General features: G+C 70.8%; 53 protein-coding genes and 1 riboswitch (2 of these 54 running past the window's edge). Of the genes, 27 read left to right on the top strand and 26 right to left on the bottom strand.

Going from position 1 to position 54,600, the window contains the following annotated elements; all coding sequences use genetic code 11:
- On the top strand, positions 1-587 hold the 3' portion of the coding sequence (locus MCHT01_RS10700) for an AraC family transcriptional regulator (protein WP_084452380.1). It extends 355 nt beyond the left edge of the window; the window shows 587 of its 942 coding nt (coding positions 356-942); its start codon lies off the left edge, out of view; it ends in the stop codon at positions 585-587.
- A 2-nt stretch (positions 588-589) separates the two neighbouring features.
- Positions 590-1,597, top strand: coding sequence for an AraC family transcriptional regulator (locus MCHT01_RS10695; protein WP_067065326.1), 1,008 nt, complete (start codon positions 590-592; stop codon positions 1,595-1,597).
- Here the strand turns inward: MCHT01_RS10695 and MCHT01_RS10690 are convergent.
- Entirely contained in the window at positions 1,590-2,267 is a 678-nt protein-coding gene (locus tag MCHT01_RS10690; protein WP_067065325.1) for a hypothetical protein, read from the bottom strand. The genes MCHT01_RS10695 and MCHT01_RS10690 overlap by 8 nt on opposite strands.
- 189 nt (positions 2,268-2,456) lie before the next feature.
- Positions 2,457-2,696, bottom strand: a complete 240-nt coding sequence (locus MCHT01_RS10685) for a hypothetical protein (protein WP_067065324.1) — start codon at positions 2,694-2,696, stop codon at positions 2,457-2,459.
- Between the two features lie 459 nt (positions 2,697-3,155).
- Between MCHT01_RS10685 and MCHT01_RS25595 the strand changes: the two genes are divergently transcribed.
- The 4 genes from MCHT01_RS25595 (at position 3,156) to MCHT01_RS10670 (ending at position 4,763) form a co-directional block, all read left to right on the top strand.
- Positions 3,156-3,380, top strand: a complete 225-nt coding sequence (locus MCHT01_RS25595) for a hypothetical protein (protein ID WP_148661483.1) — start codon at positions 3,156-3,158, stop codon at positions 3,378-3,380.
- A gap of 45 nt (positions 3,381-3,425) precedes the next feature.
- Positions 3,426-3,692, top strand: a complete 267-nt coding sequence (infA, locus tag MCHT01_RS10680; RefSeq protein ID WP_067065323.1) for a translation initiation factor IF-1 — start codon at positions 3,426-3,428, stop codon at positions 3,690-3,692.
- Between the two features lie 62 nt (positions 3,693-3,754).
- Positions 3,755-4,003: an oxidoreductase-like domain-containing protein gene (locus tag MCHT01_RS27975; RefSeq protein WP_067065322.1), complete on the top strand. Its 249-nt coding sequence runs from the start codon at positions 3,755-3,757 to the stop codon at positions 4,001-4,003.
- A gap of 238 nt (positions 4,004-4,241) precedes the next feature.
- On the top strand, positions 4,242-4,763 hold the full coding sequence (locus tag MCHT01_RS10670; protein ID WP_148661482.1) for a hypothetical protein: 522 nt from the start codon (positions 4,242-4,244) through the stop codon (positions 4,761-4,763).
- Here MCHT01_RS10670 and MCHT01_RS10665 read toward each other — a convergent pair whose 3' ends face one another.
- Entirely contained in the window at positions 4,764-5,570 is an 807-nt protein-coding gene (locus MCHT01_RS10665; RefSeq protein WP_369688618.1) for an HAD family hydrolase, read from the bottom strand.
- A 31-nt stretch (positions 5,571-5,601) separates the two neighbouring features.
- Positions 5,602-5,700: riboswitch (S-adenosyl-L-homocysteine riboswitch) on the top strand.
- 101 nt (positions 5,701-5,801) lie between these two features.
- Between MCHT01_RS10665 and ahcY the strand changes: the two genes are divergently transcribed.
- The 4 genes from ahcY to MCHT01_RS10645 all read left to right on the top strand — a co-directional run bounded on the left by ahcY (position 5,802) and on the right by MCHT01_RS10645 (position 9,708).
- Positions 5,802-7,235, top strand: a complete 1,434-nt coding sequence (gene ahcY, locus MCHT01_RS10660) for an adenosylhomocysteinase (protein ID WP_067065320.1) — start codon at positions 5,802-5,804, stop codon at positions 7,233-7,235.
- A 137-nt stretch (positions 7,236-7,372) separates the two neighbouring features.
- Complete coding sequence (locus tag MCHT01_RS10655; RefSeq protein WP_067065319.1) at positions 7,373-8,104, top strand: TlyA family RNA methyltransferase; 732 nt, start codon at positions 7,373-7,375, stop codon at positions 8,102-8,104.
- Positions 8,101-8,940: a methylenetetrahydrofolate reductase [NAD(P)H] gene (metF, locus tag MCHT01_RS10650; RefSeq protein WP_067065318.1), complete on the top strand. Its 840-nt coding sequence runs from the start codon at positions 8,101-8,103 to the stop codon at positions 8,938-8,940. The genes MCHT01_RS10655 and metF overlap by 4 nt, the downstream gene beginning before the upstream one ends.
- A 129-nt stretch (positions 8,941-9,069) precedes the next feature.
- A complete protein-coding gene (locus MCHT01_RS10645) occupies positions 9,070-9,708 on the top strand; it encodes an OmpW/AlkL family protein (RefSeq protein WP_067065317.1) in 639 nt (212 codons plus the stop codon).
- Between the two features lie 102 nt (positions 9,709-9,810).
- On the opposite strand, the gene pepQ is transcribed toward MCHT01_RS10645, so the two are convergent.
- Both pepQ and MCHT01_RS10635 read right to left on the bottom strand, forming a co-directional pair.
- The gene (gene pepQ / locus MCHT01_RS10640) at positions 9,811-11,145 is read right to left on the bottom strand and encodes a Xaa-Pro dipeptidase (RefSeq protein WP_067065316.1); all 1,335 of its coding nucleotides are present in this window, start codon (positions 11,143-11,145) and stop codon (positions 9,811-9,813) included.
- Positions 11,142-11,750, bottom strand: coding sequence for a 5-formyltetrahydrofolate cyclo-ligase (locus MCHT01_RS10635; RefSeq protein WP_067065315.1), 609 nt, complete (start codon positions 11,748-11,750; stop codon positions 11,142-11,144). Before MCHT01_RS10635 ends, pepQ begins: the two co-directional genes overlap by 4 nt.
- 93 nt (positions 11,751-11,843) lie before the next feature.
- Between MCHT01_RS10635 and MCHT01_RS25590 the strand changes: the two genes are divergently transcribed.
- Positions 11,844-12,371 carry a TfoX/Sxy family protein gene (locus MCHT01_RS25590; protein ID WP_084452376.1) on the top strand — a complete coding sequence of 176 codons (528 nt, stop codon included), beginning with the start codon at positions 11,844-11,846 and terminating at the stop codon, positions 12,369-12,371.
- Here MCHT01_RS25590 and MCHT01_RS10625 read toward each other — a convergent pair.
- On the bottom strand, positions 12,328-12,675 hold the full coding sequence (locus tag MCHT01_RS10625; RefSeq protein WP_084452374.1) for a DUF2917 domain-containing protein: 348 nt from the start codon (positions 12,673-12,675) through the stop codon (positions 12,328-12,330). The two genes, MCHT01_RS25590 and MCHT01_RS10625, sit on opposite strands and share 44 nt — an antisense overlap.
- 126 nt (positions 12,676-12,801) lie before the next feature.
- Here MCHT01_RS10625 and MCHT01_RS10620 point away from each other — a divergent pair, with 126 nt between their 5' ends.
- Positions 12,802-13,788 (top strand): LysR family transcriptional regulator, encoded by a 987-nt coding sequence (locus MCHT01_RS10620; RefSeq protein ID WP_067065313.1) that lies wholly within the window; start codon positions 12,802-12,804, stop codon positions 13,786-13,788.
- Between the two features lie 15 nt (positions 13,789-13,803).
- On the opposite strand, the gene MCHT01_RS10615 is transcribed toward MCHT01_RS10620, so the two are convergent.
- On the bottom strand, positions 13,804-14,430 hold the full coding sequence (locus tag MCHT01_RS10615) for a 5-formyltetrahydrofolate cyclo-ligase (RefSeq protein WP_067065312.1): 627 nt from the start codon (positions 14,428-14,430) through the stop codon (positions 13,804-13,806).
- An 11-nt stretch (positions 14,431-14,441) separates the two neighbouring features.
- On the opposite strand from MCHT01_RS10615, the gene MCHT01_RS10610 reads away from it, so the two are divergent.
- Positions 14,442-16,505: a lytic transglycosylase domain-containing protein gene (locus tag MCHT01_RS10610; protein WP_067065311.1), complete on the top strand. Its 2,064-nt coding sequence runs from the start codon at positions 14,442-14,444 to the stop codon at positions 16,503-16,505.
- A 113-nt stretch (positions 16,506-16,618) separates the two neighbouring features.
- Positions 16,619-17,320, top strand: coding sequence for a glutathione S-transferase family protein (locus MCHT01_RS10605; RefSeq protein WP_067065310.1), 702 nt, complete (start codon positions 16,619-16,621; stop codon positions 17,318-17,320).
- A gap of 53 nt (positions 17,321-17,373) precedes the next feature.
- On the opposite strand, the gene MCHT01_RS10600 is transcribed toward MCHT01_RS10605, so the two are convergent.
- Entirely contained in the window at positions 17,374-17,649 is a 276-nt protein-coding gene (locus MCHT01_RS10600; protein ID WP_148661481.1) for a hypothetical protein, read from the bottom strand.
- Positions 17,650-17,814: 165 nt separating this feature from the next.
- Here MCHT01_RS10600 and MCHT01_RS10595 point away from each other — a divergent pair, with 165 nt between their 5' ends.
- Positions 17,815-19,056, top strand: coding sequence for a multifunctional CCA addition/repair protein (locus MCHT01_RS10595; protein WP_067065369.1), 1,242 nt, complete (start codon positions 17,815-17,817; stop codon positions 19,054-19,056).
- A 153-nt stretch (positions 19,057-19,209) separates the two neighbouring features.
- Complete coding sequence (locus MCHT01_RS10585; protein ID WP_169806118.1) at positions 19,210-21,207, top strand: alpha/beta hydrolase family protein; 1,998 nt, start codon at positions 19,210-19,212, stop codon at positions 21,205-21,207.
- Positions 21,208-21,237: 30 nt separating this feature from the next.
- Here MCHT01_RS10585 and MCHT01_RS10580 read toward each other — a convergent pair whose 3' ends face one another.
- From MCHT01_RS10580 to purE, 11 genes are all read right to left on the bottom strand, one after another.
- Positions 21,238-22,326, bottom strand: coding sequence for a class I SAM-dependent methyltransferase (locus MCHT01_RS10580; protein ID WP_067065368.1), 1,089 nt, complete (start codon positions 22,324-22,326; stop codon positions 21,238-21,240).
- 104 nt (positions 22,327-22,430) lie between these two features.
- Entirely contained in the window at positions 22,431-24,533 is a 2,103-nt protein-coding gene (locus MCHT01_RS10575) for a putative bifunctional diguanylate cyclase/phosphodiesterase (protein WP_067065303.1), read from the bottom strand.
- Between the two features lies 1 nt (position 24,534).
- Positions 24,535-25,473: a uracil-DNA glycosylase gene (locus MCHT01_RS10570; RefSeq protein WP_067065302.1), complete on the bottom strand. Its 939-nt coding sequence runs from the start codon at positions 25,471-25,473 to the stop codon at positions 24,535-24,537.
- Positions 25,470-25,967, bottom strand: coding sequence for a ribosomal protein S18-alanine N-acetyltransferase (rimI, locus tag MCHT01_RS10565; RefSeq protein WP_067065300.1), 498 nt, complete (start codon positions 25,965-25,967; stop codon positions 25,470-25,472). The genes MCHT01_RS10570 and rimI overlap by 4 nt, the downstream gene beginning before the upstream one ends.
- Positions 25,964-26,719 (bottom strand): tRNA (adenosine(37)-N6)-threonylcarbamoyltransferase complex dimerization subunit type 1 TsaB, encoded by a 756-nt coding sequence (tsaB, locus tag MCHT01_RS10560; protein WP_067065299.1) that lies wholly within the window; start codon positions 26,717-26,719, stop codon positions 25,964-25,966. The genes rimI and tsaB overlap by 4 nt, the downstream gene beginning before the upstream one ends.
- Positions 26,720-26,777: 58 nt before the next feature.
- Positions 26,778-27,473, bottom strand: a complete 696-nt coding sequence (locus MCHT01_RS10555; RefSeq protein ID WP_067065297.1) for an OmpW/AlkL family protein — start codon at positions 27,471-27,473, stop codon at positions 26,778-26,780.
- A gap of 27 nt (positions 27,474-27,500) precedes the next feature.
- Positions 27,501-28,895, bottom strand: a complete 1,395-nt coding sequence (locus tag MCHT01_RS10550) for an alpha/beta hydrolase family protein (RefSeq protein WP_067065295.1) — start codon at positions 28,893-28,895, stop codon at positions 27,501-27,503.
- Between the two features lie 367 nt (positions 28,896-29,262).
- Positions 29,263-30,201 (bottom strand): SGNH/GDSL hydrolase family protein, encoded by a 939-nt coding sequence (locus MCHT01_RS10545; RefSeq protein WP_148661480.1) that lies wholly within the window; start codon positions 30,199-30,201, stop codon positions 29,263-29,265.
- 22 nt (positions 30,202-30,223) lie between these two features.
- Complete coding sequence (locus tag MCHT01_RS10540) at positions 30,224-31,216, bottom strand: L-threonylcarbamoyladenylate synthase (RefSeq protein WP_067065292.1); 993 nt, start codon at positions 31,214-31,216, stop codon at positions 30,224-30,226.
- A 17-nt stretch (positions 31,217-31,233) separates the two neighbouring features.
- Positions 31,234-32,394, bottom strand: a complete 1,161-nt coding sequence (locus MCHT01_RS10535) for a 5-(carboxyamino)imidazole ribonucleotide synthase (protein WP_067065291.1) — start codon at positions 32,392-32,394, stop codon at positions 31,234-31,236.
- On the bottom strand, positions 32,394-32,882 hold the full coding sequence (gene purE / locus MCHT01_RS10530) for a 5-(carboxyamino)imidazole ribonucleotide mutase (RefSeq protein WP_067065367.1): 489 nt from the start codon (positions 32,880-32,882) through the stop codon (positions 32,394-32,396). The genes MCHT01_RS10535 and purE overlap by 1 nt, the downstream gene beginning before the upstream one ends.
- A 163-nt stretch (positions 32,883-33,045) precedes the next feature.
- Between purE and MCHT01_RS10525 the strand changes: the two genes are divergently transcribed.
- Entirely contained in the window at positions 33,046-34,005 is a 960-nt protein-coding gene (locus MCHT01_RS10525; RefSeq protein ID WP_067065289.1) for a tetratricopeptide repeat protein, read from the top strand.
- Between the two features lie 14 nt (positions 34,006-34,019).
- Here MCHT01_RS10525 and MCHT01_RS10520 read toward each other — a convergent pair whose 3' ends face one another.
- A complete protein-coding gene (locus MCHT01_RS10520; RefSeq protein WP_067065287.1) occupies positions 34,020-34,778 on the bottom strand; it encodes a DeoR/GlpR family DNA-binding transcription regulator in 759 nt (252 codons plus the stop codon).
- A 272-nt stretch (positions 34,779-35,050) separates the two neighbouring features.
- Here MCHT01_RS10520 and MCHT01_RS10515 point away from each other — a divergent pair, with 272 nt between their 5' ends.
- The 8 genes from MCHT01_RS10515 to MCHT01_RS10480 all read left to right on the top strand — a co-directional run bounded on the left by MCHT01_RS10515 (position 35,051) and on the right by MCHT01_RS10480 (position 45,708).
- On the top strand, positions 35,051-37,312 hold the full coding sequence (locus MCHT01_RS10515; RefSeq protein WP_067065286.1) for a TonB-dependent receptor domain-containing protein: 2,262 nt from the start codon (positions 35,051-35,053) through the stop codon (positions 37,310-37,312).
- Between the two features lie 4 nt (positions 37,313-37,316).
- Positions 37,317-38,576 (top strand): alkaline phosphatase D family protein, encoded by a 1,260-nt coding sequence (locus MCHT01_RS10510; RefSeq protein ID WP_067065284.1) that lies wholly within the window; start codon positions 37,317-37,319, stop codon positions 38,574-38,576.
- Entirely contained in the window at positions 38,573-39,655 is a 1,083-nt protein-coding gene (locus MCHT01_RS10505) for an ABC transporter substrate-binding protein (protein ID WP_245643218.1), read from the top strand. The genes MCHT01_RS10510 and MCHT01_RS10505 overlap by 4 nt, the downstream gene beginning before the upstream one ends.
- Positions 39,652-40,623, top strand: a complete 972-nt coding sequence (locus tag MCHT01_RS10500) for an alkaline phosphatase family protein (RefSeq protein WP_067065283.1) — start codon at positions 39,652-39,654, stop codon at positions 40,621-40,623. Before MCHT01_RS10505 ends, MCHT01_RS10500 begins: the two co-directional genes overlap by 4 nt.
- Positions 40,620-41,453: a hypothetical protein gene (locus MCHT01_RS10495; RefSeq protein WP_067065281.1), complete on the top strand. Its 834-nt coding sequence runs from the start codon at positions 40,620-40,622 to the stop codon at positions 41,451-41,453. Before MCHT01_RS10500 ends, MCHT01_RS10495 begins: the two co-directional genes overlap by 4 nt.
- A 161-nt stretch (positions 41,454-41,614) precedes the next feature.
- On the top strand, positions 41,615-42,406 hold the full coding sequence (locus MCHT01_RS10490; RefSeq protein WP_148661479.1) for an ABC transporter permease subunit: 792 nt from the start codon (positions 41,615-41,617) through the stop codon (positions 42,404-42,406).
- Between the two features lie 12 nt (positions 42,407-42,418).
- Positions 42,419-43,549, top strand: coding sequence for an ABC transporter ATP-binding protein (locus tag MCHT01_RS10485; RefSeq protein WP_084452370.1), 1,131 nt, complete (start codon positions 42,419-42,421; stop codon positions 43,547-43,549).
- Positions 43,550-43,818: 269 nt separating this feature from the next.
- Positions 43,819-45,708 carry a M48 family metallopeptidase gene (locus MCHT01_RS10480; protein ID WP_067065277.1) on the top strand — a complete coding sequence of 630 codons (1,890 nt, stop codon included), beginning with the start codon at positions 43,819-43,821 and terminating at the stop codon, positions 45,706-45,708.
- Positions 45,709-45,783: 75 nt separating this feature from the next.
- Here MCHT01_RS10480 and MCHT01_RS10475 read toward each other — a convergent pair whose 3' ends face one another.
- Both MCHT01_RS10475 and MCHT01_RS10470 read right to left on the bottom strand, forming a co-directional pair.
- The gene (locus MCHT01_RS10475) at positions 45,784-46,461 is read right to left on the bottom strand and encodes a glutathione S-transferase family protein (protein ID WP_067065275.1); all 678 of its coding nucleotides are present in this window, start codon (positions 46,459-46,461) and stop codon (positions 45,784-45,786) included.
- Positions 46,462-46,586: 125 nt separating this feature from the next.
- Complete coding sequence (locus MCHT01_RS10470; RefSeq protein ID WP_067065271.1) at positions 46,587-46,985, bottom strand: RidA family protein; 399 nt, start codon at positions 46,983-46,985, stop codon at positions 46,587-46,589.
- A 125-nt stretch (positions 46,986-47,110) separates the two neighbouring features.
- Between MCHT01_RS10470 and MCHT01_RS10465 the strand changes: the two genes are divergently transcribed.
- The gene (locus MCHT01_RS10465) at positions 47,111-48,124 is read left to right on the top strand and encodes a LysR family transcriptional regulator (RefSeq protein WP_084452356.1); all 1,014 of its coding nucleotides are present in this window, start codon (positions 47,111-47,113) and stop codon (positions 48,122-48,124) included.
- A 319-nt stretch (positions 48,125-48,443) separates the two neighbouring features.
- Here MCHT01_RS10465 and MCHT01_RS10460 read toward each other — a convergent pair whose 3' ends face one another.
- The 3 genes from MCHT01_RS10460 to fba all read right to left on the bottom strand — a co-directional run bounded on the left by MCHT01_RS10460 (position 48,444) and on the right by fba (position 51,769).
- Positions 48,444-49,589 (bottom strand): tetratricopeptide repeat protein, encoded by a 1,146-nt coding sequence (locus MCHT01_RS10460; RefSeq protein WP_067065269.1) that lies wholly within the window; start codon positions 49,587-49,589, stop codon positions 48,444-48,446.
- Between the two features lie 7 nt (positions 49,590-49,596).
- Positions 49,597-50,493: a phosphoribosylaminoimidazolesuccinocarboxamide synthase gene (locus MCHT01_RS10455; RefSeq protein WP_067065267.1), complete on the bottom strand. Its 897-nt coding sequence runs from the start codon at positions 50,491-50,493 to the stop codon at positions 49,597-49,599.
- A 211-nt stretch (positions 50,494-50,704) separates the two neighbouring features.
- Positions 50,705-51,769, bottom strand: a complete 1,065-nt coding sequence (gene fba / locus MCHT01_RS10450) for a class II fructose-bisphosphate aldolase (RefSeq protein WP_067065266.1) — start codon at positions 51,767-51,769, stop codon at positions 50,705-50,707.
- Between the two features lie 393 nt (positions 51,770-52,162).
- Between fba and MCHT01_RS10445 the strand changes: the two genes are divergently transcribed.
- Positions 52,163-53,182: an STAS-like domain-containing protein gene (locus tag MCHT01_RS10445; RefSeq protein ID WP_067065262.1), complete on the top strand. Its 1,020-nt coding sequence runs from the start codon at positions 52,163-52,165 to the stop codon at positions 53,180-53,182.
- Positions 53,183-53,285: 103 nt separating this feature from the next.
- Here the strand turns inward: MCHT01_RS10445 and pyk are convergent, their stop codons facing one another.
- Positions 53,286-54,600: the 3' portion of a pyruvate kinase gene (gene pyk / locus MCHT01_RS10440; RefSeq protein ID WP_067065260.1), read on the bottom strand. It continues 116 nt past the right edge of the window; only the last 1,315 of its 1,431 coding nucleotides appear in the window; its start codon lies beyond the right edge, outside the window; its stop codon occupies positions 53,286-53,288.

Below are 54,600 nucleotides of genomic sequence, written 5' to 3'. Positions count from 1 at the left end.
GCGACACGCCGACCCTGGCCGAACTGATGCTCGAGGTGGGTCCCGCCGGCAGCGACGCGCCGCCTCAGGCGCAGTCGGGCTTGAACGTGGCCCCGGTCTCCGAGTCGCTGCTCAGCGCGGCGCTGCGGCTGATGCAGCTGCTGGACAGCCCGCAGGACCAGCGCGTGCTGGGACCGCTGCTGCAGCGGGAGATCTTCTATCGCGTGCTGACCGGTCCGCTGGGACCGCGGCTGCGGGCGCTGGCCCAGCAGGACAGCGCGACGCGCCGGCTGTCCCGCGCGATCGACGAGCTGAACCGCCGCTTCCACGAGGCCATCAGCATCGACGAGCTGGCCGAGGTCGCGCACATGAGCGCGTCCACGCTGCACCAGCGCTTCAAGCAGCTGACCAGCATGTCGCCGATGCAGTACCAGAAACAGCTGCGGCTGCAGCACGCGCGCCGGCTCATGCTGGGCGGCGGGCTGGACGCCGCCGCGGCCGCGCACCAGGTCGGCTACGAGAGCGCCTCCCAGTTCAGCCGCGAGTACCGCCGCCTCTTCGGCACGCCGCCGCGGGCGGACATCGAGCAGATCCTGCGCGCGAGCTGAGGATGGTCGAGCAAGCCGCCGCACGCCCCGAGGCGCCGATCGTCGCCACCCCGACGCCCCCGGCCTCCGCGACGACCGACGCCTCGGTCGCCGCCCTGATCCCCCTGCTGATGCGCCACGCGCCGCGCGAGGGCCTCTGGCCCACCGCGCTGCCGCGCGTGTGGGCGATCCGCCTGGACGGCCCCGGGGGCGAGCTCGCGCACGCGGTGCAGCCGGCGGCGCTGTGCGTGATCGCGCAGGGGGCGAAGGAGGTGCGGCTGGGCGAGGAACGCTACGTCTACGACGCGTCGCGCTTCATGGTGTTCACCACCGACCTGCCGGTGAGCGGCCGCGTGATCGAGGCCTCCCCGGCGCGGCCCTACCTCTGCCTGCGCCTGGACTTCGACGCCGAGGAAGTGGCCGAGCTGGTGGCGCGCAGCGGCCCGCCGCGGCCCGTGCCCGCGCCCGTGATCGCCCGTGAGGCCGACGGTGCCGACGACGCCGGCCGCGGCCTGTTCGTGAGCGCGCTCACCTCGGACATGCTCGACGCCGCGGCCCGTCTGCTGCGCTTGCTGGACCATCCCGAGGACCATGCGGCGCTGGCGCCGATGGCGATGCGGGAGCTGGTCTACCGCGTGCTGCGCAGCGGGCAGGGCGAGCGCCTCGCCCAGATCGCGCGCACCGACAGCCAGACCCAGCGCGTGCAGCGGGCGATCCGCTGGCTCAAGGCGCACTACGCGCAACCGCTGCGCATCGAGTCGCTGGCCCGGGAGGCGCACATGAGCGCGTCCTCGCTGCACCACCACTTCCGCGCGCTGACCTCGATGAGCCCGCTGCAGTACCAGAAGCAGCTGCGGCTGCAGGAGGCGCGCCGGCTGCTGATCGCGGAGGGCCTGGAGGTCGCGCTGGCCGGCCACGCCGTCGGCTACGAGAGCGCGTCGCAGTTCAGCCGCGAATACAGCCGGCTCTACGGCGCGCCGCCCTCGCGAGACGCGGCCAAGTGGCGCGACACACCGGCCGCCGTCAGTTGAAGCACCGGCTGACCAGCATGGGCGCGTCCTTGAGCCGGTCGTCGGTCGGATTCAGCGCCGCCACGCGGTTGTCGTAGACCCGCAGGCACTTGCTGCCCTGGCGGACCAGCTTCGAGCCGGACCCGCTGGTGGAGATGCTGGTCTCGACGGGCAGCGTGCCCGCCGCGTCGGCCATGGCGGACTCCAGCGTGCGTTTCTCGCTGTGGGAGCGCGGATCGTTGCGGACCTGATCGGCCATCCGCAGCCGCGCGTCGGACGAGGCCGGCATCTTCGGCAGCGCGAGGTTGAGCGTGGTGCGCCCGTTGCCCGGCGGCGGCGCCGACGCGCCGGACACCGGGGCGGCCACGGTCTGCACGCCCGTGGCGGGGACGGCCGCGGTGATGCTCACCTCGGGCGCGGCCACGAGGATGGGCGCGGGCAGCCGCGGGCGCTCCGGCCGCCTCGCGATCGGGGGCGGCTCCAGCGGCTCGTGCTCGCCCCGGGCGGCCCGGGGCGGCGACGTCACCAGCCGCACCGTCAGGGTCCGGTCCTCGGCCCGATGACCGGGCAGCGCCTTGCCGAAGCCCAGCCACCACACGCTCAACGCGACCGCCTGCACCAGCAGCGCCGCGCCCCACCCGATCCGCCGCCGGCCCTTCCCGGCCGGTTCCCAGCGCGCCACCGTCGTCATGCCGACGTGCCTTGTCGATCCATCGTGCCCTCCCCGGCCGACCTGTCGTTCGGGGGCGATGGTAGCGGTCGGACCTCGAGATCACCCAAAGTCCGGCATGGCACGGCTTTGGGTGACGAGCGCGGCACGGCGTCGCGACGGCGCGACGGGATGAAGAGATGACGGCGGCGATCCGCCGACCCGCGACGCTCAGGCCTGGACGCGCCAGCCCGGCTGTCGGCCTTCCGGGTCCAGGTGTCTTCGCACGGCGATCTGCGCCTGCGGGTCGAAGGCGTCGCTGACGTAGACGGTCAGCACGATGTCGGTCAGCGCCTCGCCCCGGTCGAACAGCACCACCGCAGCATTGCGCCGGGGGCCGTCGAGGATCACGCGGTCCACCCGCATGACGCGCAGCTTGGGCAAACGTTCGATGGTCAGTCGTACGTCCATGGGAACTCCCTGTGCATGTCCCGATCGCCGCGGCCCGTACTTCGTTCCGGTGGGCTTGTCGCGGCAAGGACAGGGAGTATGGACACAGTGTGTCGCCAGATGTCACGGAAGCCCCTGTTGTTGCGTTCGCCCCCTGGTGCGCCATTTGCCGGTGTGTGATACATTCCGACGCTTGATTCGCGCAAGACCATCCCTGCGGTCTTCATCTGCAGCCCCGCCGGTCCGACGTTGCAATTCTCCGGACCCTTCTCACGCGTGCGGCTCGCTACAGCATCAACCTCCGGTTCGTGCCTTGAGCGTTTCTCGCCGGCTGATATCCATCGGCGATCCGTCGGCGAAGCCAATTCCGGCTTCGTCCACCTTTCCCAAACCGCGCCAAGACGGTTACGCAATTCGCGACCGTCCACGCGCTGGGGCCCGAAACGGCCCGGCACGTGGACCTGTCAAGGCGCACACCTCATGAGAACCATGCCAACAAAAAGCATTGAGGTGGGGCGTTTCCTTGTCTCACCCATGACCAAACCCCATGCCGACGGCGGCTTCACCGCCTCGGTCTCGATTCGTTCGGGACGCGGCATGTCCAGCATCGATCGCGTCATGCGATTCGTGCCGAGTTTTCCGAATCGTGGCGCCGCGCTGCGCTACGCTGAGAACGAAGGCACCGCCTGGGCGCGTTCGCATTGAGCGGCCGCCCATCCGACCCCTCCATTCAAGAAAGGAACATCCCGTATGGCCAAGGAAGAACTGATTGAAATGCAGGGGGTGGTCAATGAAATCCTCCCCGACTCGCGCTTCCGCGTGACGCTGGAGAACGGCCACCAGGTCATCGCCTACACGGGCGGCAAGATGCGCAAGCATCACATCCGCATCCTGGCCGGCGATGCCGTGTCGCTGGAAATGTCGCCCTACGACCTGACCAAGGGCCGCATCACCTTCCGTCACCTGAACCGCACCGCGGGCGGCCCGCCGCCGTCGCGCCCCCCGGTTCGCCGCTGAGCCCGCGCGCGGGATCCGCTCGTCGCTGAGCGGCTCTCGCGGGCGCCGGAGATTCCGGCCTCATGACCGCCCCGACCGAGGCGACCTCGCAGGTCGCAGCGCTTGTCGCCACCGACGCCCCCGGCTCGACCTCGTCGAGCGGCGGCGCCGTGGACGATCCCATGCCGGTGCCGCCCCAGCAGCCCGACATCGACGCCTGCTGCGGCAACGGCTGCGATCCGTGCATCTTCGACCTGCACGATCTGGCGATGGACCAATACCGCCAGGATCTGCGGGCGTGGAAAGCCCGCCATCCGGAGGCGCCGGCCTGAGGCCGTGACCGCTCCCGCTCACCGCACCTGATCTCACGATCCCCCTGAAGGGCCGCCTCGCGCGGCCCTTCGCTTTTCGGGACCCCGCCCCCGGGGACCGTGAGGACCCCGTTTGCGTTTCGTGACGTTTTTGGGGACAGCCGCGGGTTCAGAACGCGCGCAGGATGGCCGACATCAGGGACAGGCGCTCCGCTTGCCGATGACGGCGCGACGCGCCGCCCGATGCCCGGAGGTCTCGATGTTCATGACCGGCCAGAACCGCCTGCACGCCCCGCGCTCCGACGCGCAGGCCAACCTGCGCTTCGCGCTTGCCCGGCTGAGCGCCGATTGGCGGCACCTGCCGCCGGCGCCGCTGGAGGTGCTGCTGCGTCACTTGCTGATGGCCGAGCACCGCTGCATGCCGCATCCCAGCGTGCTGCGCGAGCGCCCCACCAACCGCTGGCTGCTGCCGCGGATCCGTCGTCGGCGGATCGAGGTGGCGCATCGGCTGATCGCGCTGGGCGGTCGGGTGAGCCACGCGACGCTGGCGCGGGTGCTGCCGCGCGGGCATGACTGGCCGGGGATCTCCGCGCTGGTCGGCCGACATGCCTGGGACGCGGTCGAAGGCCGTCAGCCGCGACCGCACGTCGCCGTCGTCGACGAGGCCCCCGTCACCGCGGCCGCCTTGACGCCCGCGCAGACCGCCGGCGCCACCGCTCCGACCGCCTCCTCCGCCAAGGCCGCGTCGCCCGCGAGCGGCGCCATCCGCCGCGCCGCCTGATCAGCCCGACTTCGCCGCCAGCAGCGCGCGCGCCATCTCCGCGAAGCCATCGCCGCGCTCGGCCTGGGTGACGTAAGCCGGCGGGTGGTCTAGCATCGGCAGGAAGCGCGCGATGTTGGCCACGCCCACCGACAGCGGCACCCGCTCGAACATCAGCTGATCGTTGGTCGAGTCGCCGACATAGACCCACTCGCGCGGATCGAAGTCCGCGCCGGTCAAGCGCTTCACCGCCCAGTGCGCGGCGCTCCACTTGCTGTGCTCGCCGATCCAGCCGTTCACGTGGATGGAGCTGACCGTCGCGGTCAGCCCGTGCGTGCGCATGAGGTCGCAGACGGCGGCGATGGCCGCGTCGTCCAGCGTCGTGAACTCGGAATGGTCGACGGCGATGTCGGTCAGCCGCCCGGCGCTGTCACGCGCCAGCAGGGCGCCGGGCACCGTGGCGACGATCTCCCGCGCGCAGGCCTGCAGGCGCGCGAAGTTGGCGGCACGCGTCGCGTCGTCCTGCGCGAACTCGACGCGCAGCGCGCTGCCCTCGCCCGCCTCCTCGCGGTGCAGCAGCACGCCGCCGTTCTCCGCGACGATGCCGCGCACCGGCCAGGCCAGCGCGAAGGGCTCGCTCCAGCCCGCCGGACGGCCGGTGATCGCGATCACGGGGATGCCGGCATCGTGCAGCCGATGCAGCGCGTCCAGGCCCGCGGGCGCGATGCCGGACTCGCCGGTGAGGGTGTCATCGATGTCCGTCAGCACGCCGCGCAACGGGCGCCAGGCGGCGCGCGGACAAGCCGCCAGCGGGGTCATGGTTCGCATGGGGCGCGATTGTGGCCCTACAATCGCGCCCTGTTCCGAGGAGCGTTGCGACCTCCCACCCCATCGAGGCCAGGCTCGGAACCGCCGCGCGGCGACATGCCCGCGGCCATGGCAACCGCGCTCACCCGTCGACCCTTCGCAGGCCGGGTGAGGACCGAGCGGCATTCGCCGATTGCATCTCCTCCGAACCCAGCCCGCAGGCGTCGACGGCCCTTCCTCGCAGGAGTCCGCATGAACGCCCAAACGAAGCCGCTGGCCCAAGACCAGTACCTGATCAAAGACCTGTCGCTGGCCGATTGGGGCCGCAAGGAAATCAAGATCGCCGAGAGCGAGATGCCCGCGCTGATGGCCATCCGTCAGGAGTACGCCGCGGCTCAACCGCTGAAGGGCGCGCGCATCACCGGCTCGCTGCACATGACGATCCAGACGGCCGTGCTGGTCGAGACGCTGCAGGCGCTGGGCGCCGAAGTGCGCTGGGCCTCGTGCAACATCTTCTCGACGCAGGACCACGCCGCCGCCGCGCTGGTCGCCGTCGGCACCCCGGTGTTCGCCTACAAGGGCGAGACGCTGGAAGACTACTGGGACTACACCCATCGCATCTTCGACTTCGGCGCCAAGGGCACCGCGGGCGAAGGCCCCAACATGATCCTGGACGACGGCGGCGACGCGACGCTGCTGATGCACCTGGGTCAGAAGGCCGAGAAGGACCTGTCGGTCCTGGCCAACCCGGGCAGCGAGGAAGAGCGCATCCTGTTCGCCGCGATCAAGAAGAAGATCTCGGAAGACGCGACCTGGTACACCCGCAAGAGCGCCGAGATCATCGGCGTCACGGAAGAGACCACCACGGGCGTGCATCGTCTGAAGGAAATGTCGGACAAGGGCACGCTGCTGTTCCGCGCCATCAACGTCAACGACTCGGTCACCAAGAGCAAGTTCGACAACCTGTACGGCTGCCGCGAGTCGCTGGTCGACGGCATCAAGCGCGCCACCGACGTGATGATCGCCGGCAAGATCGCCGTGATCGCCGGTTACGGCGACGTGGGCAAGGGCTCGGCGCAGGCGATGCGCGCGCTGTCGGCCCAGGTCTGGGTCACCGAGATCGACCCGATCTGCGCGCTGCAGGCCGCGATGGAAGGCTTCCGCGTCGTGACGATGGAGTACGCCGCCGACAAGGCCGACATCTTCGTGACGACGACCGGCAACAAGGGCGTGATCCGTCACGAGCACATGGCCGCGATGAAGCACAACGCCATCGTCTGCAACATTGGCCACTTCGACAACGAGATCGACATCGCCTCGATCGAGAAGTACGAGTGGGAAGAGATCAAGCCGCAGGTGGATCATGTGATCTTCCCGGACGGCAAGCGCATCATCCTGCTGGCCAAGGGCCGTCTGGTGAATCTGGGCTGCGGCACGGGTCACCCGAGCTACGTCATGTCCTCGAGCTTCGCCAACCAGACGATCGCCCAGATCGAGCTGTTCGCGCACAAGGACGCCTATGCCGTCGGCAAGGTCTACGTGCTGCCCAAGCATCTGGACGAGCACGTCGCGCGCCTGCAGCTGAAGACGCTGAACGCGCAGCTGAGCGAGCTGACGGACGAGCAGGCCGCCTACATCGGTGTCTCCAAGTCCGGCCCCTACAAGCCGGATACCTACCGCTATTGATCGGGCGCTACTGCGCGGGCGCCATGCGTCGTTGCGGGTCCCTCCGTGAATCCTCACGTAGCGCTGCTACGTTCCGGTTCCCGGATCCCCCGCGCCTAGCCTGACGCCCGCTCGCGACGCGCTGAGAGACTCTGACCATGAGAGCTGACCACCTTCTTCACTCCCTCGGCCTGGCGCCCACGCGCTCGGCCGCCCAGCGGCTGATCGACGCGCGCGCGGTCGAGTGGGAAGGTCCCAAGGGCTGGACCGTCGTGCGCAAGTGCGGCGAGGACCTGCTCGAGACCACCGCCCTGCGCGTGACGGACGACGCCGAGCTGCGTTACGTCTCGCGCGGCGGCCTCAAGCTCGAAGGCGCGCTGGCCAAGGCCGGCGTGTCGGCGGCGGGTCTCTCGGCGCTGGACATGGGCCAGAGCACGGGCGGCTTCACCGACGTGCTGCTCAAGGCGGGCGCGGCCCACGTGACCGGCATCGACGTCGGTCACGGCCAGCTGCACGAGTCCCTGAAGGCCGACCCGCGCGTGACCGCCCATGAAGGCATGCACGTGAAGGACTTCGTCCCCGACGCGCCCTTCGATCTGGTCGTGGGCGACCTGAGCTTCATCTCGATGGTCGGCACGCTCAAGCACGTGGTCGGCTGGCTCAAGCCCCAAGGCCAGGCGCTGCTGCTGATCAAGCCGCAGTTCGAGCTGGGCCCGAAGGCCCTGAACAAGAACGGCATCGTCAAGGACAAGGCGCAGTACGCCACGCTCAGGCAACAGGCCGTGGCGGCCGCCGAGAAGCGCGAGCTCGTCGTCAAGGGCTGGTTCGAAAGCCCGGTCACCGGCGGCGACGGCAACACCGAATTTTTCATCTGGGTTCAGAAACCATGACGACGCCTGTCAGCATCGAATTCTTCCCGCCCAACACGCCGGTCGGCACCGAGAAGCTGAAGACCGTCGTGCAGGAGCTGCGCGCGGTGAACCCGCATTACTTCAGCGTGACCTACGGGGCCGGCGGCTCCACGCGCGAGAAGACGCTGGCCACCGTGGCCGACATCGCCTCGCAAGGTTTCGACGCGGCCCCACATCTGTCCTGCGTGGGTTCCACGCGCGAGAACATCGCCGAGATCCTGTCCACCTACCGCGCGCAGAACATCCGTCGCGTGGTCGCGCTGCGCGGCGACCTGCCCAGCGGCACGGCGACGGCGGGCGAGTTCCGCTATGCGTCGGAACTGGTGCGCTTCATCCGCGAGACGCAGGGCGAGGACTGGGAGATCGAGGTCGCCGCCTACTGCGAGTACCACCCGCAGCAGCGCTACGCGGCGCGCGACCTGCAGTTCTTCGCCGACAAGGTGAAGGCCGGCGCCAGCGGCGCGATCACGCAGTTCTTCTACAACCCCGACGCCTACTTCCATTTCGTCGAGGCGACGCGGGCGCTCGGCGTGGAAGTGCCGATCGTGCCGGGCATCATGCCGATCAACAACTTCTCGCGCATCGCGCAGTTCGCGCAGCGCGACGGCATCGAGATCCCGCGCTGGGTCGCGCTGAAGATGGAAGGCTACATGGACGATGCCGCCTCGGTGCGCGCCTTCGGCCTGGACGTCGTCACCCGCCTGTGCGAGCGCCTGATCGCCGGCGGCGTGCCGGGACTGCACTTCTATACGCTCAACCAGAGCGCGCTGACGCTGGAGTTGTGCCGACGCCTCGGTCTGTCGACCGCGGCTTGACAAGACGCAACCGGCGGGCGCCCTCGCGGGACGCGAGGACGTCGCGCCCTCCTTCCTTGTGAAGGATCAACAAGCGGCATCGAGGGCGGTCGTTCAATCCGGGTCATCCCATTGACCAGGAGAACCCGCATGACCCGCATTTCCGTTCGCCGCGCTCACGTTCACGCAGTCGCCGCCGCCTCGCTGGCGGCGCTGACGCTGGCCGTCGCGATGCCGGCCCAGGCGCAGTCGTCGCCGTGGCTGCTGCGCGCCCGCGCGGTGAACATCGACTCGGCGGACAAGGACAGCACCGGCCTGGGCCTGTCGCTGAGCCGCAAGACCATCCCCGAAGTCGACATCAGCTACTTCATCACGCCCAACATCGCGACCGAGCTGATCCTGACCGTGCCGCAGAAGCACACGCTGCGCAGCAACGGCGCCGCCATCGGCAGCGTCAAGCACCTGCCACCGACGCTGACCGTGCAGTACCACTTCAATCCCGAAGGCCGCTTCCGCCCCTACGTCGGCGCGGGCGTGAACTACACGATGTTCTCGGGCGTGCGCTTCGATCCGGCGGTTCAGGCCGCGTTGGCGCCCAGCATCAAGAAGCACAGCTTCGGTCTGGCGGCGCAGGCCGGCTTCGACGTGATGCTCGACAAGCAGTGGTCGATCAACGTCGACATCAAGAAGGTCCAGATGGGCACCGACGTGCGCTCCAAGGGCGCGTCCGTCGGCAAGTTCAAGATCGACCCGCTGCTGGTGGGCGTGGGCGTCGGCTACCGGTTCTGAGCGACCGCCCGCGCACCGCACCCCCATGACGACGAAGGGCCCGCGAGGGCCCTTCTTTCGTTTCAGCGCGTCGCCGGGCGTCGCGCCGTGTGGCCGCCTGGATCAGCCCAGCGCCGCGAACGCATCCCGCGTCATGTTCTCCGGCGCGCCGGTGTCGGTGCAGGCGACATCGTCCTCGATGCGCACGCCGCCGAAGGCGCTCAGGTGCTTGACCAGCGACCAGTCCACCTGCGCCGCCGCGGGCGTCGCGCGCAACTGGTCCAGCAGCATCGGGATGAAGTACAGACCCGGCTCGATGGTCACCACCATGCCCGGCTGCAGCACGCGCGTGAGGCGCAGGTAGCGATGGCCTTCGGGCTTGTCGAGGGTGCCGCCCTCCTCGCTGGCCATGAAGCCGCCGATGTCGTGCACCTGCAGGCCCAGCAGGTGGCCGATGCCGTGCGGCAGGAAGGTCGACGTGACGCGCTCCGCCAGCATCGCGTCCTCGTCCATCTTCACGATGCCGAGCTGGCGCAGCACGCCGGCGATCTCGCGGTGCGAGGCCAGATGGATGTCGCGGTAATCGACGCCCGCGCGCACGCGGTCGACCAGGCGCAGTTGCGCCGCCTCCATCGCGTCGATCAGGGCCTGGAAGCTCGCGTCGCCATTGCCGGTCGTTCGCGTGATGTCGGACGCATAGCCCACGCTGTGCGCGCCTGCGTCCACCAGCAGCGACAGCGACTGCGCCGGCGCCTTCGTCTCCTGGTACTGGTAATGCAGGACCGCGGCGTGCTCGTTCAGCGCGACGATGTTGCCGTAGGGCAGATCGCGCTCGGCATGGCCGCTGGCGGCCAGATAGGCGCGATGGATCTCGGCTTCCGAGCGTCCTTCGCGGAACGCCTGCTGCGAGGCCAGATGCGCCCTCGCGCCGGCGGTCGAGGCCTCGCGCAGGCGCAGCAGCTCGTAGGGCGTCTTCACCGCGCGGGCGTAGTGCAGCGGGTTCAGGACCTCGGGCGGGTTGTTGGGGACCACGCCCTCCAGCGCCGCGTCGGCCTCGCCGACGATGGCCAGCCGGCCCGGCAGCAGCAGGTGCTGACGCGCGTCCTCGGGACGGCGGATGACGATCAGCTCGAAGTGCTCGACCCAGAAGCCGCTCGGCGCGGCCGGGGGCACGTGCCAGTAGTCCTCGGGCTGGCAATAGACCAGGCGCGGCTTGTGACCGGGACGGATCACCAGCCAGCTGTCCGTGTGCTGGACCAGCGGCACCCACAGCTTGAAGTGCGGATTGGTCTGGAACACATAGGGCCGGTCATCGAGGAAGGCGAACTTCTCGATGCCCGACGCGATCAGCAGCGCGTCGTAGCCGCCGCGCTGGAGCGCGTGCTCGGTGCGGCGCTGCTGCTCGGCCAAGTGGGCCGCGTAGAGGGTGTTCAGGGAGGAGGATTCGGCGGACGTCATGCGCGGGGATTCTCCCAGACCAGTCCCATCTCGGTCAGCATCGCATCGAGCCGGACATCGTTGGGCTGGGCGGTCAGCGTCGGTTGGAAGCCATGGCTGTAGCCGATGCCCACGACGATCGGACGGGGCTCGATGCGCGCGATGGTGCGCAGCATGAAGCCGCCCCCGTAGCCCAGGCGGATGCCGCCCGGCCCGTAGCCCAGGCAGGGCAGCAGCAGCAGCTGGGGATCGAAGGCCTCGGTGTCCTTGGGCTTGGTGATGCCGGTGCCGTCGACTTCCATCGGGCAGCCCGGGTACCAGACGTGGAAGCGCAGGCGCTCCTCCTCGCGATCCACCACCGGCAGGCCGATGCGGCGCTTGGCGTCCACCTCGCTCCAGCGGAACAGCGCCGGCAGCGGATCGAATTCGCCCTTGATCGGCCAGTAGGCCGCGATGCGCAGTTCCTTGCGCGCCACCAGCCACACGCGCAGCGTGCGCTGCAGCTCGTCCGCGAGGTCCAGCCGACCTGGCAGGTCCAGGCGCTCCTGGATCAGGCGCTCGCGCAAGGCCTTGCGGTCCGTGGCGACGGCGGGGGACATCGGGTGCTTGTCGTTGGGCAGATCCATCCGGCTCCCTTCGGGCCGGACGCGGCCCAGGAAGCGGCGATTGTGGCCGTGACGCGTGGCAGGCGCCAGAGGAGATGACTACAGTCGGCGCTCATGGCACGAGGCACCACCACCACCGGGACTGTCCGCCGCGTCACCGGCGCCGGCAGCGACTTCGCCAACCACTGCATGGAATTGCTGAGCCCGCTGGGGCCGGTGCTCGCGCGCCGGATGTTCGGCGGCTTCGGGCTCTATGTGGACGGCCTGTTCCTGGCCATCATCAGCCGCGACGAGCTCTATCTGAAAGCCGACGCCGTCAGCCAGGCCCGCTACGAGGCCGCGGGCTGCGAGCCGTTCCGGTACACGCGTACCGGCAAGGAAGGCCGCGAGGAGGTCGCCAGCCTGAATTACTTCCGGCCGCCGGAGGAGACGCTGGAGTCGCCCGCGCTGATGCTGCCCTGGGGCCGGGTGGCGATGGAGTCGGCCTTGCGCTCGGCCAACTCGAAGGCGAAGACGAGCACGCCGAAGAAGAGGGCCGGCACCACCGCCGCGCCCAGCACCGAGACCAGCGTGAAGCCGCTCAAGGCCGCGCCCACGATCAAGCGCCCGCGAGCCGCAGGCCGAAGGAAGGCAGACGGCTGACGCGGCGCTCGGTGCGGGCGGCGCAGGCGCTGGGCGGCACCAGCAGCTGGAAGCGGGCGGCCGGCCAGGCCTCGACGACCAGCTGCGCGCCGTCGTCGACTTCCAGCGTGTCGCCGGCGCTCAGCCAGACGTCCTCGGCCGGCAGCGACAGCGCACCGCGCTGCGTCAGCCACACGCGGCCTTCCAGGACGCGCAGTTCGCGACGGCCCGGGCCGATCGGCAGCGACATGGCCTCGCCGTGCGACAAAGTCCACGCCGCATCGCCGTGCGTGACCTGGATTGATGACTTTTGCGTGAAGCTCATGGTCTACCCCCCGCCCATCGAGCCCCGCGCGCATCGGCGGCATTCCTCGTGAGCATGGCGTGATACTAGGGTTCCCCCGAGTCCCGGTCCAATGAGTCTTCCAGCGCAGATTGATACCATCCGCGCATGAATCAGCCCCGAAATCGCCCACTCGCCGTGGGACCGCTGCGCGCCTTCGAGGCCGTCGCCCGGCGGCTGAGCTTCAGCGGCGCGGCCGAGGAGCTCTTCCTCACCCAGTCCGCCGTCAGCCGTCAGATCCGCTCGCTGGAGGAGGAGCTGGGCGCCACGCTGTTCCTGCGCGGCACGCGCCATGTGGAGCTCACGCCCGACGGCAAGCTGCTGCAGTCGGCGGTGGAGTCCATCCTGGACCGGCTGGACGGGACGGTGCGCCAGATCCGCAGCACGCGTGGCCGGCGCGTGGTCAACGTGACGACCTTCGCCTCCTTCGCCTCGCTGTGGCTGATTCCGCGCTTGGAGGCCTTCCAGCGCGCGCACCCGGACATGGACATCCGCGTCTCCGCCCACGACCAGCTGGTGGACCTGGAGGACAGCGAGGTCGACATCGCGTTGCGCTACGCGACGCCGGGCCGCGGCGTGCCGCCGACGGCGCAGCGCATGTTCGGCGAGATGCTGACGCCCGTGGTGAATCCCTGGGTCGCGGCCCAGGCCGCGGAGGGCCAGGGCCCCGCGCTGCGCGAGGCCGCCGATCTGCGCCATTTCACGCTGGCCGAGGAGGACGACCAGCGTCCCAGCGGCCTGTTCCTGAGCTGGCGACGCTGGCTGGCGCTGCACGGCGCGCCGGACCTGCAGCCGCGGCGCTGGATGTACCTGAACTTCACGTACCAGCAGATCCAGGCGGCGGTGTCGGGCCAGGCCGTGGCGCTGGCCCGTCTGCCGCTGATCTACGAAGCGCTGGAACGCGGCGAACTGGTCGAGCCCTTCGGCCGGGGCGGCCGCACCGACTGTCCGACCGTGTACTGGCTGATGCTGTCGCGGCACGGGCGCTCGCGGCCCGAGGTGGTCGAGTTCGCGCGCTGGATCGGCGAGCAGGCCGCCCTCACCCGCCGAGCGATCGGGGAGCCCGATCCGCCCATGGACGAGCGCTCGGGTTGAGCGCCCGGGCAGCGCTCAGGGCGCGATGACTTCGCGCTCGGTCAGCACGACGGTCAGCGCCTGGTCGTGCGCCTGCACCTCGAAGGGCGCCTCGCAGCAGGCCCAGGCCAGCCCCACCGTGGTCACGCCGGGATGGGCCTCGATCCAGCGGTCGAAGTAGCCGCCTCCGTAACCCATGCGGAAACCTTCCCGCGTGTAGCCCAGGCAGGGCACCAGCAGCACCTCCGGCACCAGCACGGCGCCGCCACTGCTGGGAATGCCGCACTCGTCCTTGAGCGTCGGTTCCTGGCCATCCCAGCGCCGGAAGTCCATCGACGCGGGCCCGCGATCGCCGGCCTTGCGCGCGAACGGGAGCGCGAGTTGCATCCGCGCGCCCAGCTTGTGCTCCGCGGCCCAGGCCGCTGCGTTAAATTCCCCCTCCAGCGGCCAGTACAGGCCGAGGCTCAGCGGCTCGAGCTGACGCAGCAGGTGCAGCAACTGCTCGCCCAGCTGATCGGCCGCCAGACGGGCCTCGGCGCCGGCCGACCATTCACGGCGGCGCGCCAGCAAGGCGCGACGCAGCTCGCTTCGCTCATGGGGCCAGGTCTTGCCGGCGCCGGTGTCGGCACCGGACGGGGTCGGATCCTTGGGGGAGGCATTCATCGCAGTTCGGCATGAAGTTCGCTCGGATCACTGTAACCGCCCTCGCCTCCGCCACCGTGACAGCCCTGGCCGCCGTCGCCACCCTGGCGCCGCTCACGGCCCACGCGCAGTCGCCCTCCTCGTTCACCGTCGTGCCCAATCCGCCGCCGCCGCTGCCGGACCTGGTCACCGACGCCCGCGAGGCCTGGCGCGTGCGCGACCGGGCGAAGCTGTCCGCCATGCGGCAGGCCGCCTTCGACCAGCAGCACCCGCTCGCGCCCTGGTTCGACTACTGGGACCTCAACGCCCGCCTGTCCGAGGCCCAGCAAGCCGAGATCAACGCCTTCTACGCGCGCTGGCCCGGCAGCTATGTCGAGGACCGGCTGCGCAACGACTGGCTGCTGGAACTGGGTCATCGCCGCGACTGGGCCAACTTCCGCCGCGACCTGGCCGGCTACAAGATGCAGGACGACCGCGAGGTGGTCTGCTACACGCTGCTGGCCGATCCGCCCAAGCGCGAGCTGCGCGACAGCGCCCGCGCCGCCTGGTTCGCGCAACGCGACGCCGACGAGGGCTGCAACATGCTGGCGGCCACGCTGCACGAGAACGGCGTGTTCAAGGACGCGGACGTGTGGCGCAAGCTGCGCCTGGTCGTCGAGACCAACAAGCCGCGCGCGGTGAAGCAGACCTCGGCGCTGCTGTCCAAGGCGGATCAGGACGCCATCGCCGAGCTGATGGACAAGCCCGACCGCTACCTCAAGCGCAAGGCCGCCGCCTCCCCACGGGCCAAGGCCGAGCTGACGCTGCTGGCGCTGATGCGCCTGGCCGCGACCGACTACGACAAGGCCGACGACGACGTGAAGCGCTGGGCGCCCAAGCTGCCGAACGACCTGTCGGCCTGGCTGTGGGCCCAGTATGGCCGCCAGGCCGCGCTGCGCCTGAAGGACGAGGCCAGCGACCATTTCGCGCGCGCCATCCAGCTCCAGGCCAAGGCCCGCGAGCCCATCGAGTGGAGCGACGACACCGTCACCTGGATCGCCCGTGCCGCGCTGCGCGCCGACAACGGGGCCGGCCGACCAGCCCAGCTGGTGGCCGCGATCGAGCTGATGAAGCCGTCGGACCAGAAGGACATCGTCTGGCAGTACTGGCGCGCGAAGGCGCAGCAGCAACTGGCCGAGAAGGGTCCCGCCGGCGACGCGCAGCGCCGCGAGGCGCAGGAGTCGCTGCGCGCGATCGCCTCCCCGCTGAGCTTCTACGGCAAGCTCGCCGCCGACGAGCTCAAGCTGCGCCTGCCGCTCCCGCCCACGCCGGCCGAGCTCAGCGCCCAGGAACGGGCCGCGGTGCAGCAGCAGGCGGGCATCCAGCGCGCGCTGCAGCTGCTGGCCGTGGGCCTGCGCGGCGAGGGCCAGCGCGAGTGGAACTTCAGCCTGCGCGGCCTGTCCGACCGCGAACTGCTGGCCGTGGCGCAGACCGCCTGCGAGCGCGAGCTCTGGGAGCGCTGCATCCAGACCAGCGAGCGCACCCGCGGCGAGATCGACCTGGCCCAGCGCTTCCCCATGCCCTACCGCGCCGACGTGCTCAGGCAGGCGACGGCCGCGGGCCTCGATCCGGCCTATGTCTACGGGCTGATCCGCCAGGAATCGCGCTTCATGATGGACGCGCGCTCGCACGTGGGCGCCGGCGGCCTGATGCAGGTGATGCCGGCCACGGCCAAGTGGACCGCGAAGAAGCTGGGCGTCGACTTCCGGCCCGACATGCTGCATGACCGCGACACCAACCTGCGCCTGGGCACCGGCTACCTGAAGCTGGTGATGGACAGCTTCGACGGCTCGCAGGCCATGGCCGCGGCGGCCTACAACGCCGGCCCGGGCCGACCGCGCCGCTGGCGCGAGGGCCCGCAGCTGGACGCCGCCATCTGGACCGAGAACATCCCCATCTGGGAAACCCGCGACTACGTGCGCAAGGTCCTGTCCAACGCGACCATCTACGCCCAGCTGATGGGCCGCGAGGGCGGCACGCTGCTGCGCGACCGCCTGGGCCGCGTGATCGGCCCGGCCGCCGCGTCGCAACCGGACATTCCCGCCAACGGCAACTGATCCCGCGCCGGGCAACCGCCTCGCCGCATCCGGCGACGAGGCCCGTCCCGCCCGGCCGCCCCTCCTCGGGGCCGTTCCGGCCCCCGTCACCTCAAGGAAGCGAGTCCCCCTCCATGCAACTGGTCATCGGCAACAAGAACTACTCGTCCTGGTCGATGCGGCCGTGGGTGCTGCTCAAGGGGCTCGACATCGCGTTCGAGGAACGCGTCGTGCGCTTCGACTTCGAGCCGGGCTCGGCGTTCTACCGCGCGCTGGCGCCGCTGACGCCGACGCTCAAGGTGCCGGTCCTGGTGGACGAGGGTCTGGCGGTGTGGGATTCGCTGGCCATCGTCGAGTACATCGCCGAGCGCTTCCCCGACAAGCCGGTCTGGCCGCGCGATGCCCGCCAGCGCGCCCGCGCGCGCAGCCTGTGCGCCGAGATGCACAGCGGCTTCACCCAGCTGCGCAGCCTGTGCCCGATGAACATCGACGCGGAACTGGCCTTCGTCGGCCAGCGCCTGCTGGCGACCGAGCCGAGCCTGCACCGCGACCTGGCGCGCATCGGCGAGCTCTGGACCGACGCGCTCGCGCAGAGCGGCGGGCCCTTCCTGTTCGGGGAGTTCGGCGCGGTGGACGCCTTCTTCGCGCCGGTGGTGATGCGGGTGACGCGCTACGGCCTGCCGCTGCCCGCGCCGCTGCAGGCCTATGTCGCCCGCATGCAGGAGGCGCCCGGCGTGCGCGAATGGATCGCCGATGCGCTGGCGGAGAAGGATTTCCTGGAGATCCAGGAGCCCTACCGCGACGTGCGTGGCGCGGTGCCGACGCTCAAGCGCTAAGACGCGAGGAAGGGTTGTCGAAGGGGCGCCGCGCGCGCGGCGCCCGGCCGCGATCAGTCGTCGCGGCGGCGGCGGACCAGGAAGCCCGCCGCCAGCAGGCCGACCAGCATCATGGCCTGGTTCTGGGGCTCGTTCACGAAGGACGGCGCCGCGACGTCGGACTCCTGCTCGTTCACGTCCGGCAACTGCGGGGCGCTGGGTTGGCTCTGGCGGCTGAAGCTGGTGTCGGCCGCGACGGCCACCTGCGGGGTCGAGGAGGATGGCTCCTGGGCATGCGCCTGGGCGGCGAGACCGAGTCCGCCCAACAGGAGCAAGGCAACTGCTTTCATTCTTAAACTCCCTACTGCTTGGCCGACCTGCCTAACTCAGGCGTCTCTCTCGGTGAGTCGGCCTGTTTGAAACAGGCACTGGTCTGCAGGCGGCCTCGGTGAATATACGGAGCGGAGCCTACTGGCGCCCCCCTCACCCTTGGGATGCTGCACCGCAACATGAGTATGGAAATGTTTCTCGTCGGCGGCGCCGTGCGCGACGCCCTGCTGGGCCTGCCGGTGCAGGACCGCGATTGGGTGGTCGTCGGCGCGACGCCCAAGTCCTTGATCGACAAGGGATTTCTGCCTGTCGGCAAGGATTTCCCGGTGTTCCTGGACCCCGTGACCCATGAAGAGGTGGCACTGGCCCGGACCGAGCGCAAGACCGGAACCGGATACCACGGTTTCCAGTTCCACACCGATCCTGGCGTCACCCTGGAGGAAGACCTCATCCGCCGCGACCTGACCATCAACGCGATGGCGCGGGGCGAGGACGGGGTGCTGGTGGATCCCTACGGCGGGCAGCGCGACTTGGCGGCGAAGGTGCTTCGGCACGTATCGCCGGCCTTCGCCGAGGATCCGGTGCGCATCCTGCGGCTGGCGCGCTTCGCCGCCCGCTTCGGCGAGTTCAGCGTGGCGCCGGAGACGATGGCGCTGATGCGCGGCATGGTCGAGGCCGGCGAGGCCGACGCGCTGGTCGCCGAGCGGGTCTGGCAGGAGATCGCCCGCGGCCTGATGGAAGCCTTCCCGGCGCGGATGATCGAGATCCTGCGCGACTGTGGCGCGCTGGCGCGCATCGCGCCGGAGATCGATCGGCTCTTCGGCGTGCCGCAGCCCGAGGCGCATCACCCCGAGATCGACACCGGCGCGCACCTGCTGCTGGTGCTGGCGGCCTGCGCGCGGATGGACGCCCCGCTGCCGGTGCGCTACGCCGCGCTGTGCCACGACCTGGGCAAGGGCACGACGCCGGAGGCCGAATGGCCGCGGCACCTGGCGCACGAGTCGCGCTCGGTCGAGCTGGCCGCCGCGATGTCGCAACGCTGGCGCGTGCCGTCGGACTGCAAGGAACTGGCCGAACTGACCGCCCGCGAGCACACCAACGTCCACAGGAGCCTGGAGCTCGGCCCCGAGGCGCGGCTGCGGCTGCTGGAGCGCTGCGACGCACTGCGCCGGCCGGAACGCTTCGCGCAGATGCTGCTGGCCTGCGAGTGCGACGCGCGAGGCCGCGCCGGCCTGCAGGACCGCGACTATCCGCAGCGCGCCGCCTTGCTGGCGGACCTGGCGGCGGTGCAGTCGGTGGATCAGGCGGCGATCTCGGCGGCCGCGCTGGCCGCCGGCAAGAAGGGCCCGGCGATCGGGCAGGCGATCACGGAGGCCCGCAAGGCGGCGCTGCGGAACGCCGACGCCGGACGACCAGGCAAGGACTGACCCCGGCATCACCGTCCGGGGCGGCACGCGGTCCCGGTCGCGAGCAGGCGCCCGGCCGCCGGCGCGAGGCCGTGCGAGCCGCGCATGGTTCCCGGGAAAGCACGGATCCCGCCGCCGACCTCGCCGCGGACGGCCGGACTACATTCCCGGCCCATGTCCCCCGTGAAGCCCACCCCGCGCCCGTCGCCCGCCCTCGATGTCCGCCGTCGCGCCGCGGTCCGTGCCGCAGCCGTCGCGACCTTGGCGCCATGGCAGCTGATCGCCAGGGCCGGCGAGGTCCCGCCCGTTCCGCCCGCGCCAGGCGCGTCCGCGGCCGGCGCGACGCCCGGATCGCCACATCGTCCGAAGCCGGTCAAGCACTGGCTCATCCCGCCGGTGTTCAGCGACATGCGGCTGTCGCCCGACGGCAAGCACGTCGCCATCCGCGCGAACCAGGGGCTCCAGCGAGGCGCGGTCACGCTGCTCAACAACCAGGAGACCGGCAAGACCACGCGGCTCGCGGCCTTTGCCGGGCCCATGCTGTGGCTGGACGATCGGACCCTGCTGATCTCCGACTCCGTGTTCGACATCGACGGTCGCGAGCTGTACGAGGTCAAGCGAGAGATCTTCCGCGTGCTCCCCCCGGGACCGGACGGCCACCCGCGGCTGCTGGTGCGCCGCTCCGGCGGCGCGCTCGACCACGACGCGGCCATCGTCGACGTGCGGACCGGCACGGCGATCGGCTTGGATCTGCAACTGCCCGATCGGGAGCGTCTGGCCCAGGTCCTGCTCGACGCCGCCGAACGCCCCATCGCGGTCACGACGGTGCGGGGGCCCTTCGCCAACGGCGCCTCGGTCCTGAGCCATTGGTACCGCGAGAAGCCGGACGCCGCCTGGGACTTGCTGGCCCGCCAGGACAACCGGGTGGCCGAGGACTTCTGGCAACTGCTGCGCGTGCTGCCGGATGGACGATCGCTGGCGGTACTGGCGCGCGGTGACCGCGACACCGTGGCCGTGCAGCGCTTCGACCTGGTCGAGCGCCGCTTCACCGGGGCCATCGCCGGTCATCCCGAGGAGGACGTGCTGGTGACCGCGTCGCTGCAGGGCGAGAGCATCGACCGCGTGGTGACGGACGGCCTGAAGCCCACGACCCGCTGGTTCGAGCAGGACTGGGCCGACTTGCAGGCCTCGGTGGACCATGCCTTGCCCGACTCGGTGAACCTGCTGAGCGGTCGGCTCGACGGCATGGTCATGATCAGCAGCTTCAGCGGCACCGATCCCGGACGGTGGCGCATCCTGAACACCCGGACCAACAAGTTCCGCCTGATCGGCAGCGCGCAGGAGGAGATCGATCCCGCGGCCGTCGCGCCGGTCGAGACCTACCGTTACCGGGCTCGCGACGGCCTGTCGATTCCCGCCTACCTCACGCGGCCACGCCATGGCGGTGACGGTCCGGCGCCGCTGGTCGCGCTGATCCACGGCGGCCCTTGGACGCGCGACCGCTGGCGGTGGGACATCGAGGCGCAGATGCTGGCCGACCACGGCTATGTCGTGTTCCAGCCGCAGTTCCGCGGGTCGAGCGGCTTCGGCAAGCGCTTCCAGGAAGCGGGCCTGCGGCAGTTCGGGCTGGCGATGCAGGACGACATCACCGACGGCGTGCAGGACCTGATCGCACGCGGCATCGCCGATCCCCGGCGGGTCGCCATCGTGGGCGCGAGCTACGGCGGCTATGCCGCCCTGTGGGGCCTGATCAAGACCCCGGACCTCTACTGCTGCGGCGTCAGCCTGGCCGGCATCAGCGACCTGCCCGACCAGTTGGTCAACCACTGGGCCGACGATTCCTCGACCGCCTCGCGCGAGATCATGCGGCGCCTGGTCGGCGACGTGGAGACCGCACGGTCGGCGCTGGAAGCGGTCTCGCCGCTCCAGCATGCGGAGCAGTTGCGCACGCCGGTCTTCCTCGCCCATGGCGTCTTCGACGAACGCATCCTGCCCGCGCAGAGCACACGCATGGTGGAGGCGCTCCAGCGCCTGGGACGCCCCGTCGAATCGATGCGCCTGCTCCAGTCCGGTCACTCGCCCAGTCGCGGCGACCTGCTGGACTACTGGGCGGCGTTGCTGGCCTTCCTTCATCGCCACGCCGGCGGTCTGCCCGCCACCCCGGCGGCGTGAACCGGCCGCGGCGGCGCCGGGCCGCCGCGCTCACAGCGTGTGCGACCGGTCGCCCGCGGTGAAGCCCAGCGCGTCGAAGCTCGCGTCCTCGGGCGCGAAGCCGACGACCTTGAACAGCTCGCCCATCTCGTGCTCCGCGATCAGGCGGTGCGCCATGCCGCGCTGCGCGAGGTTGGCCTCGGCCAGCAGGTCGACCAGGCCGCAGTTGATCAGGAAGTTGGCCTGGCTCGTGTAGCCCAGCACCGTCAGCCCCGCGTCCTGCCCCGCCAGCGCGATGCCGGTGAAGTTCACGTGCGTGGTGATGTCCTTCTGGCCCGGCAGGGCCAGCGGGTCCGGATCCGCCCGGTGCAGGTGGTGGCACATCAGCGTGCCGCCGGTGCGCTGCGGGTGGTAGTACTCGGACTCGGGGAAGCCGTAGTCGATGAAGAAGGCCGCGCCGCGCTTGAGGTGCTTCGCGAGCGTGCGCACGAAGGCCTCGGCCTGCGGATGGACCTCGGTCACCGTGCCGGGCACGAAGCCGACATCGTGCTCGGGCGGCGTGGGCGGACGCGCCTCGCCGGGCCGGTCCTCGAAGTGCAGCTTGTCCTGCGCGTCCAGCGTCACGCCGCGCTGCAGCCAGTGCGCGCCGTCCCAGCGCAGCAGCTCGACCGGGATCGCGTCCAGCAGCTCGTTGGCGACCAGCACGCCGTGGATCTCCTCGGGCCAGCGGTCCAGCCACTCGACGCGCGGCGCGAAGCGGGCCAGGCGCTCGGCCTGGCGCTCGCGCAGCGTGCCGGAGAGGTCGACGATGAAGTACTTCGTCAGCGGCTGGCCCAGCGCGTCCAGGGTCTCGATCAGTTGCTCGGCCAGCTTGCCGCTGCCGGCGCCGAACTCGATCACCGTGTCGGTGCCGCTGAGCTGCAGCGCCTGCGCGACCTGCCGCGCCAGCGCGCGGCCGAACAGCGGAGAGAGCTCCGGCGCCGTCACGAAGTCCGATCCCTGCTGAGGCATGGTGCCGAACTTGCGCCGCGCGTTGGCGTAGTAGCCCAGGCCCGGCTCGTACAGCGCCAGGCTCATGTAGCGGTCGAAGGGCAGCCAGCCCCCGGCCTCGGCGAGCGCCTCGCGCAGTCGCGCGAGCATGGCCGGATCGGTGGCCGGCGCCTCCGGGGCCGCGCCGGACGCGGACGAGGAGACGGAAGCGACGGACGCGCCGTTCGCGCGTCCGGAGGGAGGGGTCGTGGAGGTCATGTGTCGAGTCCAGGCGGCCTGGGCTTGCCGCGCGCGGCCAGCCAGGCTTCGAATTCGCCGGCGGGCATGGCGGGGGCGATCACCTCGCCCTGGAGCTCGTCGCAGCCCCATTCCGCCAGCAGATGCCATTGCCGCGGGTTGCGCACGCCCTCGGCGCCCACGCGCAGGCCCAGGCCCTTGGCCATCTGCACCACCGCGCGGGTGATCGCGGCGGCGCCGCGGTCGTCCGGCAGCACCGCGACGAAGCTCTGGTCGATCTTGAGCTTGTCCAGCGGCAGCCGGGTCAGTTGGTTCAGCGCCGTGTAGCCGGTGCCGAAGTCGTCGATCGAGATGGCCAGCCCCTGCGCGCGCAGCGATTGCAGGAGCTCGGGCAGGCGGTCGATCTCGTCGGTGAGCATGCGCTCGGTGAGCTCCAGCTCCAGCCAGTCGCCCGGCACGCCGGCGGTCTTGAGCACGTGCGCCACCGACTTGGCGAAGCTGCCCAGCCGGAACTGCATGCTGGACAGGTTGACGGCGATCGGGACCTCGGCGATGCCGCGCTCGTGCCAGTCGCGGGCCTGGCGCGCGGCCTCGTGCATCACCCACTCGCCCAGCGGCACCATCAGCCGGTGGCGCTCGGCCACCAGGATGAAGGCGTCGGGCGTGAGCAGGCCGCGCTCGGGATGCCGCCAGCGCAGCAGCGCCTCGGCACCGGTGAGGTGGCCGGTCTGCGCATCGACCTGCGGCTGGAAGAACAGCACGAACTCGTCGGCCGTCAGCGCCTGCGCGAGCTCGGCTTCGATGACCAGGTCGGCGTAGGCGTTCTGGGCCATCGCGGGCTCGAAGAAGCGGGAGGTCGCCCGGCCGGCGGTCTTGGCCAGGTACATCGCGGTGTCGGCGTGCTGCAGCAGCTCCTCGGGCGAGTCGCCGTGCTCGGGGTACATCGCCACGCCGATGGACGGCGTCACCGACAGGTCGCGGCCGTCGGCCTGCACCGGCACCTCGACGACGCTCAGCAGCGCGTTCAGCACGGTCTGCACATCGCGGCGCTGATGCACGTCCTCGAGCAGCACGACGAACTCGTCCCCGCCGAAGCGCGCCACCAGGTCGCTCGCCCGCAGCCCGCCCTGCAGGCGCTCAGCGACGGTGGCGAGCACCTGGTCGCCCTCCAGGTGACCCAGCGAATCGTTGACCCGCTTGAAGTTGTCCAGGTCGATGAACAGCAGCGCCGCGCGCGGCGCGTCGGGCCGCGACAGGCGCTCGCGCAGCCGCTCCATGAAGGCCGGCCGGTTCAGCAGGCCGGTCAGCGGATCGTGCTCGGCCAGGTGCTGGATGCGCGCCAGCGCGTCCAGATGGGGCCGCAGGTCGCGCACGATGGTCATCCGCAGGCGCTCACCGTTGAACCACAGCGTGCGGACGATGAATTCGACATCGATGCGCTCGCCGCTGCGATGCAGGATGGCGGTCGGATAGCGGGTCTCGCGGCCGGAGGCCATCACCTCGCGCACCACCTCGACCTGGTCGGGGGCCACCGTCGACAGCGCCGTGCGGCCGACCAGTTCCTCCAGCGTGTAGCCCACCAGCTCGCACAGCGGCGGGTTGACGTCGGTGATGACGCCGTCGCGGTGGAAGACGATGCCCTCCATCGAGGCCTGCATGAACTTGGTCAGCCGCTCCTCGGACTCGCGCGCCGCGCGCTCGGCCTCGCGGAAGCGGGTGATGTCGCTGATCAGCACGAAGGCCGATTCGACGCGGTCCGTCCCGGCCGGCACGTAGGGGATGAGGTTGACCTCGATCCAGTGCGCCCGGCCGTCGCCGCGTTCCAGGCGCCGCTCGTAGTCGACGCTGACGCGCTCGTTGAGCACGCGCTCGACATGGGGGGCGATCTCGCGGGCGGCCTCCTCGCCGATGATCTCGGCGAAGGTGCGGCCCAGCACGCTGTGCTCGTCCAGCCCGAAGCTGCGGGCGTACTCGCGGTTGGCGAAACGGCAGGTGCGGTCCACCGCGTCGAAGATCGCGATCAGCACCGGCACGTTGTCGGCCAGCAGGCGGAACTGCGCCGCCTGATGCTCGGCCAGCGCGGCCGGACGGCCCGGCGGGAGCACGGGCGGCGTGTCCATGTCAGTCGGCCTTTCCGCCCTCGTCCGCGGTCTTCATCGCCAGGCACAGGTCCTCCCAGGCCTTGGACTTGTCCGCGAGGTTGCGCAGCAGATAGGCCGGGTGGTACGTGACCACCAGCGGCACGCCCTCGTAGCGGTGCACCCGGCCGCGCAGGCGGCCGATGGGCTCCTGGCTGCGCAGCAGCTGCTGCACCGCGAAGCGGCCCATCGCCAGGATGATGCGCGGCTGGATCAGCGCGATCTGGCGCTGCAGATAGGGCTCGCACTGGGCGAGCTCGGCCGGCTCCGGATTGCGGTTGCGCGGCGGCCGGCACTTGAGCGTGTTGGCGATGTAGACCTGCTGCTCGGGCGTGCCCTCGCCGCGACCGCGGCCGACCGCGCGCAGCATGCTGTCCAGCAGCTTGCCCGCCGCGCCGACGAAGGGCTCGCCCTGCAGGTCTTCCTGCTCGCCAGGCGCCTCGCCGACGATCATCCAGTGCGCCCGCTCGTTGCCGACGCCGAAGACCGTGTTCTTGCGCGACTCGCACAGGCCGCAGGCCCGGCATTGCGCGACCTCGTCCCGCAGCGCGGGCCAGTCGAGCGCGGCGATCGCGTCCGTGCCCAGACGACGGCCGTAGCCGGTGTCCGCGGGCGCCGCGGCCGGCGCGACGTTCGGCGGCAGCACCTTGTCGAGCACCTCGGCCACGCGGCGCGGCGCGGGCGGCGCGACGGGCGCGGCCGGTGCCGCCTGCGCGGGCGGCTCGGCGACGGCCACGTCGGCGTCGTGCGGGGGCACCGCGCGCGCGAGGGCGGGCGCCGGGGCCGGCGCGGTCATCGGCGCGGCGGCGGGCGCGCTCTGACGAGCCGTCGGGGTCGCCGTCGGCGCGGCCTCGCCCGCGGGCGTCCACAGCTTCAGGCCCATGGCCTCGAGCATCGCGCGTTGTCGGTCGGTCCAGCTCATGCGGCGGGCTCCGTCAGGCGCAGCGTCATGAGGATCGCATCCTCGCGTCCGCCGTCGGCCGGGTAGTAGTTGCGGCGCAGGCCGCTCTGCGCGAAGCCGTAGCGGTCGTAGAGCTGGCGGGCGCGGACGTTGCTCTCGCGCACCTCCAGCCAGATCTGATGGCAGCCACGCGCGCGCGACAGCAGGCCCAGCGCGTCCAGCATGCGGCGCGCCAGCCCCTGGCCCTGCCGCTCCGGGATCACGGTGATGTTGAGGAGATGCATCTCGTCGATCACCTGCATCGCCAGGAAGTAGGCGCACAGCCGGGCCTGCTCGTCACGCATGACGAAGCCCGCGTAGCCGGCGGCCAGCGAATCGATGAAGTTGCCGCGCGTCCACGGGTGGCTGTAGGCGACGGTCTCGATCGCCATCACCTCGTCCAGGTCCACCGCGCGCAGCGGCTGCAGCGATTGCAGCGAGGCGGGCCAGCTCAGGTCCTTGGGCTGGGCGCTCATGGCTGGCCTTCCGGGGCGGTCGGCGCGGCGGGCGCGGCGCGCGCCTGCTCGCGCTCGGCGGTGGTCAGCGCGACCTTGTCGCGCACGTACAGCGGCAGCGCGTGGGCGGCGTCCTCGGTCAGACCGGCCGCGAAGGCCTGTTGCGCGAGCGCGCCCAGCGCCCGGGCACGGGAGGCGGTGCGGGGGAAGCGGCGCGCGGCGCCGGTGTCGAGATCGAAGACGGACAGCGCCGTGCCGGCCACCAGCGCGGGCGGCTCGTCGCGCCAGAGCTGACGCAGCGGTTCGGGATCGGTCAGCGCGGGGCCGAGCAAGGTCTCCCAGCGCGCGCCGGTCCAGCGGTAGCGGCCGACATAGGCCTGGTTCATGCGGGCGTCCATCGCGACCCACACCTCCTGCGACGCGGGCATCGCGCCCTCGCCGCCGTCGGCGGTGCACTGCTGGCGCGCGTCCTCGGCAACCAGCATCAGGCTGTCCAGCGGCAGCACCGGCCGGCCGGCGCCGAAGGCCAGGCCCTGCGCCACCGAGCACGCGGTGCGCAAGCCGGTGAAGGCGCCGGGGCCGCGGCCGAAGGCGATCGCGTCCACCTGCGCCAACGCGACGCCGGCCTGCCGCAGCAGCGCCATCGCATCGGGCACCAGACGTTGCGAGGCCAGGGCCCCGCCATCGGCGTCCACAAATGAATCATGGCCCTGGCCCACGAGGGCCAGAGCCATGTGTTCGGTCGAGCTATCCAGGGCCAGCAACACGCTCATGCGGCAAGTGTATCGGCCTGGACGGCCCGGGACCGGGGCGTCCCCTCGATCCGGAGGATCAGAAGGAGTAACCCAGCGACAGCGTGTAGACCATCGGGCGGAAGTTGATCTTGGTGCTCAGCTCCTCGATGCCGTCCTTCGTGGTCGTGTACGAGCGCATCGTGCTCTTCACGTCCGCATAGGCGGCCGTGCCGGTCAGCGACCAGTTCTTCGAGTACTGCACCGTGAAGCCCGCGTGAGCGGCCGCGCCCCAGGAGTTGGTCAGCGTGATGCGGGTCGGGCCGCCGCTGATCGCGTCGCCGGTGGGCGTGCTGCGCTTCTTCTCGAAGTAGGTGTAGTTCACGCCCAGACCGACGAAGGGGTGGAACTTCGGCAGCCACTCACCGAGGTGGTAGTTGACGAAGACCGTCGGCGGCATCTGGCGCACCACGGCGATCTGGCCGGCGTTGGCGAGCACGCCGTTGCCGTAGATCTTGTGGGACGGGGGGATGCCCAGCACCAGCTCGCCGCTCCAGCGCTCGGCGAAGCGGTAGGTGTAGCCGAAGCCCGTGGTCGTCGCGTCGCCGACGCGGATCTGCGCGCCCGGCGACGGGAAGTTCTTGCTGCCGGACAGCGGGGGCGCCTTGCTGTTGACGTCGATGTGGGCCAGGCCCAGGTAGAACGTGTGGGTGCCGACCGCGGGCTCGTCGGCGCGCGCGGTGCCAGCCAGCGCCAGCAGCGCGGCGCCCAGGATCAGGGTGATGTTCTTTTTCATGGAATGTGTCTCCGTGCTGCCTGGGAATTACGGGTTGGCCGCCAGGACGGACTGGAAGTAGCCACGCATCACGGCGTTGCAGAACGGCGGGACCAGCGTGCCGTGGTAGGCACCCTGGACCGCGGCGGCACCGGCCGCGCCGCCGCCGGCGGCGGTGGACGTCGCCGTCTTCGCGCCGGCGAAGCCTTGCGCGATGGTGGCGGCCGCCGTCGCGCCCAGCGGCGCGAGCGAGGTCTGGCTTTCCAGGTTGAACGCCGGGTACAGCTTGCCGCGGGTGGCGAAGTCGGCCTGCGCGTCGGTCGTGTTGAAGAAGAACACGGTCGGGTCGTTGGCACCGCCGCACATGGCGACCGGGGCCTTCGGGGTCCAGCCCAGCAGCGTGTTGGTCACCAGGGCCTTGCGGAAGTTGGAGGTCAGGTAACCGCTCTTGAAGGAGTCGGTCAGCAGGCCTCCCGTGCCGAACAGCTTGGTGAAGGTCGGGTCGTTGGGCAGCTTGCCTTCGGTGATCAGCTGGGTGACCGTCTCGGTCGACGGGAACAGCGTCTCGGCGGTCGCGGCGTAGGGCGACTGGTAGACGTCGGTCGGGGCCGAGTAGATGTTGCCGTAGGCCTTCTGGTAGCTGGTCAGCATCAGCGGCAGGAACAGCGTCGCGCCGGCGTTGACCGGTCCGGTCGTGGTGATCACGTCGCCGAACTTGGACAGGTTGTACGGGCCGGACATCGGACCCGCGGCGGTGACGGTGAACTCGGACGCGTAGTCGCGCTCGATGACCTTCTGCGTGGCCATGGCCACGTGGCCGCCCTGCGAGTAGCCGGCGATCAGCAGCTTGGACGACGGCAGCACCGAGCTTTCGGCGGCCAGGTGGGCCTTGGCCGCGCGCAGGCCGTCGACCATGTCGATGGCCGAGGACTCGGCGTTCAGGTAAGGCGTGTACTGCAGGCCCGAACGGTCATAGCCCATGTAGTTGGGAGCCACGACGATGAAGCCCTGGGCGGCGTAGAACGCCATCACCAGCGAGGCCTCCGCGTTGTTCACGACGTCGGCCATGTTGAAGTTCTTGTCCGTCGTCGTGCCGTGCGCGTAGAGCAGCACCGGGCGGTTGCCCGAGCACGCGGCATCGGTGCCCGACGGCACCAGCACGCCGGCCGAGGCCGTGGCCGGGTTGCCTTGCGGATCGCGGGTCATGTAGTAGACGTAGCGCACGTCCACGTCGCACTTGGCCGCGCCGGTCAGCGCGATCACGCCCTTGGCGGTCGTGCCGGCGTCGATCTGCGTCTTGGTGGCGGCACCCGCCTTCGTGCCCAGCAGCAGCGTGCCGCGGGCCGGGGGCGCGTCGTCGGTGGACGGATCGCTGCCGCCGCCGCAGGCGCTCAGCAGCGCGGCCGCCAGGGCCACGCTGACCAGGGTGAATTGGCTCTTCATTGGGACTTCTCCAGGGGTTGTCTCCGTCGTGTCGTGCGGCCGAGGCTTGATGGCCGACACTAAATCGAACGGTCGTTCGTTTTTCTCAGCAATCACTGTAAGGGCAGGGTTCGCCTCGTCCTCAAGAGGAAAACCCTGACAGGGCGCAGCATGCCAGCGCGACCGTGGCGCGGGACGCACATTGCGTCCGCTTCGCGGCGCGACAGCAACACTTGACGCGCAGATGTGCGAACAGGGAGAAGCCGCATCGGCTTCTCCCTGTCCAGGGGGGAGGAATTTCCCGGCAAGCCCTGCCCCCAGGGGGTCGGGTCTTGCGTCGGCAATCGACACGCCCGGACCTCCCGGTCCGGGGCGTCGCCTCAGGCGGTCAGAACGGGTTGTTCGACGCGCGCGTCTGCGCCTGCGACGCGATGCGGGCCTGTTCCGACGGGCTCAGCAGCGTGTCGCCCGCCCACATGTAGGTCGTCGCGGTGGCGTTGGCGACCAGGGTCTTGTCGGTGCACAGCGGGGGCAGCGAGGTGGTCAGGCAGGCGGCGTCCGTGGTGTTCGACAGGCCGTAGTACGAGCCGAACTTGGACACCGACTGCATGGTCTCGTCGGTCAGGATCAGGCCGATCATGCGGCCGTCGTTGATGATGCGCAGGCGCAGGCCGGTGTTGAAGCGGCGCGAGAGCTCGGTGATCAGCGCGGCGCGGTCGGTGTCGGAGTTGGCCGCCTTCTGCTTGAGCGCGAACGGCGTCAGGCCCATGTCCTGCATCGTCGACAGGATGACCTTGCCGCCGGCGTTGGCGATGCGGTTGACCTGGTCGCCCAGCGCCTCGCCGCGGGCTTGCGCCGCGTTGCCCAGCGTGGCCGCGTCCTGCGCGGGATAGGAGGCGTACAGCTCGAGGATGTCGTTGGCGCCGGCCATCACCGTGACCAGGTCCTTGTTGCCGAAACCGTCGAGGCCGAACTGGCGGTCCACCTGCGCGGCCACGTCGGCGACCTTCGCGCCCTGGGCCGCGTACATCTTGCCGGTGGGGCTGGCCAGCTTGTCGGGGTTGCACTCGGCGAAGACCAGGCCGAAATAGGTGGCCAGGGTCTGCGTCCAGACCGGATTCAGCTTGCAGCTGACCAGGTTGGTCGTGGTGTCCACGCCATTGATCGTGTACTTGGTCCCGTCGGTGCGGACCGCGCTGGTCTCGTCGCCGAAGGTGATGATCCGCGTCGGGTGGAAGGGGTCGATCTGCTGACCACCGCCGCCACAGGCCGCCAGCATCGCGGTCGCGCCCAGCACCAGGGCCAGACGGCGCTTCAAACTCTTCATGAACACTCCAAATCTCGAAAACTCAGCGGGGCGCGAACGCCGCCGCCGCGCGGGACAAGCGGTCCCGCACCCCATCCCAGGCGGCCTCTGCGGGCGGCGCCTCGATCCAGATCTCGGTCGCGCCGGCCGCGTCCAGCTCGCGCAGGACGGCGAACAGCTGCCGCGCCGCCGCGCGCGCCTGGGCAGGCATCGCGCGGTGCAGGGGCGGCTCGCCCGCGCCGTCCGGTCCGAACGACGTGCGCGAATATACCGCCAGCCCCGCCGGTCGCCCGGTCGCCAGCGCCGCGCGCAGCTGCTCGGTCGACATCAACCGGACGGTCGCGTGGGGCGCGTAATGGGCGGCCAGTGTGCCCGAGGCCCGTGGCGCCCGTGCGTCGGGCGCTTGTAAAGCCACGCCGGCCGCGGCTTCCAGCTGCTCGGGCGTGAGCACGCCGGGCCGCAGCAGCACCAGGCCGCCGCGGCTGCAGTCCACGATGGTGGACTCGATGCCCACGTCGCAGGGGCCGCCGTCCAGCACCAGCAGGCCGGGCTCGAATTCGTCGGCGACATGCCGGGCCGTGGTCGGGCTGACCCGGCCGAAACGGTTGGCGCTGGGCGCGGAGAGGCCCTCGACGCCCAGCGTCCGGCACGCCGCCATCAGCGCCCGGAACACCGGGTGCGAGGGGCAGCGCAGGCCGACCGTGTCCTGGCCGCCGGCCGAGGCCGTCGCCAGCCCCGGGACCCGGCGCAGGATCAGCGTCAGCGGACCGGGCCAGAAGGCCTCGATCAGCCGATGGGCGATGGGCGGGATCTCCTGCGCGAAGACGCGGGCGCCGGCCTCGTCCAGCACGTGGACGATCAGCGGGTGGTCGCTGGGCCGGCCCTTGGCGGTGAAGATCTTCGCCACCGCCTCGTCGCGGTCCGCGCGGGCCGCCAGGCCGTAGACGGTCTCGGTGGGGACGCCCGCCAGCTCGCCGTCCGCCAGCGCGCGCGCCGCGGCGCGCACCGACTCGGGTTGTTGGCCGTCCAGCACCATGGCCTCGCGCTCCGGGCTCACCACGTGTCCGGCAGGCCCAGCAGCACGCAGGCCCGGCGGGCGTTGGCGCGGGCTTCCTCCGCGCTCGCGCCGATCACGTTGAGGTGGCCCATCTTGCGGCCGGGGCGCGCCTCGGTCTTGCCGTAGAGGTGCAGCTCGGCGCCCGGCAGGGCCAGCACGCCGGCCCAGTCGGGCGCGCGTTCGCGGCCCTCGGCGTCGAACCAGAGGTCGCCCAGCAGGTTCAGCATGACCACTGGGGAATGAAGGCGCGGCTCGCGCAGCGGCAGGCCGGTCATCGCGCGGACCTGCATCTCGAACTGCGACAGGTCGCAGGCGTTCATCGTGTAGTGGCCGGAGTTGTGCGGGCGCGGGGCCATCTCGTTGACCACGAGGCGGCAGTCCTTCAGCACGAAGAACTCCACGCACAGCACGCCGACGTAGCCCATGCCCGAGGCGATCGCCGACGCGGACTGGCGCGCCTGCGCCTGCAGCGCGGCATCGACGTCGGGGGCCGGCACCTCGGTGACGGCCAGGATGCCGTCGCGATGCAGGTTCTGCTGGACCGGGAAGGTCACGACCGCGCCGTCGGCGCCGCGCACCACCAGCACGCTCAGTTCCAGCGCCAGCGGCAGCATCTGCTCGAGCACGCAGTCCACGCGCCCCAGCTCGTCGAAGGCGGCGGCCAGTTGCGCGCGATCGGTCACGCGGCGCTGGCCCTTGCCGTCATAGCCCAGGCGGGAGGTCTTGAGGATGCCGGGCAGCAGCGCGTCCGGCACCGCGGCCAGATCCGCCTCCGAGCGCAGCACCGCGTACGGGGCGCAGGGCACGCCGCTCTTGTCGAAGTGGGCCTTCTCGCGGGCACGGTCCTGGCAGATGGCGACTGCGGCCGCGCCGGGAGCGACCACGCGCGTGGCGGCCAGCTGTTCCAGCGCCCGCGCGGGCACGTTCTCGAATTCGGTGGTGATCGCCTCGCAGCGGCGGGCGAGGTCCTCGAGCGCCGCGGCGTCGAGGTAGTCCGCCCGCAGATGCTCCTGCGCGACCGCGCCGGCCGGGCTGGTCGCGTCGGGATCCAGCACCACGCAGCGATAGCCCAGCGCCTGCGCGGCGTGGACGAACATGCGGCCCAGCTGGCCGCCCCCCAGCACGCCCAGCGTGGCGTCGCCCGGCAGCAGCGGCATCAGCGCAGCTCCTCGGTCATGGCCGTGGCGGCGGCGGTCTGGCGCTTGCGGAACGCGGCCAGTTGCTCGCGCAGGGCCGGGTTGTCGCGGGCCAGCATGGCCACGGCGAACAGCGCCGCGTTGCCCGCGCCGGCGGTGCCGATGGCGAAGGTCGCCACCGGGATGCCCTTGGGCATCTGCACGATCGAGTGCAGGGAGTCGACCCCCTGCAGGTGGCGGCTGGCGACGGGCACGCCCAGCACCGGGACCAGCGTCTTGGACGCCAGCATGCCGGGCAGGTGCGCGGCGCCGCCGGCGCCCGCGATGATGGCCCGCAGGCCTCGGCCTTCGGCCTGTTCCGCATAGGAGAACATCTCGTCGGGCATGCGGTGGGCCGAAACCACCCGCGCCTCGAACGGCACGCCGAACTCGGTGAGAATGTCGGCGGCGTGCTTCATGGTCTCCCAGTCACTGCTGGAGCCCATCACCACGCCGATGACGGGGGCGATGTCGGGAGTGGTGGCGCTGCTCACGGGTCGGTCCTCGATCTGTCAAATCGTGAAACCTTGAATTGTAGGCGGGCAGCCTCAGGTGCCGTTCTTGCCGCTGCGCGAACACGTCTTTCGCGCCCGCGCGACACGGCGTCCCGCCCCTGCCCCGTACCGTCCCACCATGACCGACATCACCCTCCAAAACTTCGAAGCCGACCTGCTGCAGGCCTCCATGCAGCAACCGGTGCTGCTGGACATCTGGGCGCCCTGGTGCGGCCCGTGCAAGGCGCTGGGCCCGATGCTGGAGAAGCTGGAGGTGGCCTATGCCGGCCGCTGGAAGCTGACCAAGCTCAACAGCGACGACCAGCCGGAGATCGCCTCGCAGCTGAGCCAGGCCTTCGGCGTGCGCTCGATCCCGTTCTGCGTGCTGTTCGTCGGCGGCCAGCCGGTGGACGGTTTCGTGGGCGCCATCCCCGAGGCGCAGATCCGCGAGTTCCTGGACCGTCACGTCCCCACCGGCGAGGCCATCGAGGCCGAGGAGGACCTGGCCGAGGCGCAGGCGCTGATGGACGAGGGCGATGCCCAGGGCGCGCTGGAGATGCTGCAGGCGGCGGTGACCGCCGACCCGTCCAACGAGACGGCCCGCTTCGACCTGGTCCGCGCGCTGCTGGAGGCCGATCTGCTGGAGGATGCCAAGGCGGCGTTCGCGCCGGTCGCGCACCAGGCGGCCGACACCATCACCCCGCATGCGCGCTTCGCCGCGCTAGCCACCTGGATCGCGGCCGCCGAGCGCGCCGCCCAAGGCCTGGACCCGGCCGGCCTGCAGGCCGCGATCGCCGCCAACAAGCGCGACTTCGACGCGCGCTTCGCGCTGGCGCAGGGCCTGTTCGCGGGCCGCGACTTCACCGGCGCGATGGACGAGCTGCTGGAGATCCTCATGCGCGACAAGGCCTGGAACGACCAGGCCGCGCGCAAGACCTACGTCGCGATCCTCGAGATCATGACCAAGCCCGCCCCGGCCGCGCACGCGGCCGCTCCGCAGGCCGGCGGCGGCCTGCAGATGTCGGGCCCCAGCACCGTGGCCCCGGCCGACCCGCTGGTCGACCAGTACCGCCGCAAGCTGAGCATGGCGCTGTTCTGATCCTCGGCTGAGCCTCAGAACATCACCCGCGCCACCCCGGCGCGGGTCAGCCGGTCCAGCTCCTGCGGATCGGCTTCCTGGTCGGTGACCAGCACGTCGATGTCGACGCAGTCGCAGACCTGCATGCGGCTGCCCTGCCCCAGCTTGCTCGAGTCGGCCAGCAGCACCCGCTGCCGCGCCCGCGACAGCATCGCCTGCGCGACCGCGACCTCCGCCCACAGGTAGCTCGTCGCGCCCTGCCGCGCGTCGAGCGCCGTCGGCGACACGAAGGCGATGTCCACCCGGTGCCGGGCGATCTCCGCGACGGTGAACTCACCGAAGCTGGCCGAGGTCTCCGGCACGTAGCTCCCGCCCAGCAGCAGCACCTCGTGGCCCTGGCGGCCCGCCATCGCGTCGGCCACCGCCACCGAGTTCGTCACCACCCGCAACTCCTGCGCCTGCATCAGGGCCTGCGCCAGCGCATGCGTGGTCGAGCCCGCGTCGATGAACAGGCTCAGCCCGGGCTTGACCAGCGTCAGCGCCTGTCGCGCGATCGCCTGCTTCTGACGGCGACGCGACTGCGCGCGCTCCGCATAGCTGGCCTCGGCCGGGACCTCGGACTGCACCGCGCCGCCGTGCACCCGGGCCAGCTTGCCGCCCTGCTCCAGCTCGATCAGGTCGCGGCGCACCGTCTCGCGCGACACGCCCAGCTCGCGCGCCGCCTCGTCCGTCGTCAGCCGGTGCCGCTCGCGCAGCAGCAGCAGGATCTTGTCGTGTCGTTCCTGGGACCACATGGATCGCTTCTTCTCCCTGTCGGATGGACTGGTCGCCGGCCGCGAGCATGCCTCGCCGCGCCGGACCTCCCATTGACCCAAACCCGGGTGCGCGCTTTCGTGACAGTTTGAGGGTTCATTTGTGTCGTTGTGGATTTCCGCCACCGTACGACGTCATGGCTGTGGTTTTTCGTGTTTGTCGTTGTTTTGTCTTGGACTCTTGTGACAGTCCGCTCGTTCGATCGACGTACCAAACACCTCTCCCCGACCTCCACGAACGCCGAGTCCACACCATGAAGCACCCGATGCCCACCGCCCTGGCACTGGCCCTGAGCCTGGCCTTCGCCCTGCCCGCCGTCGCGCAGTCTTCCAACGACAACGCCAGTGCCGACACCGCCAGCGCCGGCGCCGATCGCACCGAGCTGGATCGCGTCACCATCAGCGTCGGCCGCGGCCAGCTGCGCTCGGTGCAGAGCCTGAGCGGCGCCGAGTTCGAGAACGCCGTCGCCGGCGCCAGCCCGCTGATCACCGTGTCGCGCCTGCCCGGCGTGAACTTCCAGTCCGCCGACGGCCTGGGCAACTACGAGTGGTCCACGCGCTTCACCGTGCGCGGCTTCTCGCAGAACCAGATCGGCTTCACGCTGGACGACGTGCCGCTGGGCGACATGTCCTACGGCAACTTCAACGGCCTGCACATCAGCCGCGCGATCTCCAGCGAGAACGTCGGCCGCGCCTCGCTGTCGCAAGGCGCCGGCGCGCTGGAAGCGGCCTCGTCCAGCAACCTGGGCGGCACGCTGCAGTTCTACTCGGCGGATCCGGCCCAGCAGTTCGGCGTCCGCCTGTCGCAGACCTTCGGCAGCGACTCCGCCCGCCGCACCTTCCTGCGCGTGGACAGCGGCAAGAGCCTCCTGGGCCAGTTCTCCGTGAGCTACACCGACCAGGACGCCGACAAGTGGAAGGGCCACGGCCAGCAGAAGCAGGAGCAGTGGAACTTCAAGTGGGTCAAGGAGATCGGCGAGCACCGCGTCTCGGCCTTCTACAACACCTCGCGCCGTCGTGAAGTCGACTACCAGGATCTGTCGCTGGACCTGATCAAGCGCAAGGGCGACACGCTCGACAACTTCTACCCGGACTTCGCCGCCGCGGTGAAGGCCGCCAACACGCTGTGCGGCGCCAACGGCAGCACCTACGTGGCCGCCTGCGACGACCAGTACTACGCCGGCGCCGGCCTGCGCAACGACGACCTGCTGGGCGTCACGGCCGACCTGCGCCTGGCCCCGAACGCCACCTGGAAGACCACCGCCTACTACCACCACAACAAGGGCATGGGCCTGTGGTTCACGCCCTACCAGGCCTCGCCGGACGGCACGCCGATCTCGGTGCGCACGACCGAGTACGGCATCAACCGCAGCGGCGTCGTCTCCAACGCCGAGGTCGAGCTGGGCGACCACCTGATCAAGGCCGGCGTCTGGTTCGAGGACAACAACTTCAACCAGGCCCGCCGCTTCTACGCCGCCAATGCGGCCGTGAGCGTCTACCAGTTCCCGAGCAACCCCTTCCTGACGCAGTGGCAGTACGGCTTCAACACGAAGACCACGCAGTTCTCGCTGTCGGACACCTGGGCGGTGACCAAGGACCTGACGGTGGGCGCCGGCTTCAAGTCGCTCAAGGTCAAGATCAACGGTGACCTGCAGGTCGGCACCGGCATGCCCTCGGGCACCATCACCGCCGACAAGGGCTTCCTGCCGCAGCTGGGCGTGAACTACCGCCTGTCGGCCAGCCAGGAGCTCTACGGCACCATCGCCCGCAACATGCGCGCCTACCAGGGCGCCGCCACCGGCACCTCGCCCTTCGCCACCAGCGCCGCCGGCTTCAACGCCATCAAGGGCAGCCTCAAGCCCGAGACCTCCGACACCTTCGAGGCGGGCTGGCGCATCAGCGGCCGCGGCTACGAGGGCTCGGTCAGCGCCTACCTGGTCAACTTCAAGGACCGCCTGCTGAGCGTGCAGAGCGGCAGCGGCATCCAGGGCAACCCGGTCATCCTGTCCAACGTCGGCGACGTGCGCTCCACCGGCATCGAGGGCGCCCTGTCCTTCCGCCTGAGCCCCACCCTCACCTGGTACAACAGCCTGAGCCTGCAGAAGTCGACCTACCAGGACGACGTCACCAGCGGCTCCACGCCGGTGGCCATCAAGGGCAAGCGCGTGGCCGACGCGCCCGACACCATGCTCAAGTCGCAGCTGGGCTACGACGACGGCGCGCTGTTCGGCAACGTCTCGGTGGACTACATGTCCAAGCGCTACTACTCGTACACGAACGACGCCTCGGTGCCGGATCGCACGCTGGTCAACCTGAGCGCCGGCTACAAGATGAAGAACGTGATGATGCTGCGCGAGATCAGCCTGCAGGCCTCGGTGAACAACCTGTTCGACAAGCACTACATCTCGACGATCGGCTCGAACGGCTTCACCAACAGCGACGCGGCCGGCACCTACGCCACGCTGCTGCCGGGCGCCCCGCGCCAGTTCTACGTCACGCTGACCGGCAAGTTCTGATCGCATGACGCGCGCCTCCCACCTGACGCGCCGCCAGCTGCTGCTGGCGGGATCGCTGGCCTCGCCGCTGGCGGTCCCGCTCGCGGGCTGCGCGACGACGGGACCGGAGGCGGCCCCGGCTGCTCCCGCCGACACGAACGCGACCACGGAGGCGCCCCGGCGCTTCCGGGTCGCGTTCGGCTCTTGCGCGAAGCAGTCCAAGCCGCAACCGATCTGGCGCGCCATCGGCGCCGCCCGTCCCGATCTCTTCGTCTTCCTCGGCGACAACCTCTACGCGGACGCCCGCGACGAGGCCACGCTGCGCCAGCGCTACGTCGAGTTCAACCACGTGCGGCCGCTGCAGGCCTTCCGCCGCGCCGTGCCGCACATCGCGATCTGGGACGACCACGATTACGGCGATGACGACGAGGGCGGCGACTACCCGCACAAGCAGCTCTCGCAGCAGCTGTTCTGCGACGCGTGGAACGAGCCGGCGGACTCGCCGCGCCGCCGCAACGACGGCGTGTACGCGAGCTACCTGTACGAGGCCTTCGGCCGCCGCATCCAGGTCATCCTCCCGGACCTGCGCTTCAACCGCACCGCGTTGACGGCCGATCCCAAGCTCAAGTCCAGCTACGCGGCCATGGTGTTGCGGGCCAAGCTCAGCGGCCAGCCGATGACGGGCTGGTACGTCCCCGACGACCGGCCCGAGGCCGAGATCCTCGGCGAGGCCCAGTGGCAGTGGCTGGAAGCGCAGCTGCGCATCCCCGCCGACGTGCGGCTGATCGGCTCCAGCGTGCAGTTCGCAGCCGACGGCAGCGGCTGGGAATGCTGGTCCAACTTCCCGCGCGAGCGGGCCCGGCTGGTCGAGCTGATCCGCAAGACCGGCGCCGAGGGCGTGGTCTTCCTCAGCGGCGACATGCACTACGCGGAGCTCTCCAGCGTCGACGTGGCCGGCGGCTACCCGCTGTGGGACGCGACCTCCAGCGGCCTGACCGAGGTCTGGGACATCCCCACGCCCAACCGCAACCGGCGCTCGACGGTGATGGCGGAGCTGAACTTCGGCCTGATCGACATCGAGCCGATCACGGCCGCCGCGACCGCGTCCGAAGGAACCCCCGGGACTGTCACGGAACCGCGCGAAGATCTGCGCCTGCGCATCGCGTTGTGCGACGTCGACGGACACGCGAAGATCACGAAGGACCTGCTGCTGTCCGGCCTGCGCTGGCCGGATCGCGCGAAGACCGCGGGCACGACGTCGGCGGCCGAGGAGATGACTGGATGACGCTGTCCCGACGCACGCTGCTCCACACCCTGCCCGCCCTCTGCGGACCCCTGGCCTGGCCCGCGCTCGCGCAGGGCGGCATGCCGGCCACGCCGGCCCTGTCCGCGCTGATGACGGCCGCCCGCAAGGAAGGCCGCATCGCCAGCCTGGGCATGCCCGACGACTGGGCCAACTGGCGCGCGACCTGGGCCGACCTGCAGCGGCTCTACGGTCTGACCCACGTCGACACCGACATGAGCAGCGCCGAGGAGATCGCCAAGATCGAGGCGGAGAAGGCCAACGCCAGCGCCGACATCGGCGACGTGGGCTTCGAGTTCGGCGCGATCGCGAAGGCGCGCGGCATCGCGCAGCCCTACAAGCCGACGACCTGGGCGCAGGTGCCCGACTGGGCCAAGGATCCCGAGGGCCATTGGGCGCTGGCCTACACCGGCACCATCGCCTTCGCGGTCAACCGCAAGCGGCTGCCGCAGGTGCCGCGCAGCTGGCAGGCGCTGTTCGCGTCCAAGGCCCGCGTGCTGATCGGCGAGGTCGGCCGCGCCGCGCAGTCCAACGCGGCGGTGCTGGCGGCGGCGGTCGCGCTGGGGGGCGATGAGACGCGCCTGCAGCCCGCGCTCGAGGCCTTCGCCAGACTGGCCAAGGACAAGCGCCTGGTGGCGGTCAACGCCAGCCCGGCGCTGATGGAGCGGGCCGAGGCCGACGTCTTCCTGCTGTGGGACTTCAATGCGCTGTCCTACCGGGCCAAGCTGCCCAACGCGGCGGACTACGAGGTGCTGATCCCGTCGGACGGCTCGGTGACGAGCGGCTACTCGACGATCATCAACCGCTGGGCGCCGCATCCGAATGCCGCGATGCTGGCGCGCGAGTACATCTTCAGCGACGCCGGCCAGATGCATCTGGCGCGCGGTCATGCGCGTCCGATCCGCATCGCGCAGCTCACGCTCCCGCCGGACCTCAAGGACCTGCTCGTGCCCGAGGCGCAGTACGCGAAGGCGCGCGCGCTCAAGCCCGCCGTGTGGACCGAGGAAGTGAAGAAGCTGCCGCGCGCCTGGCAGCGCGAGGTGCTGGGGGCGGCGCGATGAGTGGTCCGACGAACGGCGGGCCCGGCCTCCCGACGGGCACGACGTCCGGCCTTGCGAACGCGACGTCCCCGGCGACCGGCGCCCCCGCGGTCGGCACGGGGCCGCGCAAGCTCGTGGTGCTGCTGGCCGACGGCCTGCGCGCCGACACGGCCCGCGACTACATGGGCTATCTGCAGGCGCTGAACGAGGCCGGCCGCGCGCAGTGGCGGTCGCTGCGCTGCGAGCTGCCCAGCCTGTCGCGCCCGCTCTACGCCACGGTGATCAACGGCGAGACGCCGCTGCGGCACGGCATCCTGGGCAACGGCCAGGCGGGCGAGCGCCTGGAGCGCCACCTGTTCCAGCGCCTGCAGGGACGCGGCGTGCCGGCGGCCATCGCGGCCTACCACTGGTTCTACGAGCTGCTCGCGGGCCAGGTCTTCGATCCGCTGCGGCATCGCGACCAGACGCTGCCGGGACTGGGCATCGCCGCCGCGCGCTGGTACTGGGAGGACGACTACCCCGACAGCCACCTGCTGGCCGACGCCGAATCGCTGCGCCGCGCGGTGCTCGCCACCAGCGGTCCGGCGCTGCTGTTCATCCATCCGATGGGACCGGACCACGCGGGCCACGTGCACGGCGGCGAATCGACGCAGTACGCGATGAGCGCGCGCAAGCTGGACATGCTGCTGGCGCAGTTGCTGCCGCGCTGGCATGCCGACGGTTTCGACCTGCTGTTGACCAGCGATCACGGCATGAACGCCGATCGCATGCACGGCGGCCCGCTGCCGATCGAGCGCGAGGTGCCGCTGATCTGGGCGCCGCACGACGGCGCGGTCAGCCTGACGCTGCCCGATCGGCAGACCGGCATCGCCGGCTGGGTGCTGGAGCGGCTGGGCATCGATGTGCGCCACGAGCCGCGTCCGGACGCCGTCGCCACGCCCCGCGCCGACGCACGCGCGGACGTGAACGGCCAAGGCACGCTCGCATGACCCTGAGCGCGAGGACCGCCTGGCGGCTGGCGTGGCCGCTGCTGGGGCTGACATCGGCCGCGCTGCTGCTGCCCTTCGGCTGGCGCGCGGTCGCGATCCTGGGCGAGTGCGTCGCTCACGGCGACGGCTGCGCGATCGCGGACCTGACGGCGGACAGCTACTACTTCGAGGCCGCCTGGAACACCCTGTGGCTGGGCGCGCTGTCGGCGCTGATCGGGCTGGCCATCGGCCTGGGCGCGGCGATCGCGCTCGCGCGCCTGCCGCGGCTGGAGCGGCCGGTGACGCTGCTGGCGAGTCTGGGCGCCAACTTCTCCGGCGTGCCGCTGGCGGTGGCGCTGCTGCTGCTCTTCGGCGCGCAGGGGGTGATCACCGTGGCGATGCAGGCGGCCGGGCTGACGCCGTGGATCGACCTGCAAGGACTCGGCGGCCTGCTGCTCGCCTATGTGTGCTTCCAGGCGCCGCTCGCGGTGCTGCTGTTGATCGCGCCGGTGAAGATGCTCGACGGCTCGCTGCAGGACGCGGCGGCCACGCTGGGCGCCGGACCGGTGCTGTACTGGCGTCGCGTCGGCCTGCCGCTGATGCTGCCCAGCCTGGTCGAGACCTTCGGCCTGCTCTTCGCCAACGCCGCCGCGGCCTTCGCGACGCCCTTCGCGTTGAACGGCACCGCGGCGCATGTGCTCGCCGTGCGCATCGCCGCGCTGGTCAGCGGCGACATCTTCGCGCAGCCGGAGTTGTCGGCGCTGCTGGCGCTGATCCTGTTCGGGATGCTGGTCGTGGTGATCGGATTCACGCGCTGGTTGGCGGCGCGGCTGAGGGAGGGGCGGGCGTGAGCGGGAAGCGTGTGGAGGCCGTCGCGGGAGCCCGAAGACCCTCTCCCCTGCCCTCTCCCGCAAGCGGGAGAGGGAGTCCAGGGCCTGCCCCCGGCAGCGGGCAAGCGGGGGCAGGGCCTGCCGTCGCGAGCGGGAGACGGGGGCGTGCGCTCATCTCCTCGTTGGCGTTGGTCGTACTGCTGGTCGCGGTACTGGTGCCGATGGCGGCGCTGCTGCTCTACGGTCTCACCGAGCGTTGGGATCGCCACTGGTGGCCCGAAGGGCCGACGCTGCGGTGGATCGGCGAAGCGGTGCTCGATCCGCGTGTGCAGGGCGCGGTGCTGCGCACGGTGCTGCTCGCCTTGGCGAGCGCCGTGCTGGCGCTGGTCTGCGGCGGGCTCGCCACCATTCCGGCGGCGCTCGCGCTGCAGCTGGACGACGGCGCCTCGGCGCGCCGGCTGCGCCGCATGCTGGACCTGCTCTCGCTGCTGCCCTTCGCGATCGCGCCCGTCGTGATCGCGATCAGCGCCCTGGAGCTCTTCGTCGGCCGCTGGGGCGGCTGGCTGCCCTTGCCGCTGGTCTATGTCGCGGTGGTCGCGCCGACGCTGTTCCCGCTCATCCACAAGACGCTGCTGGCCGCGCTGGCGCAGCTCAACGCGGCCGCGCTGATCGAGGCCGGCCGCACCCTGGGCGCCAGCGACGGCCACACGCTGCGCCGCGTGCTGCTGCCGATGCTCGCGCCCGCGCTGCTGGCCGCCTTCCTGCTCGCGTGGGTGACGGCGGCGATGGAGTTCGCGATCGCCAACCTGCTGCTGGGCGGCCAGATGGAGCTGCTCCAGCCGCTGATGAACAGCCTGCGCAACGTCAACGGCCACCAGGCCGCGGCGCTGATGGTGCTCGCCTTCGCCGGCGTCGGCGCGATCGTCGCGCTGGCGGCACGCCTCACGCGGCGCTGGACCGCGTCCTCGCATTGATCCGATCCGACGATGACCTCGACTCCCGCCCCCGCCCCCGCCTCCGAATCGACTGCCGCGCCCGCGCAGCCTCAACTCTCCGTGCAGGGCGCGCGTCTCGCGCTGGGCGGCCGCCCCGTGCTGCGCGACATCGACCTCACCCTCGCCCGCGGCGAGGTGGTGGCGCTGCTCGGCGCGTCGGGCTGCGGCAAGACGACGCTGCTGCGCTCGATCGCGGGGCTGCAGACGCTGGACGCCGGCCGCATCGCGCTGAGCGGCCAGGACGTGAGCGCCCTGCCCGCGCGGCAACGCGACATCGGCATGGTCTTCCAGCACTACGCGCTGTTCCCCAACCTGTCGGTGCGCGAGAACATCCGCTTCGGCCCCCTCGCGCGCGGCGAGGAGCCCGCCAAGGCGGATGAGCGCGCCGACGAGCTGCTCGCGCTCATCGATCTGAAGGCGCAGGCGGACCGGCTGCCGCAGGCGCTGTCCGGCGGGCAGCGGCAGCGCGTGGCGCTCGCGCGCGCGCTGGCGACCCGCCCGACCCTGCTGCTGATGGACGAGCCCTTCTCCGCGCTGGACGAGCACTTCCGTCTCCCGCTGCGGCGCCAGTTCCGCCAGCTGCAACGCGAGCTCGGCCAGAGCTGCGTGATCGTCACCCACGACCGCGAGGAAGCCTTCGAGCTGGCCGACCGCGTGGCGGTCATGTTCGACGGCGTCATCGCGCAATGCGCCTCGCCGCGCGAGCTGCGCCGCGCGCCGGCGAATCGCCGCGTCGCCGACTTCCTCGGCATGTTCAACCGGCTCGATGCGACGGCGCTCGACGGCGCCTGGCGCCGCGACGCGGGCCACTGGATCGCGCCGATCGAGTCACTCGTCGTGGCGGACGAGTCCCCCATCGGCCCGGCCACCCGCTCGGTCGCCCATTCGACCGGACTCTCGGTTCCGGAATCGGACTCGGGAACGATCTCCGCCGGTGCATTGCGCTTCGACGCGACGCTCAAGGCCAGCTACCCCGGTCAGCAACGCGTGGCCTGGGAACTCGCGGGCCCCGGGGGGCAGACCTTGACGCTGTGGCGCCGCCACGAGGACGCCGAGGTCGAGCCGGGCACCGTCGTGCCGGTGGCCATCCCCGAGCCCTCGCTGCGCTGGCTCGCGGAGTAGCTCCGCTCCCGCGCCGTCGTGCCGCACGGCACGGTCGAGCAGGCCTGGCCCTGCCCTGCCCTGCCCTGCCCAGGCCAGGCCACCCAGCCAGCCAATCAGCCAATCAGCCAATCAGCCAATCAGCCAATCAGCCAACCAGCCAGCCATCCAACCATCCAGGTCCGAGCGTGCTCTCCGCCCGCCTGCGCGTGAACCCCAGGCGCGGACGACGGCGGAGCGCGGAGAATCCGCCCTCACAAAAGATCCGGAATCCGAGGGAGGAACACGCGATGCAGATGGCCGATTTCGAGCGCATCGTGGCGCGGCTCGAGCAGGAGAGCCTGTCGGCGCCGACCGCCTACAAGCTCAAGGTGGGGCTGCTGGCCCTGGTGGGCTTCGGCCTGATCGCGGTGCTGATGTCCTTCGCCGGGCTGGGCCTGATCGCGCTGGCGGGGCTGGCGCTGTTCCTGCTGACCAGCGGCGTGGGCGCCATCGTGGTGCTGCTCAAGCTGGGCAAGCTGCTGGTGCTGCTCGCCATCCCGCTGTGGTTCCTGGTGAAGTCCTCGCTGTCGGCGCTGTTCAAGCGCCTGCCCGCGCCCACCGGCACGCCGCTGACCCGCGCCGACGCGCCCGCCCTCTTCGACGCGCTGGACGAGATGCGCCGCCGCATGCGCGGCCCCCGCTTCCACCAGGTGCTGCTGGTCGAGGACATGAACGCCGCCGTGGTGCAGCGCCCGCTGTTCGGACTGTTCGGCTTCCCGCGCAACTACCTGCTGCTGGGCCTGCCGCTGCTCGAGTCGATGAGCGCCGAGGAGGCGCTGGCGGTCGTGGCGCATGAGTACGGCCACCTGGCCGGCTCGCACAGCCGCTTCGCGGCCTACATCTACCGCATGCGGCTGTCGTGGGGAAACATCCAGGCCATCACCGAGCAATGGCGCGGCTGGACCGGTCGCCAGCTGCGCAAGCCGGTCGACGCCTTCGCGGCCTACTTCAACGCCTACACCTTCGTGCTGGCGCGCGCCAACGAGTACCAGGCCGACGCCGCCTCCGCCGAGCTGGTCGGCACGGCCGCGGCGGTGTCGGCGCTCAAGCGGGTGAACGTCAGCGGCGGCGCCTACGAACGCTTCATGGAGGCGACGATCAAGACCACCCGCTCCAGCGACGTGCCGCCGCGCGACCTCGCGGAGCAGTGGGCGCGCACGGCCCTGGTGCCGCCGCCCCGGGAGCTGGTGCAGAAGGACCTGGACGCCGCGTTGCGCCGCGCGCCGCATGCCGCCGACACGCATCCCTCGCTGAAGCAGCGTCTGGCCGCGCTGGGCGTCGACGAGGCCGGCATGGCGCTGGCGCCAGACGCGCTGACGCGGCAATCGGCGGCGCAAGCCTGGCTGGGCGAGTCGGCGGTCGGCCATCGGCGCGCCTTCCAGGAGCGCTGGTGCTCGCTGGTCTCGGACAACTGGCGCGAGCAGTTCCAGCACTGGTCGCAGAAGCGCGAGCGCGTCGCCGCGATTCAGGCGATGCCGGAGCGCGGCGCCGACGAGGACGCCGAGCTGCTGCATCTGACCCTGCAGCTGCAGCCGGACGAGGACCACCTGCCCGCGTTGATCGACTTCAACGCCCGCCACCCCGACCACGCCCACGGGCTGTTCCTCGAGGGCTCGCAGCGCCTGGACAAGGACGACGAGACCGGCTTGCCGCTGCTGGAGCGCGCGATGGCGCTGGACGCCGACGCGGTGCGCGCCGGCTGCGAACGCGCCTTCGCCTTCCTCTCGAGCCGTCAGGACCCTCGCGCCAAGGACTACGCCGATCGCTGGAACCGGCGCGCGGACTGGGAAGCGACGCGCGAGCAGCAGCTCGGCGTGCTCGCGGCCGACAGCGAGGTCCGCCCCGTGGACCTGCCGGCGCAGACCCTGGCGCGCATGCGGGAGCTGCTCGCGCAGGTGAAGCCGAGCGTCAGCCAGTGCTGGATCGCGCGTCGCGTGATTCCGGCGGACCCCGATGCGGAGGTCTATGTGATGGTGCTGCGCGGCGACCGCTGGACCCGCATGCGCGACAAGGAAGGCGAGATCATCCAGGCGGCGGTGAGGCTCGACTGGCCGCTGCCCGGTCATTTCTGCACCGACGGCGCGCCCTACGCCGCGCTGAGCAAGCGGGTCGTCAAGACGGGGCTGGCGCTGCTCTGAGCGACGCCCTGCCCGCGCGACGTTCACAGGTCGCGGCGTCGGGGCGGCGGAAGCCGGCCCATGCGCGCAGGTGACTCAGGCGGGGCGGAACTGCGCGGGCAGCCCCTCGCGATACGGATAGAACTGGAAATAGGGCCGCGCCTCGTCGAGCGTGCGCGCGACCGAGGGCCGCTGCATCAAGCGCACGAAGTAGGCCGCCAGGCGCGGATGCTCCGCCGTGAAGGGCACGATCGTCGTCGCGTAGAACAGCGAAGGCGCCGCGGCGCAGTCGGCCATGCTGAAGGCGGCGCCGGCCATCCACGCGCGGTCGGCGAGCTTGCCCTCCAGCATCCCGTAGGCCATGGCCAGCGTGTCGCGCGAGCGCTCGACGGTGAAAGGGTCGCGGTCCTCCTCCTCGCGCAGCCGGTCGCCGACGATGGCCTGCATCGGCAGCATCACGTAGAGATCGAGCAGCCGGTCCATCAGCCGGACCTCCAGCGCCGCGTCGGCGTCCAGCGGGATCAGCGTCTGTCCCGGCCGCGCGTGATGCCGGGCGAGGTACTCGATGATGATGCTGGTCTCGGGCACGACGCGCCCGTCGTCGATCAGCAGCGGCATCTTGCCGGTGGGCCACCGCGCGAGGAAGTCCGCGCGCTGCGCCTCGTCGCCCAGGTCCAGGAAGCGTCGATCGGCCTCGACCTCCAGCTCGTTCAGCGCGATCAGCGCCTTGTGGCAGAACGACGAGAGGGGGTGGAAATGAAAGATCAGTGCCATGGCCCGCGCCTTCGTGGGTGTCCGAGAACCGGCCATTGGAGCAGTGGACGCCCGCGCGTCCAACTGCCGAAAGTTATCCGGAGGCGCGGCTTGGGCGATCGGCGCCTCGGGCTGACGGGTCCGGATCAGCGGGCGTCGGGCAGCTTCGCGACCACCTTGAGCTCGAAGTCGAAGCCATAGAGCCAGGTGACGCCGATGCCGGTCAGCGTCGGGTGCGGCGCCTCGCCCCAGTAGTCGGCGGCGATGGTCCAGACCTTCTCGAACTTGCTCTGCGGATCGACGATCAGCACGGTGACGTCGATGACGTCGGCGAAGGTGCAGCCCGCCGCGGCCAGCACCGCGTTCAGGTTCTCGAAGGCGAGGCGGACCTGCGCCTCCAGGTCGGGCTCGGGCGAGCCGTCGGGCCGGCTGCCGACCTGGCCCGAGACGAAGAGGAAGCCGTTGGCGCGAATGGCCGGCGAGTAGCGGTTGCGCTCGTACAGCGCCTGGCGGCCGGCGGGGAAGACGACATCGCGTGCGGACATGGGGATCTCGATTCGGGAAGTGACGATGCCGTGACTCTAGGAATCGCGGTGCCCGCGATAAACAGGCAGGTCGCACAATCACTGTTTGCGATGACCAAACAGTCGCCTCCCCGGCGCCCGCTCTGATGGATCGATTCGACGCCTTGCGCGCCTTCGCCCGCGTGGTGGAAGCCGGCAGCTTCACCAAGGCCGCGCAGACCTTGCACCTGAGCAAGACCACGGTGACACAGCTGATCCAGCAACTGGAGGCGCGGCTGCGGGTGAAGCTGCTGAACCGCACGACCCGCCAGGTGCGCGTGACCGAGGACGGCGCCGCCTACTACGAGCGCGTGGTGCGCGTGCTCGCGGAGCTCGACGACGCCGACACCAGCCTGTCGACGGCCGCCGCCGCGCCCAAGGGTCGATTGCGCATCGATCTGCCGAGCCCCTTCGCGCGCCTGATCCTCGTGCCTGCCCTGCCCGACTTCCATGCGCGCTATCCGGAGATCCAGCTGGATCTGGGCGTCAGCGACCGCATGGTCGACGTGATCGGCGACAACGTCGACGCGGTGTTGCGCGGCGGCGCGCTGACGGACAGCTCGCTCACGGCGAGGCGCATCGGGGAACTGCCCTTGGGCCTCTATGCCGCGCCGGACTACCTCGCGCGCGTCGGCTCGCCCACGCATCCCGCCGCGCTCGACGAGGATCCGCATCGCCTCGTCGGCTACCTGAGCTCGCGCACCGGCCGCGTCGCGCCGATCCCGTTGAGGCGTGAGCGCGACGGCATGGTGGAGGAGCACAGCGTGCACGGGCGCTACGTGGTGGCGCTCGACGATGGCAACGCCTATCTGGCGGCGGGCCTCGCCGGCCTGGGCGTGCTCTGGCTGCCGCGCTACATGGCCGATGCCCACGCGGATCGCGGCGAGCTGGTGCCGCTGCTCGAGGACTGGCACGCGGAGGCGATGCCGATGTTCTTGGCCTATCCGTCGAACCGCCACGTCAGCGCCAAGCTGCGGGTGTTCATCCAGTGGGTCGACGCACTGATGCGACGGCATGCGCCGGTGGCGGGGCTCGGCGAGGGTCGGGCTCCCGCACGTTCCGACGCGAGGCGTCGACCGGCGGGAACGGGCTCGATCCCTCGGGGGTCGAGGCGCGGCTGAAGACCCTCACCCCAACCCTCTCCCGCAAGCGGGCGAGGGGGCATTACAGGCTCGCTGACTTCAACGGCCCTCACCCCAAACCCCTCTCCCACTCCGTGGGCGAGGGGCGCGATACGGGCGGCGTCTGGCGATGGGGTCATGTCTTGATCAGAGAGGCCTGCCACGCAAGCGTCTGAGCGCTGGCGACTCCCTCTCCCGCAGCGCGGGAGAGGGCGGGGGTGAGGGTCTTCGCACACCAGAGCCTGCACGTCTCCCTCTCCTGCGCAGCGGGAGAGGGCGTCCAAGTCACCGAGCGCCTAGGCGCGAGGCACTCGAGCCCTCAGGCCTGCAGGCCGCTCGCCGCGAGCAGCTCGCGCCATTGCAGCTGCTGCTCGCCGAACTGGGCCCAGGCGGCATCGGCCAGCGCCTGGTGACGATCCGCCTCCGTCGTCTCGCCGAGCAGCCGGAAGGTCTGCGCCAGCCGGCTGTGCGTGATCGCGCGATCGTCGAGCTCGCAGTCGGGATCGAGCTCGATCTCCGCTTCCCGCGCCTGGTGCAGCGCGTGCTCGTGCTGGCCCAGGTTCGCGCGGCACCACGCGAGGTCGGACAGCAGGCTGCTGCCCAGCCGCTCCAGCCCCAGCGACATCGCCTGCGGCAGATGCTCCTCGTAGAGCTGGCGCGCTTCCTCGAAGCGGCCCTGCAGGGTCAGCACCTGCGCCCGCAGCACCGGCGTGAGCTCGCTCATCATCTGCGCGCCGACGGCCTGGTCGTAGTGGCGGACGGAATCCACCGTCAGCAGCATCTCGGGTCCGCGGCCGGTCTGGCCGGACAGGCTCTCGCGCCGCAGTTGCGCCGCGCGCATGCCGGCCATGTTGAACATCAGCGCCGACAGCGAGGCATCGTCGCCCTCGCTGGCCGCATGCCGCCGCGAGCGGATGTACCAGCGCTGCGCCGCCTCGGCATCGTCCGCGTAGTGCCAGGCCACGCCCAGCGCCATGCACACGCGCGCCTGCGCGACGTGGTGACCGGACTCCGGATCACCGACCTCGTCGAGGCAGCGCCTCGCGTGCTCGACCAGTTGCGCCGGCTCGTGCCGGATGAAGGCCAGCTGTGCCAGCCAGGCCGAGGCCAGCACCCGCGCCTCGGCCAGCGACGGCGCGTTGCCGGCGATGGCCAGCGCGCGCTGGATGCGGTCCTGCGCCTGCTGCACGACGAAGCCGTTGTAGTAGCTCATCAGGCCCTCGGCCAGATGCAGCCAGGCGCCGATCTCGGGATGCGGATGCTGGAAGGAGAGCTGATGCAGCGCCGTGAGCGCCTCGCGCGCCTCGGTCACCGCGCCATGACGCGCCAGCAGCATGGCGCGCTTCGCGCGCGCGCCGGCCGAGGCCATCGGCGACGCGGCCGAGGCGATGTCCTTCTCCAGCTGCTTGAGCAGCCGCGACTTGATGACGAGCGTGGCGGCGACGGCGGGCGAGGCGTCCTGCATGCCGGCCTCAGCGCGTCAGGCGTTCGAGCGCTTCCGAATACTTCGCGGACGTGTTGGCGATGACTTCCGCCGGCAGCGTCGGCGGCGGCGCCACCTTGCCCCAGGGCTTGCCATCGACCACGGCCTGCTCCAGCCAGTCACGCAGGAACTGCTTGTCGTAGCTGGGCGGGTTGCTGCCCACGGCGTAGCTCTCGGCCGGCCAGTAGCGCGACGAGTCGGGCGTCAGCACCTCGTCCATCAGCGTCAGCGTGCCGTCCGCGTCCAGGCCGAACTCGAACTTGGTGTCCGCGATGATGATGCCCTTGGTCAGCGCGTAGTCCGCGGCGCGCTGGTACAGCTGGATGGCGATGTCGCGCACCTTCTCGGCCATGTCGCGGCCGATGATTTCGGAGCAGCGCTCGAAATCGATGTTCTCGTCGTGGTCGCCCATCTCGGCCTTGGTCGCGGGCGTGAAGATCGGCTGCGGCAGCTTGCTCGCGTTCTGCAGTCCGGCCGGCAGCGCGACGCCGCAGACCTTGCCGCTGGTCTTGTATTCGCTCCAGCCGGAACCGGCCAGGTAGCCGCGCACCACCGCCTCGATGGGCAGGGGCTTCAGGCGCTTGACCAGCATCGCGCGGTCGCGGACCTGGTCCTTCTCGGCGTCGGTCACCACGGACAGCGGATCGTCGCCGGTCAGGTGGTTGGGGACGATCCCGTCCAGCTTGTCGAACCAGAACAGCGCCATCTTCGTCAGCAGCGCGCCCTTGCCGGGGATCGGCTCGTCCATGATGACGTCGAAGGCCGAGATGCGGTCCGACGCGATCATGAGGATGCGGTCGCTGCCCACCGCGTAGTTCTCGCGGACCTTGCCGCGCGCGATCAATGGGAGGGAGCTCAGCGAGGAGGTGTGCAGGGCGGCAGTCATGGGCGTACTCGGCGGGACCTGAGGCAAAGCGGGGATTCTAGGCGCCACGCATGACGCGAGGCCGTCCCGGCGCGCAGCTCGCCCGCGGGGGCCTCCGCGATCGGACAAGCCAGGCCCCGCGGGGGACGCCGCCGCCTCGTGGCCACGCATGAAAAAGGCGCCCCGCGGGGCGCCTCGTCGGTCCGCCGGCAGAGGCCGGCGAGTCCCCGCCTCACTGCACGACCTGCGCCAGCTCGCCGCGGGCGTAGGCGGCGGCCACGTCGGTCAGCGCGCGCGGCTTGATCTTGGCGGCCTGGCCTTCGCAGCCGAACTCCAGGTAGCGGGCCTTGCAGACCAGCTTGGCCGCTTCACGCGCGGGCTTGAGCCACTCGCGGGCGTCGAACTTGTCCGGGTTCTCGGCCAGGAACTTGCGCACCGCGCCGGTCATCGCCAGACGGATGTCGGTGTCGATGTTGATCTTGCGCACGCCGTGCTTGATGGCTTCCTGGATCTCCTCGACCGGCACGCCGAAGGTCTCCTTCATCTTGCCGCCGTACTGGTTGATGATGGCCAGCAACTCCTGCGGCACGCTCGACGAGCCGTGCATCACCAGGTGGGTGTTGGGAATGCGCTTGTGGATTTCCTTGACGCGCGAGATCGCCAGGATGTCGCCCGTGGGCTTGCGCGAGAACTTGTAGGCGCCGTGGCTGGTGCCGATGGCGATGGCCAGCGCGTCCAGCTGCGTGGCCTTGACGAAGGTCGCGGCTTCTTCCGGATCGGTCAGCATCTGGCTGTGGTCCAGCTTGACGTCGGCGCCGATGCCGTCTTCCTCGCCCGCGTCGCCCGTTTCCAGGTTGCCCAGGCAGCCCAGCTCGCCCTCGACGGTCACGCCGACCTTGTGCGCCATCTCGACGACGCGGCGGGTCACGTCCACGTTGTAGTCGAAGCTGGACGGGGTCTTGCCGTCGTCCATCAGCGAGCCGTCCATCATCACCGAGCCGAAGCCCAGGCCGATCGCGCCCTCGCAGACCTTGGGGCTGGTGCCGTGGTCCTGGTGCATCACCAGCGGGATGTGCGGGAAGGCCTCGACGGCCGCCTGGATCAGGTGCTTGATGAAGGGCTCGCCGGCGTACTTGCGGGCGCCCGCGCTGGCCTGCAGGATCACCGGCGCGCCGACTTCGTCGGCGGCGGCCATCACGGCCTGGACCTGCTCCAGATTGTTGACGTTGAACGCCGGGATGCCGTAGCCGTGTTCGGCCGCGTGATCCAGCAGTTGGCGCATCGAGACGAGTGCCATGAGAGTTCTCCGGAGAAGTGATGAATTCCTGGGCCGAGGCCGTCGCGCCGTAACCGCGCCGTAACCACGCCGTAACTGGGCAGGATTCTAGCCAGCCCCCATGACGGGCTCTGTAACGATCCTGTGGCTCCCCCCGAACTGGTGCCATACCAGCCCGCCTCCTCACGCTCCGCGCCCCTCTCTGGGGAGAGGGGCCACGGGGGCGGTGGTCGCATCGCCTCCCCGCGACGCCCCCTGGATGGGGGTCGTTGCGGTTGCGCGCACCGGGAGGCGGCCGGTAGGCTCTCGGCCGGGCGGCCCGGCCCCATCGGAGCAAGCATCGTGCCTTGCCGAGTCCGGTCCGGCCGCCCCGCGGGCGGACGCCGCTCGCGGCCCTCCCCTGCCAGGACCTTCATGACCCGTCTTGCGATCGACCAGCTGACGCTGTGGATCACCGCCGCCGCCAACGAACACGCGCTGGACCTGCCCGCCTACGTCGAGGAACGCACCGGCGCCAGCCGCCGCGCCGTGCTGAACGCCCTGCGCCGGCTGGTGGAGGCCCAGTGGCTGACCCGCGCCGGCACGGCGCGCCGGCCGGTCTACGGGCCCGGCTCGCTGCGCCAGGTGGCGCGCAGCTACACGCTGCACGGGCTGATGGAGGACGTCATCTGGCAGCGCGACTACGCGCCCCATTTCCAGCTGCCCCGCCACGTGGCGCGCATGATCCAGCACGGCTTCACTGAGCTGGTGAACAACGCGATCGACCACAGCGGCGGCACCAGCGTGACGGTGTCGCTGCGGCAGACCCCCACCCATGCGCAGCTGCTGGTCTCCGACGACGGCTGCGGCGTCTTCGAGCGCATCTGCGACACCTATGAGCTCACCGACGCGCGCCACGCGATGCTGGAGCTCAGCAAGGGCCGGCTGACGACGCAGCCGCAGGCGCACACGGGACGCGGGCTGTTCTTCAGCTCGCAGCTGGCCGACGTCTTCGACATCCACGCCAACGGCCGCGCCTTCCAGCGCCGCGCCTGGGAAGGCAATGCGTGGAAGGACGGCAAGGGGCTGCCTCGCCAGGGCAGCTCGATCTACATGGCGGTGGCGCTGGAGAGCTCGCGCACGCTGGACCAGGTGCTGGAGCAATGGAGCGTCGACGGCAGCGGCATCGCCTTCGACCAGACCCGCATCCTGCTGAACCTGGTCGTGGGACCGGGACAGATGCTGGACTCGCGCGCGCAGGCGCGGCGGGTGGCGGCGCGGCTGCCGCAGTTCAAGCGGGCCGAGGTGGATTTCAGCGGCGTGGACGATGTGGGGCACGCCTTCGCCGACGAGCTGTTCCGCGTCTTCGCGCGGGCGCACGCCGAGGTCGAGCTCGTGCCGCTCAACATGACGCCGCGCATCGCGGCGCTCGTCGCCGCGGCACGCAACGCCTGACCCTCAAGCCGCTCTTTCAGAAACGACAACGCCCGGCGGGACCGGGCGTTCTTCATGGGGGTCGCCGAGGCCCGAGCTCATCGAGCCAAGGATCCGCGGACGGTCACGCGACGCGGCAGACCTTCAGCATGTTGGTGCCGCCCGGGTAGCCCATGGGCTCGCCGCAGGTGATGGCGTAGGTGTCGCCCGGCATCAGCACGCCGCGCTCGATCAGAAGATCCTCCGCCGCCTTCAGCGCCTGGTCGCGGTCGGTGAAGTTGGGCATCAGCAGCGGCGTGACGTTGCGATACAGCGCCATCTTGCGATGCGTCAGCGGCTGCGAGGTCAGCGCGAAGATGGGGACGTGGATGCGGTGACGGCTCATCCACAGCGCGGTGGAGCCGGACTCGGTCAGCGCCACGATGGCCTTGCAGCCCAGGTGGTGCGCGGTGAACAGCGCGCCCATCGCGATCGACTGGTCGATGCGGCCGAACTGGCGGTTGGCGAAGTCGGTGTCCAGCGTCACGAACTCGGCGTTCTCGGCTTCCAGCGCGATCGCGGCCATCTGCTGGATGGTCTCGACCGGGAAGCGGCCCGCGGCCGTCTCGGCGCTCAGCATGACGGCGTCGGTGCCGTCCAGCACCGCGTTGGCGACGTCGGACACCTCGGCGCGCGTCGGCACCGGGTTCACGATCATGGACTCCATCATCTGCGTCGCGGTGATGCAGACCTTGTCGAGCTCCAGCGCCATCTTGATCATGCGCTTCTGCAGCGCGGGGACCGCCGCGTTGCCCACTTCCACGGCCAGGTCGCCGCGGGCGACCATGATGCCGTCGGAGGCCTTGAGAATCGCCTCCAGATGCGGGATCGCCTCGTAGCGCTCGATCTTGGCGATCATCCCCGGCTTGTGGCGATAGGGCTCGCCGGCGACGTTGGCCAGTTGGCGCGCCATCTCCATGTCGGTGGCGTTCTTGGGGAAGCTCACCGCCAGGTATTCGCACTGGAAGGACATCGCGGTCTTGATGTCCTCCATGTCCTTGCCGGTCAGCGCGGGCGCGGTCAGACCGCCGCCCTGCTTGTTGATGCCCTTGTTGTTGGACAGCTCGCCGCCCTGCTTGACGATGGTGTGCACCTGCGAGCCGCGCACCGCCTCGACCGTCAGCACCAGCAGACCGTCGTTGAGCAGCAGCGTGTCGCCGGGCTTCACGTCGCGCGGCAGCTCCTTGTAGTCCAGGCCGACGACCATCTCGTTGCCGGGCTCGGTGCGGTCGGCGTCGAGGATGAAGGACGTGCCGTTGACCAGCTCGATCTTGCCGTTCTCGAACTTGCCGACGCGGATCTTGGGACCTTGCAGGTCGGCCATGATCGCGACTTCCTTGCCGGCGCGGGCGGCCGCCTCGCGGACCATGCGGGCCCGGTCGATGTGGTCCTGCGCCTTG

The organism is Mitsuaria chitosanitabida ATCC BAA-476 = NBRC 102408 (assembly GCF_001598255.1).
In the GTDB taxonomy this organism is placed as follows: Bacteria; Pseudomonadota; Gammaproteobacteria; order Burkholderiales; family Burkholderiaceae_C; genus Roseateles; species Roseateles chitosanitabidus.
This window is presented reverse-complemented; position numbering and strand designations above follow the sequence as displayed.

Bases quoted from the DNA above. Each gene is read 5' to 3' on its own strand.
- MCHT01_RS10695 (WP_067065326.1), top strand. From the start codon at position 590: ATGGTCGAGCAAGCCGCCGCACGCCCCGAGGCGCCGATCGTCGCCACC.
- MCHT01_RS10690 (WP_067065325.1), bottom strand. From the start codon at position 2,267: ATGACGACGGTGGCGCGCTGGGAACCGGCCGGGAAGGGCCGGCGGCGG.
- MCHT01_RS10685 (WP_067065324.1), bottom strand. From the start codon at position 2,696: ATGGACGTACGACTGACCATCGAACGTTTGCCCAAGCTGCGCGTCATG.
- MCHT01_RS25595 (WP_148661483.1), top strand. From the start codon at position 3,156: ATGAGAACCATGCCAACAAAAAGCATTGAGGTGGGGCGTTTCCTTGTC.
- infA (WP_067065323.1), top strand. From the start codon at position 3,426: ATGGCCAAGGAAGAACTGATTGAAATGCAGGGGGTGGTCAATGAAATC.
- MCHT01_RS27975 (WP_067065322.1), top strand. From the start codon at position 3,755: ATGACCGCCCCGACCGAGGCGACCTCGCAGGTCGCAGCGCTTGTCGCC.
- MCHT01_RS10670 (WP_148661482.1), top strand. From the start codon at position 4,242: ATGTTCATGACCGGCCAGAACCGCCTGCACGCCCCGCGCTCCGACGCG.
- MCHT01_RS10665 (WP_369688618.1), bottom strand. From the start codon at position 5,570: ATGCGAACCATGACCCCGCTGGCGGCTTGTCCGCGCGCCGCCTGGCGC.
- ahcY (WP_067065320.1), top strand. From the start codon at position 5,802: ATGAACGCCCAAACGAAGCCGCTGGCCCAAGACCAGTACCTGATCAAA.
- MCHT01_RS10655 (WP_067065319.1), top strand. From the start codon at position 7,373: ATGAGAGCTGACCACCTTCTTCACTCCCTCGGCCTGGCGCCCACGCGC.
- metF (WP_067065318.1), top strand. From the start codon at position 8,101: ATGACGACGCCTGTCAGCATCGAATTCTTCCCGCCCAACACGCCGGTC.
- MCHT01_RS10645 (WP_067065317.1), top strand. From the start codon at position 9,070: ATGACCCGCATTTCCGTTCGCCGCGCTCACGTTCACGCAGTCGCCGCC.
- pepQ (WP_067065316.1), bottom strand. From the start codon at position 11,145: ATGACGTCCGCCGAATCCTCCTCCCTGAACACCCTCTACGCGGCCCAC.
- MCHT01_RS10635 (WP_067065315.1), bottom strand. From the start codon at position 11,750: ATGGATCTGCCCAACGACAAGCACCCGATGTCCCCCGCCGTCGCCACG.
- MCHT01_RS25590 (WP_084452376.1), top strand. From the start codon at position 11,844: ATGGCACGAGGCACCACCACCACCGGGACTGTCCGCCGCGTCACCGGC.
- MCHT01_RS10625 (WP_084452374.1), bottom strand. From the start codon at position 12,675: ATGAGCTTCACGCAAAAGTCATCAATCCAGGTCACGCACGGCGATGCG.
- MCHT01_RS10620 (WP_067065313.1), top strand. From the start codon at position 12,802: ATGAATCAGCCCCGAAATCGCCCACTCGCCGTGGGACCGCTGCGCGCC.
- MCHT01_RS10615 (WP_067065312.1), bottom strand. From the start codon at position 14,430: ATGAATGCCTCCCCCAAGGATCCGACCCCGTCCGGTGCCGACACCGGC.
- MCHT01_RS10610 (WP_067065311.1), top strand. From the start codon at position 14,442: ATGAAGTTCGCTCGGATCACTGTAACCGCCCTCGCCTCCGCCACCGTG.
- MCHT01_RS10605 (WP_067065310.1), top strand. From the start codon at position 16,619: ATGCAACTGGTCATCGGCAACAAGAACTACTCGTCCTGGTCGATGCGG.
- MCHT01_RS10600 (WP_148661481.1), bottom strand. From the start codon at position 17,649: ATGAAAGCAGTTGCCTTGCTCCTGTTGGGCGGACTCGGTCTCGCCGCC.
- MCHT01_RS10595 (WP_067065369.1), top strand. From the start codon at position 17,815: ATGGAAATGTTTCTCGTCGGCGGCGCCGTGCGCGACGCCCTGCTGGGC.
- MCHT01_RS10585 (WP_169806118.1), top strand. From the start codon at position 19,210: ATGTCCCCCGTGAAGCCCACCCCGCGCCCGTCGCCCGCCCTCGATGTC.
- MCHT01_RS10580 (WP_067065368.1), bottom strand. From the start codon at position 22,326: ATGCTCGCGCGACTGCGCGAGGCGCTCGCCGAGGCCGGGGGCTGGCTG.
- MCHT01_RS10575 (WP_067065303.1), bottom strand. From the start codon at position 24,533: ATGGACACGCCGCCCGTGCTCCCGCCGGGCCGTCCGGCCGCGCTGGCC.
- MCHT01_RS10570 (WP_067065302.1), bottom strand. From the start codon at position 25,473: ATGAGCTGGACCGACCGACAACGCGCGATGCTCGAGGCCATGGGCCTG.
- rimI (WP_067065300.1), bottom strand. From the start codon at position 25,967: ATGAGCGCCCAGCCCAAGGACCTGAGCTGGCCCGCCTCGCTGCAATCG.
- tsaB (WP_067065299.1), bottom strand. From the start codon at position 26,719: ATGAGCGTGTTGCTGGCCCTGGATAGCTCGACCGAACACATGGCTCTG.
- MCHT01_RS10555 (WP_067065297.1), bottom strand. From the start codon at position 27,473: ATGAAAAAGAACATCACCCTGATCCTGGGCGCCGCGCTGCTGGCGCTG.
- MCHT01_RS10550 (WP_067065295.1), bottom strand. From the start codon at position 28,895: ATGAAGAGCCAATTCACCCTGGTCAGCGTGGCCCTGGCGGCCGCGCTG.
- MCHT01_RS10545 (WP_148661480.1), bottom strand. From the start codon at position 30,201: ATGAAGAGTTTGAAGCGCCGTCTGGCCCTGGTGCTGGGCGCGACCGCG.
- MCHT01_RS10540 (WP_067065292.1), bottom strand. From the start codon at position 31,216: ATGGTGCTGGACGGCCAACAACCCGAGTCGGTGCGCGCCGCGGCGCGC.
- MCHT01_RS10535 (WP_067065291.1), bottom strand. From the start codon at position 32,394: ATGCCGCTGCTGCCGGGCGACGCCACGCTGGGCGTGCTGGGGGGCGGC.
- MCHT01_RS10525 (WP_067065289.1), top strand. From the start codon at position 33,046: ATGACCGACATCACCCTCCAAAACTTCGAAGCCGACCTGCTGCAGGCC.
- MCHT01_RS10520 (WP_067065287.1), bottom strand. From the start codon at position 34,778: ATGTGGTCCCAGGAACGACACGACAAGATCCTGCTGCTGCTGCGCGAG.
- MCHT01_RS10515 (WP_067065286.1), top strand. From the start codon at position 35,051: ATGAAGCACCCGATGCCCACCGCCCTGGCACTGGCCCTGAGCCTGGCC.
- MCHT01_RS10510 (WP_067065284.1), top strand. From the start codon at position 37,317: ATGACGCGCGCCTCCCACCTGACGCGCCGCCAGCTGCTGCTGGCGGGA.
- MCHT01_RS10505 (WP_245643218.1), top strand. From the start codon at position 38,573: ATGACGCTGTCCCGACGCACGCTGCTCCACACCCTGCCCGCCCTCTGC.
- MCHT01_RS10500 (WP_067065283.1), top strand. From the start codon at position 39,652: ATGAGTGGTCCGACGAACGGCGGGCCCGGCCTCCCGACGGGCACGACG.
- MCHT01_RS10495 (WP_067065281.1), top strand. From the start codon at position 40,620: ATGACCCTGAGCGCGAGGACCGCCTGGCGGCTGGCGTGGCCGCTGCTG.
- MCHT01_RS10485 (WP_084452370.1), top strand. From the start codon at position 42,419: ATGACCTCGACTCCCGCCCCCGCCCCCGCCTCCGAATCGACTGCCGCG.
- MCHT01_RS10480 (WP_067065277.1), top strand. From the start codon at position 43,819: ATGCAGATGGCCGATTTCGAGCGCATCGTGGCGCGGCTCGAGCAGGAG.
- MCHT01_RS10475 (WP_067065275.1), bottom strand. From the start codon at position 46,461: ATGGCACTGATCTTTCATTTCCACCCCCTCTCGTCGTTCTGCCACAAG.
- MCHT01_RS10470 (WP_067065271.1), bottom strand. From the start codon at position 46,985: ATGTCCGCACGCGATGTCGTCTTCCCCGCCGGCCGCCAGGCGCTGTAC.
- MCHT01_RS10465 (WP_084452356.1), top strand. From the start codon at position 47,111: ATGGATCGATTCGACGCCTTGCGCGCCTTCGCCCGCGTGGTGGAAGCC.
- MCHT01_RS10460 (WP_067065269.1), bottom strand. From the start codon at position 49,589: ATGCAGGACGCCTCGCCCGCCGTCGCCGCCACGCTCGTCATCAAGTCG.
- MCHT01_RS10455 (WP_067065267.1), bottom strand. From the start codon at position 50,493: ATGACTGCCGCCCTGCACACCTCCTCGCTGAGCTCCCTCCCATTGATC.
- fba (WP_067065266.1), bottom strand. From the start codon at position 51,769: ATGGCACTCGTCTCGATGCGCCAACTGCTGGATCACGCGGCCGAACAC.
- MCHT01_RS10445 (WP_067065262.1), top strand. From the start codon at position 52,163: ATGACCCGTCTTGCGATCGACCAGCTGACGCTGTGGATCACCGCCGCC.